This is a genomic window from Brachybacterium phenoliresistens (assembly GCF_039530785.1).
GTDB lineage: Bacteria > Actinomycetota > Actinomycetes > Actinomycetales > Dermabacteraceae > Brachybacterium > Brachybacterium phenoliresistens.
This window is the reverse complement of record NZ_BAAAOW010000002.1, coordinates 616,279-671,166: the sequence shown is the minus strand read 5'-3', so window position 1 is coordinate 671,166 and position 54,888 is coordinate 616,279. Positions and strand designations below refer to the sequence as shown.

Below are 54,888 nucleotides of genomic sequence, written 5' to 3'. Positions count from 1 at the left end.
CCGACCAGATGACGGGTGGTCCCCAGCGGCAGGACGGAGGCGGCCTCGTCCAGCAGGGCGTCCACGTCCGCGCGGGCGGCGGCGATCTCCTCCGCGGTGGGCGGGTCGCTGCGCAGGTGCCGCTCGGTCAGGCGCACCGATCCCATGTCCAGGCTGATGCGGTGGGTGGGCGACCCCTCGCCGAGCACCAGCTCGGTGGAGCCGCCGCCGATGTCCACCACCAGGCGCGGCCCCGCCGGGATCCCCGGGAGCGTGGAGACGGCGCCGCGGAAGGACAGCTCGGCCTCCTCCTGCCCCGAGACGACCTCGACGTCGACGCCGAGGATCTCGCGCACGCCCTCGAGGAAGACGGCCCGGTTGCTCGCGTCGCGGGTCGCGGAGGTCGCCACGAAGCGCACGTCCTGCACGCCGTGGCGGGCGATGAGCTCCGCATAGCGCCGGGTCGCGGCGAGGGTGCGCTCGACGGCCTCCGGATCGAACCGCCCGGTGCGGTCCACGCCGTAGCCCAGGCGCACGATCTCCATGTGCCGCTCGAGATCCTCGAGGGCACCGGTGGCCGGGTCGCGGCGGGCGATCAGCAGGCGGATCGAGTTGGTGCCGCAGTCGATCGCGGCGACCGGAGCGGCGGGCGCGCTCATGCGTCCTGCTCCGCCGCGGTCTCCTCGCAGCGGCACACGTCGATCGAGGCCACGGGGCGCAGCTGCTCGAGGACGCGGTCGCCGATGGGGTTGATGCCCTCCCCCTCGGCGAGGGACTGCCCCACGATGGCGTGCAGGCACTTCACGCGGGTGGGCATGCCGCCGGCGCTGACGTGGTCGACCTCCTCGGCGCTGCCGAGCTCGGCGCGCCGCGCGAGGTAGCGCTCGTGGGCCGCCGCGTAGCGCTGCGCGAGCTGGGGGTCCTCCCCGAGCTCCTCGGTCAGCCGCGCCATCTCGCCGGTCGCCTCGACCCGGGAGACGGCCAGGACCATCGACGGGAGGGTGAGGTAGAGCGAGGTCGGGAAGGGGGTGCCGTCCTCGAGCCGGGGCGCGGTGCGCACCACGGCGGGCAGGCCGCAGGCGCAGCGGCGGGCGATCGATCGCACCCCCCGCATCTCCCGGCCCAGCTGCTCGCGCATGGCGGCGAGGTCGGCCTCGCTCGCGGGGGTCTCGTAGGGCAGAGGGGGAAGGGTGCTCACTCGGTGTCCTGCTCGCTGGTCGGATCGGCGGCGGGGGCGCTGGACGCGCCTCCGGAAGGCTCCGCGGCGGGGTCATCGGCGGGGGCATCGGAGGCTCCCTCGCCGTCTCCCTCCTCCGGAGCCGGGTCGGGGATGTCCTCCGGGGAGAGGCGGCTGGCGCCCTCCACGCTCTCCCACATCATGCTGAACCAGTCGCCCTGGGCCGCCTCCTGGGCGGTCTGCTCCTGCTCGGTCAGCGGGACGTCCTTCCCGGAGGTGTCGGTCAGGCGGTACTGGGTCTCCCCAGGCATCGCGAACAGCAGCCGCTCGCGGGCCTGGGCGGCGACGAAGGTCGGGTCCTCCCAGCGGTCGACGTCCTGCTGGAGCTGCTCGACCGAGGCCTCCTGCTGCGCGACCTGCTGCTGGAGGGCGATCAGCTGCTGACGCTGGGAGATGTAGGTGTTCAGGGTCGGGACCACCACCGCCAGCGCGATCACCAGCACCGTGATGAGGAACAGGGTGCGACGGGTCAGGGCGATGACCGGCGCGTCGGCCGTCTGATCGGCGGAGGAGCTGCGACGCGGACGGGCGGCGGAGCCGGGGCGGGTGCTGCGCGAGGCGCCGGAGCCGCTGCGACCACGGGAGGCCGGGCGCACCGGCGAGCGGGCGCCGCGGCTCGACGTGCCGCGCGGGCTCGGCGCGCCGGACGGGCTCGATGTGCTGGAGGATCCGGTCCCGCCGGAGGCGCTCGCGGCCCCGCGCGAGCCCTTTCCTCCCCGGCTGCCGGCGCCGCGAGGCGTCGATGCGCCGCGCCCGGACCCGGACGCGGCGACCGGGCGCCTCGTCCGCGGGGCGCCCGGTCGTCGTGTGGTCATGCCGTCAGATTACAGGGGTCAGGCCGAGAACCGCGGGAACGCCGAGGCGCCCGCGAACACGGCCGACTCGCCCAGCTGCTCCTCGATGCGGATGAGCTGGTTGTACTTGTTCACGCGCTCGCCGCGGGCGGGGGCGCCGGACTTGATCTGGCCGCAGTTGGTGGCCACGGCGAGGTCCGCGATGGTGGTGTCCTCGGTCTCGCCGGAGCGGTGGGACATCATCGAGCGGAAGCCGCTGCGGGTGGCCAGGCCCACGGCGTCGAGGGTCTCCGTGAGCGAGCCGATCTGGTTGACCTTCACCAGCAGCGCGTTCGCGGCGCCCTCGGCGATGCCGCGGCCCAGGCGCTCGGGGTTGGTGACGAACAGGTCGTCGCCGACGAGCTGGACCTTCGAGCCGAGCTGCTCGGTCATGGCCTTCCAGCCGTCCCAGTCCTCCTCGTCCAGCGGGTCCTCGATGGAGACCAGCGGGTAGGCGGCGACGAGCTCGGCGTAGTAGGCGACCATCTGCTCGGCGGAGCGCTTCTCGCCCTCGAACAGGTAGGAGCCGTCCTCGAAGAACTCGGACGCTGCGACGTCCAGCGCGAGCGCGACGTCCTTGCCCGCGGTGTAGCCGGCCTTGCCGATCGCCTCGACGATGAGATCGAGCGCCGCACGGTTGGACTCGAGGTTCGGGGCGAAGCCGCCCTCGTCGCCGAGGCCGGTGTTCAGGCCGCGCTCCTTGAGCACGGACTTCAGGGCGTGGTACACCTCGGCGCCGATGCGCACGGACTCCACGAAGCTCTCCGCGCCGATGGGCGCGATCATGAACTCCTGGATGTCGACGTTGGAGTCGGCGTGGGAGCCGCCGTTGAGGATGTTCATCATCGGCACCGGCAGCACGTGGGCGTTGGGGCCGCCGACGTACTGGAACAGCTCGAGGTCCGCGGAGGCGGCGGCGGCCTTGGCCACGGCCAGGGAGACGCCGAGGATCGCGTTCGCGCCCAGGCCGCCCTTGTTGTCGGTCCCGTCCAGCTCGATCATGGTGCGGTCGATCAGGCGCTGATCCTGCGCGTCCAGGCCGGCGACGGCCTCGTCGATCTGCTCGATGACGGCGTTGACCGCCTGCGTGACGCCCTTGCCGAGGTAGCGGCCCTTGTCGCCGTCCCGCAGCTCGACGGCCTCGAACTGCCCGGTGGAGGCGCCCGAGGGGACCTCGGCGCGGGCGAAGGTGCCATCGCTCAGGATGACCTCGACCTCGACGGTCGGGTTTCCGCGCGAGTCGAGGATCTCGCGGGCGTGGACGGTATCGATGACGGCTCCCATGAGCTGTTCCTTCCGTAGGGGGAATTCAGGTCCGGATGGCCGGTCCGCGCTGACCGCCCCGGCACAGTCTAGGCGGTCACGCCCGCGCGTCGCCCGGATGCCCGGGGCGCGTCGGGTCCGCGAGCTCGCGGGCGGTCCGCGACAGCAGCGCCCGCAGCGCGGACTCCGGATCCACGTCCCGCGCCTCGGCCGCCACGACCTGCGCGATCATGTCCCGCGCGAGGTCCGCGCCCTCGGGGGCGTCCTCCGCGGCGACCACCGCATCGGCCGCGGCCAGGAGCTCCCGGAGGTGCCCGGCGGAGCGGGCACGATGCACCGCCTTCGCCGCGGTCTGCAGCGCGGGCAGGCGCGAGGGGATCGCCGAGAAGTGCTCGGCGACCGGCGCCGGCTCCCGCCCCGGGTCCGCGTCCGCATCCGACGGGCTGCTCCCGGGGGCCGCCGCCTCGCGCCGGGCATCGCGCCGGGCCTGCTCGCGCGCCGCCTGCTCGGCCTTCTCCCGGGCCTTGACCGCGTGCCACTGGGCGATGATGGCCTCGACGTCCTCGGGATGCTCGAGGGCTCCCTCCGGGCCGAAGACGTGGGGGTTGCGGCGCTCCATCTTGGCGATAAAGGCGTCGGCCACGTCGTCGATGCCCCAGGCGGGGTCCTCGTCGAGGCCGATGCGGGCATGGAACAGGATCTGGAAGAGCAGGTCGCCGAGCTCGTCGACGACGGCGCCCGGAGCATGGGCCTGCGGATCCTCGAGCACGTCGAGGACCTCATAGGTCTCCTCCAGGAGGTACCGGGCCAGGGACTGATGGGTCTGCTGCGCGCTCCAGGCGTCGCCGCCGCGCCGCCGCAGGGCGTCCATCACCGCGACGGCGCGCAGCAGGCGGTGCCCGGGCACGGCGCCCGCCGTCTCCTCGTCGTTCATCGGCCGGCCGGCCGCGCGACCGCCGGCGCCGCGTCGGGCCGCAGGACGCCGAGGACCGTCCGCGCCCACTCGAGCAGCTCGTGATCGCGCAGCTCGGTGCCGCCGATGCGGCTGGTGGTGGGCCGGGGCACGAGCACCTGGCGGACCGTCGGCTTCTCCATCGTGCCGGGGTACAGGCGCTTCATGCGCAGGGACACCGAGTCCGGCAGCTCCACGTGCGCGAAGCGGATCATCTTGCCCTGGGCCTGCACCTCGTCCAGCCCGGCCGCCCGGCACTCCAGACGGAACCGGGCCACGTCCAGCAGCACCTCGACGGGCGCGGGGATGCGTCCGTAGCGGTCCGAGAGCTCGGCGCGGACCTCGTCGATGGTCGCCTCGTCCTTCGCGCCGGAGAGCTTGGCGTACGCCTCCAGCCGCAGGCGCTCCGAGGCGATGTAGTCGTGCGGGATGTGCGCGTCCAGCGGCAGCTCGACCTTGATCTCCTTGTCGGGGGCGGTGCTCTCCCCCTTGAAGGCGGCCACGGCCTCGCCGACCATCCGGACGTACAGGTCGAAGCCCACGCCGGCGATGTGCCCGGACTGCTCCCCGCCCAGCAGGTTGCCGGCCCCGCGGATCTCGAGGTCCTTCATCGCGACCTGCAGCCCGGCCCCGAGGTCCGTGTTGGTGGCCAGGGTGGTCAGGCGGTCGTGCGCGGTCTCCGTCAGCGGCTTGGAGCCGTCGTAGAGGAAGTAGGCGTAGGCGCGCTCGCTCGAACGGCCCACACGGCCGCGCAGCTGATGCAGCTGGGACAGGCCGAAGCGGTCCGCGTTCTCCACGATCAGCGTGTTGGCGTTGGCGATGTCCAGGCCCGTCTCCACGATCGTGGTGCAGACCAGCACGTCGAACTCCTTCTCCCAGAAGTCGACGATCACCCGCTCCAGCTGGTGCTCGCCCATCTTGCCGTGGGCGACCTCCACCCGCGCATCGGGCACGAGGTCCCGGATGCGCTGGGCCGCGCGGTCGATGTCCTCGACGCGGTTGTGGATGAAGAACACCTGCCCGTCGCGCAGCAGCTCGCGACGGATCGCCGCGACCAGCTGCTTCTCCTCCTCCGGGCCGACGTAGGTGAGCACGGGGTGGCGCTCCTCGGGCGGGGTGGCGAGCATCGACATCTCGCGGATCCCGGTCACCGCCATCTCCAGGGTGCGCGGGATCGGCGTCGCGGACATCGAGAGCACGTCCACGTTCGTGCGCAGCGCCTTGAGGGTCTCCTTGTGCTCGACGCCGAAGCGCTGCTCCTCGTCGATGATGAGCAGCCCCAGGTCCTTGAAGCGGACCTGCCCGGTGAGCAGGCGGTGGGTGCCGATGACGACGTCGACCTCCCCCTTCGCGAGTCCGTCGATGGTCTCGCGCGAGTCGGCGTCGGACTGGAAGCGGGAGAGCCCCCGCACCGTCACCGGGAACCCGGTGTACCGCTCGGTGAAGGTGTCCAGGTGCTGCTGGGCCAGGAGCGTCGTGGGCGCGAGCACCGCGACCTGCTTGCCGTCCTGGACCGCCTTGAAGGCGGCGCGCACGGCGATCTCCGTCTTGCCGTAACCGACATCGCCGAGGATCAGGCGGTCCATCGGGACGGGCTTCTCCATGTCGGCCTTGACGTCGTCGATGGTCGAGAGCTGGTCCGGCGTCTCGACGAACTCGAAGGCGTCCTCGAGCTCGCGCTGCCACGGGGTGTCCGGGCCGAAGGCGTGGCCGGGGGCGGACTGCCGCGCCGAGTACAGGCGCACCAGCTCGTCGGCGATCTCGCGGATCGCCTTGCGGGCGCGGGACTTGGTCTTGGCCCAGTCGGAGCCGCCCATGCGGTTGACCGACGGGTCCTCGCCGCCGACGTACTTGGTGACCTGCTCGAGCTGGTCGCTGGGCACGTACAGCCGGTCCCCCGGCTGGCCCTTCTTCGAGGGCGCGTACTCGATCACCAGGTACTCGCGGGTGGCGCGCTTGGCGCCGCTGCCGACGGTGCGGCTGGTCATCTCCACGAAGCGCCCCACGCCGTGATGGGAGTGGACGACGTGGTCGCCCGGGCGCAGCTGCAGCGGGTCGACCACGTTGCGGCGGCGGGAGGGGATCTTCCGCTCGCTGCCGCGGCGCGCCCCGGACTTGCCGGTGAGGTCGCGCTCGGTGACCAGCATGATCTTGGCGGCCTCGTCGACCAGGCCCGCGGTGAAGGGGCCGACGGTGACCATCGGGTCCTCGGAGAGGCGCTCGTGCAGCGGGTGCTCGAAGATCGCGGGCAGCTCGTGCTCGCGCAGGACCTCCGCGGCGTGCCGGGCGCCGCCGGAGCCCGTCATCGTCACCACCACCCGCCAGCCGTCGGCGCGGCGGCGGGCGATGTCGGCGGCGGCATCGGCGATCTTGCCCGAGTAGCCGGGGTGGGTGACCGAGGCGGCGGTGACCGCGGTGTCCTCGTCCAGTCCGAAGGGGGCGATGGTCGTCCAGGCCCGGCCCGTGGCACGGGCCCGGTCGCGCACGTCCTCCAGCGGCACGAAACTGGCGGCGCCCACGTCGATGGGCAGGCCGCCGCCGGCGGCCGCGCTGGACCAGGCCGCGGCGAGGAACTCGTCGGTGGTGGCCACGAGCTCGGCGGCGCGTCCGCGCGTGCGCTCGGGGTCCAGCACGAGGATCCGCGAGCGCGCCGGCAGCACGTCGATGACCTGCTCCATCGCGCCCACGAGGACCGGGCTGAGGGACTCCATGCCGTCCGCGGCGATGCCGTCGGCGATCCGCAGCAGCAGGTCCCGGGCGCCGGGGAGCTCATCGGCCATGGCGCGGGCGCGCTCGCGCACGTCCTCGGTCAGCAGGATCTCGCGGCACGGGGGCGCGTCCAGGCCGTGCGGGACCGGTTCCAGGGAGCGCTGGTCCGCGACGGAGAAGTAGCGGACGTCGTCGATCTCGTCGCCGAAGAAGTCCACGCGCACCGGATGCGGCTCGGTGGGCGGGAAGACGTCGAGGATGCCGCCGCGCACCGCGAAGTCGCCGCGCTTCTCGACCATGTCCACCCGGGCATAGGCCGCGCCCACCAGCTTCTCGGTGAGCTCCTCGAGCCCGATCTCCTCGCCCACGCGGGCCCGCACGGGGACGAGGTCCCCGAGGCCGCGGGCGATGGGCTGCAGGAGGGATCGCACCGGGACGAGCAGCACGCGCACGCCCTGCTCCGACTCCGGGTGGGCGATCCGGCGCAGCGTCGCCAGGCGCCGGGCGACGGTGTCCGCGCGCGGCGAGAGCCGTTCGTGCGGGAGCGTCTCCCAGGCGGGGAGCTCGGCGACGTGCTCGGTGCCCGTCAGCGCGGACAGGGCGGAGCGCACGTCCTCCATGGCGCGGGTGGTCGGGGTCACCACGACCAGCGGCGCCTCGACCGTGGCGGTCCGGGCGAGCTCGGCCACGGCGAACGGGGTCAGCCCGGTGGGGGCGATGATCGCCCCGCCCTCGGTCGCGGACTGCTCGGCGAACTCCCGGACGGCGAAGAGATCGGGCGAGGCCTCCAGCGCGTCCAGGAGCGGGGCCAGCGGCGCCTCGGGCACGGCACCGGGTGCGGCGCCGGCGGAGGCCTGGTCGGTCGCGGCGGTCATCGGGTCTCCTTCGCGTGGAAGCGCTGCTGGGCGGCGGTGAGCCCCTCGAGGACGAGCGCCTCCACCGCGTCCTCGGCGTCGCCGATGACCAGCTCGAGGCTCTTGCGCTCGGTGGCGCTGAACGGGGCGAGGACGTGGTCGGCGGTGTCCTGGCGGCCGCCGGGGCGGCCCACGCCCACGCGCACGCGCAGGTAGCCCCGGGTTCCCAGGGCCTTGCTGATGTCGCGCAGGCCGTTGTGGCCGCCCTCCCCGCCGCCGCGCTTGAGGCGGACGGTGTCGAAGGGGAGGTCGACGTCGTCGTGCACGACGATCACGTCCTCCGGGGAGACGCCGTAGAAGTCGGCCAGGCCCTTGGTCGGACCGCCGGAGAGGTTCATGTAGGTGGTCGGCTTCGCCAGGATCGTCCGGGCGCCGCGGCCCGGGACGCCCATGCGCCCCTCGATCACGACGGCCTGGGCGCGGCGCGCCGTCCGGAACGAGCCGCCGGTGGATGCCGCGATCCGGTCCAGGACCATCTGGCCGACGTTGTGGCGGGTCCCGGCGTACTTCGGCCCCGGGTTGCCGAGCCCGATCACCAGATGGGTGCCGTCCATGTCTCTCCTTGCTGGTGCGTGCCGTCGGCCCGGCAGGCGCGAGGTCCTGCGGCCTCCGACACGGTACCGCTCGCCCGCCCCGCGTGCCTGCGCGCTGTGGCCGGGACAACCCGCAGGGCACCGGGACGATGCGCGGCCGCCGGCCGGACGGGGCGCCGCACCGGGAACCGGCCTGTCGGCAGGGACGCCGACGGGGCGCCGCGCGCTGCGCGACGCCCCGGAGGCTGGGGTGCGCGGGGCCTCGCCGAGGCCCGCGCAGGGGGTGGGGCCGGCGATGCCGGCCCCGGAGGATCACTCCTCGGAGGAGTCCTCGGACTCGGCCTCGGCGTCCTCGGCGGACTCGGTCTCGCCGCGCGGGGTCTGCACGGCGACGACGATCAGCTCGGCGTCGGTGACCAGCTCGGCGCCCTCGGGCAGGGTGACGTCACCGGCGAAGATCTGCACACCCTCCTCGGCGCCCTCGACGGAGATCTCGACGTGCTCGGGGACGTTCAGCGCGTCCACCGACAGCGTCAGGGCCTGGAGGTCGACCACGGCGATCGACGGGGAGACGGGCTCGCCCACGATGGTGACGGGGATGTCCACGTCGACCTTCTCGCCGCGGCGGACCGCGATGAGGTCGAGGTGGGTGAGGTGGCGCTGCAGCGGGTGGCGCTGGATGTCCTTGATCAGGCCCAGGTGGGTGGTGCCGTCGGGCAGGACCAGCTCGATCAGGGCGTTGCTGTTGCGCGCGACCAGGGCGGTCTCGTGGCCGGGGAGGACCACGTGCACCGGCTCCATGCCGTGGCCGTAGATGACGGCGGGGATCTTCTTCTCGCGGCGGATGCGGCGGGCGGCGCCCTTGCCGAACTCCTCGCGCAGTTCGATGTTCAGCTTCTCAGCCATGCTGGTGCTCCTTGTGATCGCGGTTCCGGGCGGCGAGATGCGCCGCAGGCGACCAGGAGTCCACCCGCACCGCGTCGATCACGGAGTCGCGCGCAGGGCGCGCGGGATCTCCCTCGCCGAAGTGACCGGCCCACATTACCACGCGGGCACCGCGCCGCCGCTGTGCGCCCCCTCACCCCGGGCGGGTCGCCGCGGCCGGGCGCCGGGGCCGCCCGTGCGGTCACGGCGGATGCGGCCCGATGAGGTGGGCCGTCACGCAATCGACCAGGGCCTCCGCGGTGGGGAGCCCTGGTCGATCTCGCGGTCGGGAGGAGCGGTCAGACGGCGCCGTCGAACAGGCTGGTGACCGAGCCGTCGTCGAAGACGGCGCGGACGGCACGCCCGATCAGCGGGGCGATGGAGAGCTGGGTGAGCTGCTCGAACTGCTTGTCCTCCGGCACCGGGAGCGTGTTGGTGCAGACGACCTCGCGGACCCGGCTGGTGCGCAGGCGCTCCGCCGCCGGGTCGGAGAGGATCGGATGGGTGGTCGCGACCACGACGGACGCCGCCCCGTTGGCGTGCAGCGCCTCGATCGCCTGGACGATGGTGCCGGCGGTGTCGATCATGTCGTCGACCAGGACGCAGGTCTTCCCCGCGACCTCGCCGATCACGCGCTTGGCCACGGCCTGGTTCGGCTTCTTGGGGTCGCGGGACTTGTGCACGAAGGCCAGGCCCACGCCGCCCAGGCGCTTGGCCCACTGCTCGGCGACCCGGATGCGGCCGGCATCGGGCGAGACGACGGTGAGGTCCTCGTCGCCGTACTTCGTGGACACGTAGTCCGCCAGCAGGGGCAGCGCCATCAGGTGGTCGACCGGCGCCTTGAAGTAGCCCTGGACCTGCGGGGCGTGGAGGTCCACCGAGATCATCCGGTCGATGCCGGCGGTCTCGTAGAGGTCCGCGACCAGTCGCGCCGAGATGGGCTCGCGCCCGCGGTGCTTCTTGTCCTGGCGGGCGTAGGGGAAGCTCGGGGCGATGGCCGTGATCCGCTTGGCCGAGGCGCGCTTGAGCGCATCGATCATGATCAGGTGCTCCATGAGCCACGTGTTGATGGGAGCGGGGTGGGACTGGAGCACGAACACGTCGGTGCCGCGCACCGATTCCCCGTAGCGCACGTAGATCTCGCCGTTGGCGAAGTCCCAGGCGTCCATCGGGAGCACCTCGACGCCGAGCTCCTGAGCGACCTCCTGGGCGAGGACGGGGTGCGCCCTCCCGCTGGCCAGGACGAGGCGCTTCTCTCCGGTCGTGACGATCCCGCTCATCAGTTCTCCCGTTCCTTCGACTCCTGCGAGGTGGTCTCGCCTGCCGCCAGGGCCGCCTGGGCCTCGGCCGCCGCGGCGGCCGCCTTCGTGCCCGCGCGCCGACGCTCGGTCCATCCTTCCACGTTCCGCTGCTCCACGGCGTTGACGGCCAGGGAACCCGGCGGGACGTCCTCGCGGATCACGGCGCCGGCACCGGTGGCCGCACCGTCGCCGATGGTGACGGGGGCGACCAGCACGCTGTCCGATCCGACCCGCACGTGGCGGCCCACCCGGGTGCGGTGCTTGGTCACCCCGTCGTAGTTGGCGAAGATGGTCGCCGCGCCGATGTTGGTGTGCTCGCCGATCTCGGCGTCCCCGACGTAGCTCAGGTGCGGGACCTTGGAGCTCTCGCCGATGCGGGCGTTCTTCGTCTCCACGAAGCCGCCGATCTTGCCCTTGCGGCCCAGCACGGTGCCCGGGCGCAGGTAGGTGAAGGGGCCGACGGTCGCCTTCTCCCCGATCTCGGCGTGCAGGGCGTGGGTGCGGGTGACCTCGGCTCCGTCGGCCACGACGGTGTGCTGCAGGGTCGAGTCGGGACCGATCCGCACGTCCGCGCCGATGTCGGTGGCGCCCAGCAGCTGCACGCCCGGGAGGATGGTCGTGTCCTGGCCGATGGTGACCTCGGAGTCGATCCAGGTGGTGGCCGGGTCGACGATGCTCACGCCCGCGCGCATGTGGCGCTCCAGCGTGCGGCGGTTCATCTCGGCACCGAGCTGGGCCAGCTGGACGCGGTCGTTCGCGCCCTCGACGAGGATCGCGTCGTCGGTGACGACGGCCCGGACGGCGCCGCCGTCCTCGCGGGCGATCGCCAGGACGTCGGTCAGGTACATCTCCCCCTGGGCGTTGTCGGTGGTGATGCGGCCCAGCGCGCTGCGGAGCACGGCGAGGTCGAAGGCGTAGATGCCGGAGTTGACCTCGTCGATCGCGCGCTGCTCCTCGGTGGCGTCCTTGTGCTCGACGATGCCCAGGACCTCGCTGCCGTCCTCGCTGCGGACGATGCGGCCGTATCCCGTGGCATCGGCCAGCCGTGCGGTGAGCACGGTGACGGCGCTGCCGGAGGACTCGTGCTCGGCCACGAGGGAGCGCAGGGTGCCGGCGTCCAGCAGGGGCACGTCGCCGTAGGTGACCAGGACGGTGCCGCCCTCGGCCCCGACCTGCTCGAGGCCGCACTGCACGGCGCGCCCGGTGCCGGGGACCTCGTCCTGGTCGGCCACGATCACCTCGGGCGCATGCTCGGACAGGTGTCCGATGACCTGTGCGCGCTCGTGCCGCACGACGGCGACGAGCTGCGCCGGCGCGGTGCCGCGCGCGGCGGTGATCGCGTGCATCAGCAGGGAGCGCCCGCCGATCTCGTGGAGCACCTTCGGGAGCTTGGACTTCATCCGGGTGCCGGCGCCTGCGGCGAGCACGATGACAGCGGCGGGGGCGTTGGAGTTCACACACATCTCCTGGGGTCGGCGGTCGCCTGGTCGGCGCGGAGCGCGCTCCGCCATCAGGACTCGAACCTGAAATACCAGAACCAAAATCTGATGTGTTGCCGATTACACCATGGCGGATCGACCCGTCAGGGCCGGAAGAATCGTACCGCCCGTTCCGGCGCGGCCCCGGCCCGCCCGGGCCGGGCGTGGCGCATCGGACGTCCAGGTCGCGAGGACTCGTGACGCCCGAGCGCCCTGTGGGAGACTTCGAGGATGGCCGCCACGTCCTCCCCGCGCCCCCGCGCCGCCCGCATGACCGGACGGGAGCGCCGCGAGCAGCTCGTGCAGATCGGCCGGAGCGTGTTCGCCCAGAAGGGCTTCGACGCCACCAGCGTGGAGGAGATCGCCGCCCGCGCCAAGGTCTCCAAGCCGATCGTCTACGAGCACTTCGGGGGCAAGGAGGGCCTGTACGCGGTGATCGTCGACCGCGAGACGAGCGCCCTGCTGGGCGCCCTGGAGACCGCGCTCGACGAGGGCCGGTCCCACCCCCGCGTGCTCATGGAGCGGGCGGCGCTGGCGTTCCTCACCTATATCGACGAGTCGGAGGACGGCTTCCGCATCCTGGTGCGGGACTCCCCCGTGGCCCAGTCCGGCGGGACCTTCTCGAGCCTGCTGGGGGACGTCGCCGCGAAGGTCGAGTCGATCCTGGCCGCCCAGCTGCGCCTGCGGAAGTACTCGCCGCGCGACGCCGAGCTGTACGCCCAGATGCTGGTGGGCATGGTCGCCTACACCGGGCAGTGGTGGCTGGAGACCCGCAAGCCGTCCAAGGAGGAGGTCGCCGCGCGCATGGTGAACCTCTCCTGGTTCGGCCTGGGGGCGCTGGAGAAGGATCCGGGGATCCGCGGGGTGTGAGGTGACCGGGCGGGCCTGGGCAGGGACCGGGGATTCCGTAGACTCGACCCATGCCCACGAACCCCCCGGCCGACGAGGTCGACCGCATCGTCGACGAGTGGGCCCGCGCACGCCCGGACCTCGACACCGCGCCGCTGGCGGTGTTCTCGCGGATCTCCCGGCTGGCCCGGCACCTGGAATCGGCGCGCCGCGCCGCGTTCACGGCATCGGGCCTGGAGGGCTGGGAGTTCGACGTGCTCTCCGCCCTCCGCCGCGACGGCGAGCAGTCCGCGAGCCCCAGCGCGCTCATGCACCAGACGCTCGTCACCTCCGGCACCATGACCACGCGCATCGACAAGCTCGTCACCCGGGGCCTGGTGCGCCGCTCCCCCGACCCGCAGGATCGTCGCAGCGTGCTCATCACCCTCGAGCCGGCGGGCGTCGATCTCGTCGACGCGGCGATGGAGCGCCTGCTGGACGCCGAGCGCACGCTCCTGTCCTCCCTCCCCGCGGCGGACCGCACCGACCTCGCGATGCGTCTGCGCGACCTGCTCCTGCCCTTCGAGCCGTCCGCCGGCTGAGCCGCGACGCGGTCACGCCGCACCGGACGCAGCCCCTCGCCGCCCGTCCCGATCTTCCGCCCCGTCCCCTCACGACCAGGAGTCCCACCCCACCATGGCCCATCTGCTCGGCGCCGAGAACCTCCATGTCGCCCTCCCCGACCGCGTGCTGCTGGATGCCGTCACCCTCGGCATCGAGGAGGGCGATCGGATCGGCGTGGTGGGCCGCAACGGCGACGGCAAGTCCACCCTGCTGCGGCTGCTCGCCCGCCAGCAGGAGGCCGACGGCGGGCGCGTGACCGTGCGCGGCGGCGTCCGCGTGGGCGTGCTGGACCAGCAGGACGACGCCACCGCCGGCGTCACGGTGCGCACGCGCGTGCTCGGCGACGCCGCGGAGCACGAGTGGGCCTCGGACCCTCGGATCCGCGACGTCATGTCCGGTCTGCTGGGGGACATCGATCTCGAGTCCGATCTCGCCGACCTCTCCGGCGGGCAGGTCCGGCGCGTGCACCTGGCCGAGCTGCTGGTGGGCGATGACGACGTCCTCCTGCTGGACGAGCCCACCAACCACCTCGACGTCGAGGGCATCGCCTGGCTCGCCGAGCATCTCAAGCGCCGCTGGTCCGCGCGCGCGGGCGGCCTCGTGGTCATCACGCACGACCGCTGGTTCCTGGACGAGGTCTGCACCCGCATGTGGGAGGTCCACGACGCCGTGGTCGACCCCTTCGAGGGCGGGTACGCCGCGTACGTGCTGCAGCGCGTGGAGCGGGACCGCCAGGCGGCCGCGATCGAGTCCAAGCGCCAGAACCTCATGCGCAAGGAGCTCGCGTGGCTGCGCCGCGGCGCCCCGGCCCGCACCTCCAAGCCCAAGTTCCGCATCGACGCCGCGAACGAGCTCATCGCCGGGGAGCCGCCGGTGCGCGACACCGTCTCGCTCACCCAGCTGGCGACCTCGCGGCTGGGCCGGGACGTGATCGACATCGAGGACGTCACCGCCGGCTACGGCGCGGGCCCTTCGGCGACGGTGGTGCTGGAGGACGTCACCCTGCACATCGGCCCGGCGGACCGCATCGGCGTGCTCGGCCCCAACGGCGCCGGGAAGTCCACGCTGCTGGCGCTGGTCACCGGCGACCTCGCCCCGCTGTCCGGGCGGGTGCGCCGCGGGAAGACGGTCACGGTCCAGCAGGTCTCCCAGCGCCTGGAGGGGCTCGCCGAGCATCTCGAGGAGCGGGTCTCGGACGTGGTGGGCCGGTACCGCACCACCTTCCAGGCCGGGAAGGACGAGGTCTCCCCCGGCCAGCTGCTGGAGCGCCTCGGCTTCACCGCCGCGCACCAGAAGGTCGCGATCAAGGAGCTCTCCGGCGGGCAGAAGCGGCGCCTGGACCTGCTGCTGACGCTGCTGGACGAGCCCAACGTGCTGGTGCTGGACGAGCCGACCAACGACATGGACACGGACATGCTCGCGGCCATGGAGGACCTGCTGGACACCTGGCCCGGCCCGCTGGTGGTCGTCTCCCACGACCGCTACCTGCTCGAGCGCGTCACCGAGATGCAGTACGCGGTGCTCGACGGCCGGGTGCGCCATGTGCCCGGCGGGGTGGACCAGTACCTCGCCCTGCGCGCAGAGGGCCAGGCCGCAGGCGCCTCCCGCGGATCGTCCCCGGGGACGTCGGCCGGCGCCGGGTCCGCGGCCCCGGCGGGGACGGCCGATTCCGCAGGCGCAGGGCTCGCCGGACGGGACCTGCGCGAGGCGCAGAAGGAGATCTCCGCCCTCGAACGGCGTATCGAGAAGCTCGGGAAGCAGACCGACGCGCTCCACGCGACGATGGCGGAGCACGACCCGGGCGACTATGCGGGCCTGCAGGCCCTGAGCGAGCAGCTCTCGGCGGTGCAGGACGAGATCGATCAGGCCGAGGAGCGGTGGCTGGAGCTGTCCGAGCAGGTCGGCTGATCCCGGGGCCGTCTCAGCGCAGGTGCTCGCGGACCCGGCGCGGGTCGGGGTTGGTGACGGGCTGCCCGTCCAGGACGACCGTCGGCACGGTCTCGTCGCCGCCGTTGACGCTGCGCACGTACTCGGCGGCCTCCTCGTCCTGCCAGATGTTCACCCAGGTGGCCTGCTTCCCCGCGTCCCCGAGGGCGGCGCGCAGGCGCGAGCAGAACGCGCATCCGGGGCGCCAGTAGATCACCACGCGCCTGTCCTGCGCGGGAAGCTCCGCCAGGGCGGCGTGACGCGGGCTGCGGCCCCCGCGCCAGGGCGCCATCCACCAGGCCAGGCCCAGCAGCGCCCCCGCGGCGAGGACGGCGGCGACGAACCGACCCTCGGCCGCGAAGAGGCCGCCCATCACCAGGCCCAGGACGGCGAAGCCGATCCATCCGCTGCGTTCGAAGCTGATCCGGGCCATGTGCGACCTCCGTGTCGATGATGCCCTGCCCCGGTCGGGAACCGCGCCGCGCGGCAGGGTCGGTCCTGTCAGACGAGCTCGGTCCCCCAGGTCCGCTTCATCGCCGCGACGCTCTCGGCCAGCACCGCCGCCATGTCCACGGATTCGTCCAGCAGCCACTGGACCTGCAGGCCGTCCATCAGCGAGACCATCGAGCGGGCGATCGCCTCGACCGGCGCGTCCTCGCGGACCGTCCCCCGCTGCTGGTCGGCGCGCAGCTGGTCCCGGAGGGTGTCCAGCACGTCGGCGTAGTGGCGCACCATCCAGGCGTGCGCGGGATGCTCCGGCGCGACGGCCTCCCCGATCATCGTCATGTACAGGGCCACGAGCCGGCGGCGGCCCATGTTCCGCCGCGCCACGTGCACCATGTGGTCGAAGGCGGACCAGGGCTCGTGGGATCGTTCGCGCACGAAGGTGTCCTCCGCGTCGCGATGATCGAGGACCGCACCCAGCAGCGCGTTCTTCGAGGGGAAGTGGTGGGCGAGGCCGGAGGGCGAGATGCCTGCGGCGGCGGCGACCTGGGCCATGGAGGTCGCGGCGTAGCCCTGCTGGGCGATCAGCTCGATCGCCGCGCGCAGCGCCGCCTCCCGCACGACGGCGGAGTCCTGGCCGCGCGGGCGACCGCGGCGGCGCCGCGGCCGCGTATCCGGGCCGCCTGGGGCGGTCCCGGCCTCTGGGGGCGTCGTGGCGGTGCTCATGGGTCCGGGCTCCTTCGGCGACGTCGGTCGGGACGAGGACGGGGCCGGGGCGCACCTGCGCGCCCCGGCCCCGGTGTGGGAGCGAGGTTACTTCACGCCGCGGATGAGCATGGTGATCACGGCGCCGATGACGGCGGAGACGAGGGCCGCCACCAGGAGCGCCGTGAAGTCGGTGCCTCCGCCGATCCTGGCGAGGAGGAATCCGCCGAGGCCGCCGGCCAGCGACTGCGGCAGGGCGTTGGCCATGTTGAACACGCCCAGGTCCTTGCCCGCGTTCTCGCGGTCCGGAAGCACGTCCAGCACCAGCGCCAGGTCGACCGCGACGTACGCGCCGTAGGCCAGGCCCATGACCGCCTCGCAGAGGTAGAAGGCGGTGACGGTGTCGGCGTGCAGGAGCATGTAGGTGCCGATGCCGAAGACCAGGATGGCGCCGGCGACGATCACCTTGCGCTTGCCGATCCTGTCGGAGAGCCAGCCCGCGAAGAAGCTCGCAAACATGGAGACGATCGTGTAGATCGTGACGCCGGTGGCCACGGCCTTGGTCGCCTCGGCGGTGGGCAGTCCGAGATGGTCGGTCATGTACTGCACGCGGAACACGACGAACAGGTACGAGGCCAGGATGATGAGGAACCGTCCCCACCAGGCGAGGCCGAAGTCCGGGAAGCGGATCGGGTTCGTCCAGAAGGTCGAGATGAGCTCGCGCAGGTTGAACGGGTGCCTGTTCTCCTTGAGGACGGGCTCGGGGAGCATCAGGGCGTAGACCGCCATGAGGACCGCGCCGAGCACCGCGGGGACCATGAACAGCAGGAGCATGTTGCTCTCGAGGAAGGCCGCGAGCCAGGTCGCCACCATGATGCCGACGTTCTGCGCGATGCCGATGATCCCCGAGGTCTTGCCGTACTGCTCGGAGGGGAGCTGGTCGGAGACCGAGGCGAGGAAGGCGGCGAACGCCATGTTCGCGCAGGCCTGCGCGAGGAACCAGCCGATGCCCATCGTGAGCGGACCGGTGGCGGTGGCGATGAGCAGGAGCGCCAGGGACATGGCGACGATGCCGCCGATGATCCACGGACGGCGGCGCCCGAACCGCGAGGTGGTGCGGTCCGAGATGCGCCCGCCCAGCGCGTTGAAGATCACCGCGGCGATGGCGCCGGGCGACAGCGCGAGCGCGGTGATCGCCGCCTGCTCCGCCGGGCTCGACGCCAGGGTCTGCGCCTTGAGCGCGATCGAGACCGTGGCCGGCCCGAGCAGGGCGACGAACAGGCCGAACTGGGCCAGGAAGACGCCGCCGATGAACCAGGCGGGGCGCTTGGCATCGGGCGTGATGCCCAGATGCGGGATCGGCAGCCTGGGCCCGATGAGGTTCGGGCTGCCCTGGAGGTCGATCGTCGGATCCGGCGGGAAGCCGGTCTCGGGCCTGGTGGACGTCACGGGGTGGACTCCTTCGTCGTATGCCGCATCCGCGGCGCTGCGGGAACCGCCGAGGCGGACTGGGACGATTATTAGTGGACAACAACTAATACGTCCAGCGCCCTCGAACCCCGACCGCGACAGATACCGACCGATGGTCGGTTTGACCTGCGCCCCTGCGCGCGACACGTGAGGAGCATCACCGCAGCGCCGGTGCCGGCGGATAGCGTGGGGGGAGACCACGCACGGATGCGCGCCGTCGACGGGAGCGAGACCCCGCCGCGCTCCGGCCGGAGGAGACCCCGCATGACCCCGCGACCGAACATCGTCCTGATCTACGCCGACGACCTGGGCTGGGGCGATCTGGGATGCTTCGGGGCGGAGGACGTCCCCACCCCGCACCTCGACGCCCTCTGCCGGCGCGGCGTGAAGCTGACGCAGTGGTACGCGAACTCGCCGGTCTGCTCCCCCTCGCGCGCCTCCCTCCTGACCGGCCGCTACCCCGAGCACGCCGGGGTCGAGGCGATCCTGGGCGGCAGCCGCACCACCCCCGGCCTGCCGCCGCAGCCGACCCTCGCCTCCCGGCTGCGGGACCGCGGGTATCGCACCGGCATCTTCGGCAAGTGGCACCTGGGGGCCGATCCCGCCTTCGCCCCGGGCCGGTACGGGTTCGACGAGGTCTTCGGCTTCCGCGCCGGATGCGTGGACTACTACTCGCACATCTTCTACTGGGGCAGCCGCGCGCCGATCCATGATCTCTGGGACGGCGAGGACGAGGTGTGGCTGAACGGCGAGTACCTCACCACGGTGATCGGACGGCGCGCCGCGGACTTCATCACCCGCAGCGCCGCGCCGCGCGCGGAGGGCGCCGCCCCCTTCTTCTGCTACGTGCCCTTCAACGCGCCGCACTACCCGATGCATGCGCCGGCCGAGCACATGGCCCGGGTGGCCCACCTCCCGCCGGGGCGCCGCGAGACGGCCGCGATGATCGCCGCCCTGGACGATGCGATCGGCGAGATCCTCCGCGCGCTCGAGGAGGCCGGGGCGGACCAGGACACGATCGTCGTCTTCTCCTCCGACAACGGCCCCTCCCGGGAGAGCCGCAACTGGCTGGGCGGCGAGGAGATCTCGTACCACGGCGGCTCCTCCGGCGGCCTGCGGGGCGCGAAGGGATCGGTGTTCGAGGGCGGCATCCGCGTCCCGGGCATCATCACCTGGCCCGCACGCCTCCCCGCGGGCGCCGAGCTCACCGATCCCGGCATGATGATGGACCTGCTGCCCACCCTGCTGCACGCGAGCGACGGCTGCGCGCCGGACCTGCCCGACGTGGACGGCGTCTCGGTGCTCGCCGCGCTCAGAGATCCGACCGCACCCCGGCCGGAGCGCACGTTGCACTGGACCTATGAGGGCCAGTGGGCGCTGCGGCGCGGGCGCCACAAGCTGGTGGTCGACGCCCGCGAGGGCATGGACCCGCCCGCGACGACGCCGCGGGCCCTGTTCGACCTCGCGGCGGATCCCGCGGAGTCCCACGACCTCGGCGACCTCCCCGGGATCTCGGATGCGCTCGAGCACGAGCTCGCCGCGCTGCGGGAGCGGCACGCCGCTCCCGCCTGAGCCCCGCCCCGAGGCCCCATCAGGGCGTCGCCTACCGGCGCACCCCTCCCGATTCCGCCGCGACAAGAACTCTGGACGAGCGCCCGGAAAACGCTCATACTGCGCCCATGACCTGCCATGGCGGCAGGACATGGAGGGGGTAGTCCGTCATGAAGCGCATCATCTCTCTGCTGGCCTCGCTGTTCCTGCTGGGCGCCCTGGGCCTCGTCGCCCCGGTCGCCGCACAGGCCGCACCGTACTGCGGCATCACCTGGGGATCCCTCGCCAAGACGCGCAGCGGATTCGCCTATGACACCCATCTGACGAACCTCCGGGCCGGACAGCACACCTGCTACGACCGGCTCGTGATCGACCTCGACGGGGACGTGACCGGGTACTCGATCCGCTACGTCACCGCGGTCCATGCTCCCGGCTCCGGCACGGCCGTACCGCTGGCCGGCGCCGCGGATCTGCAGATCATCGTCCATGCTCCCGCCTACGACGACGGCGGGAGGGCCACCTACTCCCCGGCGAACCCCACGAAGGCGGTCTCCGTGGACGGCTACCGCACCTTCCGCCAGGTCGCCCTGGCCGGGAGCTTCGAGGGCGAGACCACCGTGGGCCTGGGCGTGCGCGCCCGCCTGCCCATGCGGGCCTTCGTCCTGGACGGCCCCGGCGGGGGCAGCCGGATCGTCGTCGACGTCGCGCACCAGTGGTGAGCCGACCACCCCAGGCGCACAGCATCGACGGGGCCGGGGAGCCGATGGCTCCCCGGCCCCGTCCTCATCGACCGGAGCGGCCGATGCGCAGGCTCACCAGGCGTAGGCCTCCGGGGCCGTGCCGCCGGCGGAGGGGAAGATCTCGTCGATCGCGGCGAGATCGTCCTCGGTGAAGGAGATGTCGAAGGCGGCGATCGCCGTCTCCAGCTGCTCCATGGTGCGCGGGCCGATGATCGGGCCGAGCACCCCGGGGCGGTGGAGCAGCCAGGCCAGCGCCGCCTCGCCCGGGGCGATCGACCGCTCGTCGCAGAAGTCCTGCCAGCGCTGGATCTGCGCCTGCCCCTCCGGATCCGCGGCATGCCGGGAGTTCTCGCGGCGCACGCCGGAGCCCTGGGTCCCCGCCAGGCGCCCGCCGGCGAGCGGCGACCAGGCGATCACGCCCAGGCCGTAGTGCTCGGAGGCCGGGGTCACCTCGCGCTCGATGTCGCGGGTGACGAGGTTGTACAGGGACTGCTCGGAGACCAGGCCCAGGCCGCCCCGGGCACGGGCCGTCTCCGAGGCCTGGGCGATGTGCCATCCGGCGAAGTTCGAGGAGCCGAAGTAGGTGACCTTGCCCTGGGCGACCAGGGTGTCGAAGGCCTGCCACACCTCGTCCCACGGGGTGTCCCGGTCGATGTGGTGCATCTGGTAGAGGTCGATGTGGTCGGTCTGCAGGCGCCGCAGCGAGGCGTCCACGGCGCGGCGGATGCTGTAGGCGGACAGGCCCTTGCCGGTCGGGCTGGCTCCCTCGGACATGTCGCCGTAGACCTTGGTGGCCAGCACGACCTCGTCGCGGCGGCCGGAGGCGGCGAGCCATCGGCCGATGATCTCCTCGGTCCAGCCGCGCCGCCCCTCCCCGCCGTAGACGTTGGCGGTGTCGAAGAAGTTCACGCCCTCCTCGACGGCGCGGTCCATGATCCGGTGGGCGTCCTTCTCCTCGGTGTGCGGACCGAAGTTCATGGTCCCCAGCACCAGGCGGGAGACCGTCGCGCCGCTGCGACCGAGATGTGCGTACTCCATGGTGGTTCCACTTCTCTCGAGGTTCCGATGTGGGCCGCCGATGGGCCATCGGCGGCGCACATCGGACGGTACGCGCTTACCGGAGCTTTGGCCAGGCATTATCGCGATGCATGCCCGGCCGCCCGGTCGCTTTCGTCGTCACCCCCAGGGCGCGGTGTACGTGGTGACCGAGCGGGGGGCGAGCTGCACGGTGCCGCGGGCGATCCCGTCGCCGCCGCGGACCAGGCGCACGGACTCCCCGCGCGCCAGCGCCTCGCCCTCGGCCGTGCGGTGGGGCGTGAGCTTCAGCGTCGGCGCCCTGTGCGGCACGGCCAGCTCCGCGGCGGCGACCTGATCGGACTCGTTGATCACCACCAGCACGAGGGTGCCCTCGTCCTCGTCGACGTAGGCGGAGGCGAAGACCTCGGTGCGCGTCGCCGGGGTGTAGGCGAGGGCCTCGGCCTGCGTCATGCCCTCGGGCACCAGCAGGTCGAGGATGTTGGGGTCCTCGTGCCCGTCGCTGCCGCCGCCGAAGTTCCAGTCGGAGGCCTCGGCGACCACCTCTCGCACGCGCAGCGAGTCCGCGGCCATGTTCCCGTCCGAGCCCATCACGAGCACCTGGAAGGACCAGTCCGGCTGGATCTCGCCGAGGAACGCCTTGGGCACCCGCAGGGTGAGGGTCGCGCCGTCCACGCTCTGCGCGTCCTCGAGGGGGACGAACAGGGCCTCGCGCATCGCCGCCGGGACCTTCTCGGCCACGTTCTGCCGGGCGACGTCCGTGCGTCCCGTGGCCCAGATGGCCCTGTCCCAGGCGAAGCCCTCGGCGACCCGGGCGCGCCGGCCCGGCAGCAGCTCGGTGAAGCCGCCCGCGGCGCCGGTGTCCACGTAGATGTCGAAGATCTGCAGGTCGTAGCCGACCGGCGAGCCGTTCCACGGATCCACCAGATCGGCGCCCAGCTCGAGGGTGAACAGCACGTCCTGCCCGGCGTCGATCGCCTCGACGGCGAGCAGGTCGAAGCTGCCGGGGGTGAACACGGCGTTGCGCGGATAGGTGACCGCGCCGTGGCCGTGGTCGTCCCCCGCCGGGTCCTCGAGACGGAAGATCCGCTGTCCCGGCGCGGCGCCCGCGGTGATCTGCGGGGTGACGAACGGGATCGCGGCCATCTCGCCGTCGGACTGCTGCGTGGCCTCGACCTCCGCGGTGATGCGCTCGGCGCCCGGGCGCACGAAGCGGCTGTAGTTGCCCATCGCCCAGAGCCTCTGGGTCTCCAGGATCGATTCCTCGTCGCCGGGCTCGACGTAGTCGGTGTAGATCAGCCCGTCATGGTAGTCGTAGCGGCTCACGGCGATCCAGAGCTGCCAGGCCACGGCCCCGGCGATGGTGAGGTCGGAATGGATGGTGCGGGCGAGGACCAGCGCCGAGTCCATGCCGGCATCGCGCCCGCCGACCATCTCGCACCATTCGGTCATGGTGAGGTGGTGGTCGGGATGCTGGCGCATCCTCTCGGCGGCCTGGGCCCGCTGCTCGTCGGTGGACCAGTAGGAATGGGTGGCGAACTCCCCGAGGCCCGCAGCGATCTCCTCGTCCCCCAGCAGCACGGCGGCATAGTCCTGATCGGAGTAGAGGGCCTTGTACTCCCCCGATTCGGGCGCCGAGACGAGCGTGTCCAGGTCGCTCGAGCCGAAGCCGTCCAGGACGACGCGCAGGAGCTCGCGGACCTCCTCGGGCTCGTAGTGGCAGCCCTCCTGGCCGGGCGCGTCCCAGCCCCACTGGGGCTCGTTGATCGGGCTCACGAACCGGAAGTCGATGCCCTCCTCGTCGCGGAAGCGGCGCACCACGTCCAGCAGGTACTGCGTGAACTCCGCGTAGTTCTCCGCGGGCAGGTTCGAGGTGCCCGGGTCGCCGTAGGTGTGGCCGTTCGCGGTCAGGCGCCGCGGCGGGCTGTTGACGAAGGCGACGAAGTCCTCGACGCCGTGCTCCTTCGCGGCCTGCAGGAACCAGCGGGCGGCCGCGTCGCGGTCCCAGTCGTACTCTCCCGGACCGGTCTCGAAGGTCTCCGCCGTGCGCCACGGGTCGCCGATGGTCTCGTCGATCCCGCCGCCGATGTTGTACCGGTACTGCGACAGCCCGATGCCCTGGCTGCGCGAGAACAGCAGCCGTGCGACGCGGTTGCGCGAGGGCGAGGACCAGGTGCCCAGATTCTGGGCCCACCAGGCCCCGGAGGCGCCGAACCCCTCGATCCGCTGGTGCCGCTCGGCGGGATCCAGGCGCAGCCGGTAGGCGGGCTCGGCATCGGCCGCCCCTGCGGCGTCGATCGGGCGCGGCCCTGCGGCCCGGACCCCGGCGGAGGCCGCCGAGGCGCCCGTCGCGACGGCCCCGGTCGCGAGCCCGGCGGCGGCGCTCGCGGCGATGAGCATCCGGCGGCTGAGGGCGCGGGCGGGGTGCGCCAGCGCGGGCGAGAAGGCTCCGCCCTCGGCTGCGGCGGGCGAGGCGGCGGGGCGCGGGTCCGTGGGGCGATCCAGGGGATGTGCGGGCATCTTCGACCTCTTCTCCGGTGCCGGGTCGTCGATGACACGGCTTTTGATGACCCTTAGCGTAAGGGCGGACATCGAGGGTGTCCAGAGCCGGAGAGGGCCGGGCGGCTCAGGAGGTCTGGGCGCCCTCGACCCAGGCCAGGTACTCCCCGCTCACGGTGCCGGTGACGTAGCGGCCGTCGAAGCAGCTGGTGTCCAGATCGGAGACCGCGGAGCCCTCGGTGATGGCGGCGACCAGGTCGTCGATCTCCTGGTAGACCAGGCGATCGCAGCCCAGGACCTCGGCGACCTCCGGGATGGTGCGGCCGTGGGCGACGAGCTCGTGCCGGCTGGGCATGTTGATGCCGTACACATGGGGATGGCGGATCGGCGGGGCGGCGGAGGCGAAGACCACCGAGGCCGCCCCGGCATCGCGCGCCATCTGGATGATCTGCTGGCTGGTGGTCCCGCGCACGATCGAGTCGTCGATGAGCAGCACGTGCTTGCCCCGGAACTCCGAGGACATGGCGTTGAGCTTCTGGCGCACGCTGCGCCGGCGCACCGCCTGCCCCGGCATGATGAAGGTGCGCCCCACGTAGTGGTTCTTGTAGAAGCCCTCGCGGTACTCGACGCCGAGCACGCGGGCCACCTGCATGGCCGCCGGACGGGACGAGTCGGGGATCGGCATGACGACGTCGATCTCCTCGACCGGGACGTGCTTCGCGATGGTCGCGGCCAGGCGCTCCCCCATCCGCAGGCGCGACTCGTACACGCTGATCCCGTTCATCACGGAGTCCGGGCGCGCGAGGTACACGTACTCGAAGGCGCAGGGCGACAGCGACGGCGCCGCCGCGCACTGCTGGGTGAACAGCTCGCCGTCGTGGGAGATGAACACGGCCTCGCCGGGCTCGACGTCCCGGACGACCTCGTAGTCGCCGTTCTCGAGCACCAGCGACTCGCTCGCGACGACCCATTCCTCGTGCGCCCCCTCCCCCTGCCCGGGGCGTCGCCCCAGGATCAGCGGCCGGATGCCGTGCGGGTCGCGGAAGGCGAGCAGGCCGTACCCGGCGATCACCGCGATCACCGCGTAGGCGCCCTCGATGCGTTCGTGCGTGCGCGAGACGGCCTCGAAGATCCGGTCCGGCTCGAGATCCACCGGCGAGGTGGTCGCCTGCAGCTCCCCCGCCAGCACGTTCAGCAGCAGCTCGGTGTCGCTCGAGGAGTTCAGGTGGCGGCGGTCCCGGCGGGCCATCTCCGCGGTGAGCTCCCGCGTGTTGGTGAGGTTGCCGTTGTGGATCAGGACGATCCCGTAGGGGGAGTTCACGTAGAACGGCTGCGCCTCCTCCTCGCGGGAGGCGACGCCCTTGGTCGCATAGCGCACGTGGCCCAGGCCCACCTCGCCCAGCAGCGCCCGCATGTCCCGCGTGCGGAAGGCGTCCCGCACCATCCCGGAGGACTTCGCCACGTGCATGACGCCGCTGGGCTCGGCCGTGGCGATGCCGGTGGCGTCCTGCCCGCGGTGCTGCAGCAGGAGCAGCGCGTTGTAGATGTCCTGGTTGACCGGCCCGTTGCCGACCATTCCGACGATTCCGCACATGGGGTGGTGTCTCGCTCCATCCGGGTCCGTGCCCGTCCGGGGTGCGACAGGCCACCGGGCAACGCTACAGGTGCGGAGCCGATCCGGGCGCGTGATCTCGCTCCCGCCCGGGCGGGCCGGGCCTCGGCGCTCGGCGGCGGTGCCCGGGCTGCGGCGGTCAGGCGGCGGCGGTCAGGCGGCGGTGCCGTCCTTCTCCATCGTCATCCGGGCCACGTGCAGCGCGAGATAGGAGACCTCGTCGGGGCTGAGCGCGTGCCCCAGCCGCAGCTCGACGATGGTGGCGAGCTGCTGTGCGGTGCGGGTGGCCTCGGGGAAGTTCTCCCGGATGCCGGCGCCGATGGTGGACTCCTGCCCCGACAGCTGCCGATGCTGCTGGATGCGCACGAACAGGTAGCGCACGTGCGTGATGAACCGCGCCGCGCTCATGGTGTCCTCGGAGACCTCCACCCCGAAGCGCTCCCCCACCACCGCGAGCATCTGCTGGATGATCCCGGTCATCGTGTACGTGAAGGAGAGGTCGCCGGAGGCGAATCCGGCGTTGACCAGGTGCAGGGCCAGCGCCGTGGCCTCGGCATCGCCCAGCTGCGGATCCACGTGCTCGTTGATCGCCTGCAGCAGGCGCCGCGCCTGGGCGTACTCGCTCGCGTACAGGGTCTGCACCTCGGCGCGCAGCGGGTACTCCAGGACGATGCCGCGACGGGCCCGGTCCAGGGCGCTGGCGACGTGGTCGGCCACGGCGATCGCGAGGGTGGGGCGCCGCGACTCGCGCCCCTCGATGCCCACCTCGCCGAGGGCGATCACCACCGCGCGCAGCACCTCCTCGTCGATGAGGGAGAACGCCTCGGCGAGATGGTCGGGGTCGCGGCCGTCGGCCGGCACGAACACCCGCACGATCAGCGCGGGGTCGATGGCCCGCCCCTGCTTGGAGCTGAAGCCGATGCCCCGGCCGGTGAGGATGACCTCCTGGCCGTCGTCGTCCCGGGCGAGGACGACGTTGTTGTTCAGCACGCGCAGCGCCTTCATCCTCGCTCCCCTCCCTCGCCGTGCGGGCCGGTGCCCGTGCCCCATTGTGTCCCGAACCGGGCCCCGATCGTGCCCGATGCGGGCGCGCGCCCCCGCCCCGGGTGCGGGGCGGGGGCGCGCACTGCGTCGCCGGAGATCACCGGCGCACGGTCACCACGGTCTCGCCGGCGGCGACGTCCGCACCCGTGCGCGGGGCGACCTCGGCGAGCTGGGCGGTGTTCGTGATGGTCATGAGCGTGACCGTCGGGTGCTCGGCGGCCCGGACGGCCTCGAGGTCGACCACGACCAGCAGATCGCCGGCGGAGACCTTCTGGCAGGACTCGACCTGGACGTCGAATCCCTCGCCCTTCATCTGCACCGTGTCGATGCCGATGTGGATGAGGACCTCGATGCCGTCGGCGGTGCGCAGCCCGAAGGCATGGCCGGTGCCGGCGACGGTGATCAGCTCGCCGTCGACCGGGGAGAGGATCCGGCCGTCGACCGGCTCGATGCCGACGCCCTCGCCGAGGGCGCGGGAGGCGAACACCGGGTCCGGCACCTCGTCCAGGCCCACCACGCGGCCGCCGACGGGGGCGGCGATCTGCACCGCCGGGCCGGCGGGGACCGTCGAGGCCGTGCCGGAGGCGGCGTCCGCGGCGGAGGCATCGGCCGCGCCGGCGGAGCCGGAGGCATCGGCCGCGGGACCGGCCGGAGCCGTGGCACCGGCGGCCGCAGCCACGGAGCCGGCGGCCGCGGCGGAGGCGGCGCCCCCGACCCCGGCGCCGACCAGCTCGCGCTCCCGCGCGGCGGGCTCGGCGACGACGGCGGAGCTCTGGGCGGCGGCCTCGGCCGCATCGCGCTCGGCGTTGGCCTCGGCGCGCTGGGCGGGGGTCATGTAGTCCGAGAAGTACACGAGCACGAGGGCGGTGACGAATGCGGCGGCGATCGCGATGACGTACACGCCCATCGGGTCGAACACGGGGATCGTCAGCAGCGAGGTGAAGGCGAAGGCGGAGGTGTCCACGCCGCCCAGGATGCCCACGATCAGACCGCCCACGAGGCAGCCGACGAGCATGCGCGGGTAGATCCGCTTGAAGCGCAGGTGGATGCCGTACAGCGAGGGCTCGGAGATGCCGCCGAACAGGCCCGCCGCGAGGGCGCCGGTCGCGGTCTGGCGCATGATCGGCTCGCGGTGGCGGATCGACAGCAGCAGCACGCCGGCGGTGGCGCCGAAGCAGGCGAAGTTCCAGGCGCCCATCGGGCCCTGGATGAAGTCGTAGCCCAGGGCGTTGATGTTCTGCAGCATGAGCGCGTTCAGCGGCCAGTGCAGGCCCAGCGGGACCAGGAACGGGTACAGCAGCGGGATGAAGATCGCGAAGACGATGGGGGCGTTGCCGTTCAGCCAGGCCAGGCCCGCGCCGATGCCGTTGCCGGCCCAGATGCCCAGCGGGCCGATGAGGAAGGCGGTCACCGGGATCATGATGAGCATCGAGAAGAACGGCACGAACACGAGCTGCACGTTCTCGGGGAAGACGCGCTGCAGGCCCTTGTAGACCAGGGCGAGCAGGGCCACCATCAGCAGCGGCACGAACACCTGGCCGCCGTAGTCGTTCAGCTGCATCGGCAGGCCGAACACGTCGGCCACGCAGTTCTGGGTGCCCAGGGTCGCGTTGGTGGTGCAGGTGATCCCCGGGGTGCCGCCCTCGGGGTTCAGCAGGCCGGTGAAGTTCGGGGTCATCACCGCGGCCATCACGGCCGAGCCCACCCACGGATCGATCTGCAGCTTCCTGGCCGCGTTGTAGGCCACCATGATCGGCAGGAAGTAGAGCACCGAGCGCCACATCGCATCGACGAAGACCCAGGTGGCGGACTTGTCCGCGGCGCGGAAGTCGACCACGCCGAGGGCGTCGAGCACCGAGGCGATCGCGATGATCAGCGAGGCGCCCAGCAGCACGCCCATCAGCGGGCGGAACGAGTCGGAGAGGTACTCGAAGAAGTTGTCGAGCCAGGCGAACTTCCCGCGGCTCTTCGCCCGGATCGCGGCCTTTACCTCGGCGTCGCTCTTCGCGGCGGGCCTGCCGCCGCCGGTCATCGACGGGAGGTTCATGATCCGGGAGTAGACGTTGGCGACGGCGCCGCCGATGACGACCTGGAACCGGTCGCCGGACTGCGGCACCGTGCCCATGACGCCGTCGAGGGCGTCGAGCGCGGCCTGGTCGACCTTGTCGCCGTCATGGAGCTGGAAGCGCAGGCGCGTCGCGCAGTGCGTGAGGCTCTCGACGTTCTCGGGACCGCCGACGCCGCGGAGGATGTCCTCCGCGAGGGCATCGGGCCCCGGTGCAGGTGTGTTCATGATGCGTCCTCGCATTCTCATCGGCTCGCGCCGTCCTGGCAGGTGCGCCGCCACGTCCACCGGACCCCTGCTGCGCCACGGCGGCGATCCCGGCTTCGGGACCCGCACGCCGCCCGCCGCCGGGCCGCGCCGCCGCCCGATTCCGGGCAACGAAAAAGGCCCGGGGCGCACCCACAGGGCGTTCCCCAGGCCTTGCCTCCCCTCAGGCGGAGCGCTGCCCTGTCATCGCACGGTGGCGATCGGGCGGCGTCCTCGGGGAGTGACAATCCTGTGATCGTGGTCGATCGGCGCACAGCATAGCACCTCCCCGGCCGAGGGGAAGCCGGCCTGCTGCCGGACGGCGCCGCCCCGGCCGGGGCGCCGATGCTAGGTTCGAGGCCGACACGGGGTGCCCGCCGCGTCCGGAGCGCGGGCTGAGATGAGACCCGTCGCACCTGATCGAGCTCGCACTCGCGGAGGGATGTCACCCATGAGCCCTGTCCTGCACGAGCCGACCGGCCGCCCCGGCCCGACGGACGCGCCCCGGATCCCGAACGTCCTCACGATCGCCGGGACGGATCCCAGCGGCGGGGCGGGGATCCAGGCGGACCTGAAGACCTTCTCCGCCCTCGGCGCCTACGGGATGAGCGCGGTCACCGCCGTGGTCGCGCAGAACACCCGAGGAGTCCAGGACGTGCTGGTCCTCGAGCCCGAGTTCGTCGCCGCCCAGATCCGCTCCGTGATCGACGACGTGCGCGTCGATGCGATCAAGCTGGGCATGCTCGCCACCGCCCCGATCGCCGCCGCGGTGGCCGATGTCCTGGCGGAGATCCCCGAGGTGCCGCTGGTGATCGACCCGGTGATGGTGGCCAAGAGCGGCGACCGCCTGATCAGCGACGAGACCGTCGCCGTGGTCCGGGACCGACTGGTCCCCCGCGCCGCGCTCATCACCCCGAACCTGCCCGAGGCCGCCGTGCTGCTGGGCGCCGCCCCCGACCTGGGGGCCTGGGCGGTGGCGGACGGCGCGGATGCCGATCGCGCACCCGTCCGGGCCGGGACGGGCACCCCGGCGACCGGGCCGGCAGAGGCCGAGGCGGCCGATGGGAGCGCCGGGGGCACCGGGGGCACGGCGCGGGAGGCGGATTCCCTCGCGCGGATGCGGGAGCAGGTGCCGGACCTGCTGGCCCTCGGGTCGGCGTGGGTGCTGCTCAAGGGCGGCCATCTGGTCGGGGAGACCAGCGTGGACCTGCTGGCTGGGGCCGCGGCCGCGGACGATGCCGTGCTCGAGCTGCCGGCCCGGCGCATCGCGACCCGCAACACCCACGGCACCGGGTGCACGCTCTCCGCCGCCGTCGCGGCGCTGCTGCCGCGTCACGGGATGGTCGAGGCGGTGCGGCAGGCCAAGGACTATCTCACCGGCGCGCTCGCGCACGCGGACGAGCTCGCCGTGGGCGGCGGCCACGGCCCCGTCCACCACTTCCACGCCCTGTGGGACAGGCCCGCTCCGCGCCCTTGAGACCCGAGCGAGCTCCCGGGCATCCGAACGGGAACCCTGCGATCCGAGCGGGCGCCCGGGGATCCGAGCGGGCGCCCTGCGATCCGAGCGGGCATCCCACGAGCTGAGCGAGCACGAACGGCGGCCTGAGAGCCTCGAGCCAGGCAATCGCCTGGCTCGCGGCCCTGAGACAGCCATCCGTGCACGCCCTTCGGAGTCCGGCCGCTCGGTCCGGCCGCTCCCGCGGGTCAGGCGATGCCGTCGGCGGCGCGGGCGATGGCGTGGAAGCGGGCGACGTCCAGGGTCTCGCCGCGGGCCCCGGGGTCGACTCCGGCGGCGCGCAGGATCTCCTCGGCGCGCGCGGAGGAGCCCGCCCAGCCGCCGAGGGCCGCGCGGAGTGTCTTGCGCCGCTGGGCGAAGGCCGCATCGACCACGGCGAACACCCGCTCCCGCTCCTCCTCGGTGCCCATCGGCTGCTCGTGGCGGGTCAGCCGCAGCAGGGAGGAGTCGACGTTGGGCACCGGCCAGAACACCTGCCGGGAGATCTGCCCGGCCCGCTCGGTGCGGCCGTACCAGGCGGCCTTGACGCTGGGGGCGCCGTAGATCCGCGAGCCGGGGGACGCGGCGAGGCGGTCCACCACCTCGGACTGGACCATGACGATCGCCTCGCGCAGCTGCGGGAAGCGCTGGAGGAGCGTCAGCAGGATCGGCGTGGCCACGTTGTAGGGCAGGTTCGCCACGAGGATCCGGGGCTCGCCCGCCTCCGGCAGCTCGGGCAGCTCGGTGACGGCGAGGGCGTCGGCGTGCACGAGCCGGTAGCGGTCGGGGGCGATGCCGCGGGCCCGGAGGGTCAGCGGCAGCAGCTGCGCGAGGCCCCGGTCCAGCTCGATGGCGGCGACATCGGCCCCGGCCTCGAGCAGCCCCAGGGTGAGCGAGCCCAGGCCCGGGCCGACCTCGAGCACGGCGCTGCCGGGCCTCACGTCGGCGCGCTCGACGATGGTCCGCACCGTGTTGGGGTCGATGACGAAGTTCTGCCCGCGCTGCTTGGACGGACGGATCCCGGCGGCCTCTGCGAGCTCGCGGATGTCGCGGGCGCTGAGCAGCAGGGAGGGCTCGGCGCCCTCGCGGGGCTGATCGGCGCTCATGCGGCGGGCCAGTCGTAGACGCCGCGGGTGGTCTCGCGGATCCGGCGGCACGCCTGCTCCAGGTCCGTGCCGGTGACCTCCGCGATCGTCGCCATGGTCAGCGGGATCAGATAGGAGGAGTTGGGGCGGCCCCGGTAGGGCACCGGGGTGAGGAACGGGGCGTCGGTCTCGACCATCACGCGGTCCAGCCCCACCTCGGCCAGCGCCTCGCGCAGGCCCTGGGCGTTCTTGAAGGTCACCGTCCCGGCGAAGGAGAGGTAGAAGCCGCGGTCGACGCAGGCGCGCGCGAACTCCGCATCGCCGCTGAAGCAGTGCAGGACGGTGCGCTCGGGGGCGCCGTCCGCGTCGAGGATCTCCAGGACGTCGGCGTGGGCGTCGCGGTCATGGATCTGCAGCGGAAGACCGGTCTCCTTCGCCAGGGCGATGTGGAAGCGGAAGGCGTCGATCTGCGCCTGCCGGGCCTGCTCGTCCTTCCGGGAGGTGCGGAACCAGTCCAGGCCGCTCTCCCCCACCACCACCATGCCGGGGCCGCGGACCAGGGAGTCCACCTCGGCGAGGGCCTCGTCCAGCCCGATCATCTCCTGTCCCTCGTGGCCGTGCCCGCGCGCGTGCAGCGCGGCCTCGTTGGGGTGGATCGCCACGCCGCCGCGCAGGGAGGCGGGGGCGTCCGGGGAGTCGAGCAGCCGGGCGGTCCAGCGCACGGACTCCAGGTCGGAGCCGATGGTGATCATCGCGTCGACGCCGACGGCCGCCGCCCGGGCGATGTGCTCGGGGACCGTGAGGTGGTCCTCGCCGTCGGCGAAGTCGAGGTGGCAGTGGTTGTCGATCACCGGGGACGGCAGGGGGTCCGGGGCGGGCGGCCAGGAGCGGTCGCGGGAGCTGGACCGGGGGTCGAGCTGCTCGCGGTGGTGCACCGGGGCCGGGGCGCCGGCGGCGTCGGTCTTCGCGGAGGGCATGGCACCATCGTAGGAGGCGCGGGCCGTGGGCTCCGCGCCCTCTCGCATCGGCCCGGGAGCGAGCAGGGTCACAGGTCCGGTGGTCGATGTCACGGCCTCTGCGGCGGAATCCTCCCTGCGCATGTGGCAGGATGGTCCTTCGTTGCGTGTCCTTCCGCGCACCTGCCGCTCCGTCCCGGAGCAGCCGGTCGCCGCCTCGGAGGGATCCGTCATCCGATCATTCTTTCGGACCGTCCCAAGGAGCGTCCCATGGCAGTGCCCAAGTTCAAGATGTCCCGGGCTCGCACCCGGTCCCGCCGCTCGCAGTGGAAGGCGAGCAACGCCGACCTCGTGCAGGTGACGGTCCGCGGCCGCAGCGCCGCTGTGCCGCGCCGCCTCGCGAAGGCGTACCAGCGCGGACTGCTGCAGATCGAGGACTGATTCCTCGCGCCTGCGCGCAGCATCGACGTTCGAAGGGCCCCGGTGGGAACCGGGGCCCTTCGTCATGCCCGAGGCCGGATCGTCCTGTCCGATGCCGGTTCGGCCCGGCGCCGCCCCGGGCGGCTCCTCAGCTCCGGCGGTGCTCGAGCGCCCGGTCGTAGAGCTCGCGGCTGCTGACGCCGGCGACCCCCTCGGCGACCGCCTTGGCGGCGTCCTTGAGCCGCTCCCCCGCCTCGGCGCGCGCGAGGACCTGCTCGAGCAGCTCCTCCGGGGAGGCCGCGACCGTCGACGCCCCGCCGACGAGCAGCACGATCTCGCCGAGCACCTCGGTCCCGGCGGCCCAGTCGGCGAGCTCGGCGAGGGTGCCGCGCCGCACCTCCTCGTAGGTCTTGGTCAGCTCGCGGGCGACGGCCGCGGGACGCTGCGGCCCGAACTCGTCGCGCATCACCGCGAGGGTCGCGGCGGTGCGCCGCGGGGACTCGAAGAACACCAGCGTGCGGTCCTCGCGGGCCAGCCGGGAGAACACCCGGGCGCGCTGGCCGTCGCGGCGCGGCGGGAAGCCCTCGAAGGCGAAGCGGTCCGGGGCCAGCCCCGAGGCCGCGAGCGCGGTGAGCACGGCCGAGGGGCCGGGGATCACCGTCACCGGCAGCCCCTCCTCGATCGCGGCGCGCACCGCCCGGTAGCCGGGATCGGAGACCACGGGCATCCCGGCATCGGTCACCAGCAGCACCCGTCGGCCGTCGCGGAGCGCCTCCAGCAGCGCCGGCGTGCGCTCCCGCTCGGTGTGCTCGTGGTAGGCGATCACCTGGGCGGTGATCGTGACCTCCAGGTCCGCGGCGAGACGGGCGAGGCGGCGGGTGTCCTCCGCGGCGATCACCTCGGCCTGCTCGAGGGCCCGCACCAGGCGCACCGAGGCGTCCAGAGGGTTGCCGATGGGCGTCGCGGCGAGGGTCAGCGTTCCGGGCTCGAGCATGCCTGCCATCGTAGGCTCCCGGGGACGATGACCTAGCATGACCGGGTGCCCACGCAGGAGATGACGTCCCCGAGCGACTCCCGACCGGAGGCCGATCCGGCATCCACCCGCAGCGCCCTCGAGCGCCTGCTGCACGCCGCCCCGATGCCCGCCTCCCGCGCCGCCTGGGCGGCGGCCCTGGCCCTCTTCGCGCTCGCCCTGGTGCTGCGGCTGTGGGGTCTGGGGTCGATCCATGAGCTGATCTTCGATGAGACGTACTACGTCAAGGACGGCTACACGCTGGTCCACAACGGCGTCGAGATGAACTGGCCCGACGACCCCGATGCCGCCTTCGAGGCCGGCGACGTCGACTCCTACGAGGACTCCGGGGCGTACGTCGTCCACCCCAGCGTGGGCAAGTGGGTGATCGGCCTGGGCATGCTGGCCCTGGGCGGGGACAACCCCTGGGGGTGGCGGATCTCCGTGGCGCTGCTGGGCGCCCTGTCGGTGCTGATGCTGGCGCGCATCGGCCGCCGCCTGTTCCGCTCCACGGGGCTGGGGCTGATCGCCGGGGGCCTGCTCGCGATCGACGGGCTGCACCTGACGCATTCGCGCACCAGCCTGCTGGACCTGGTCCTGATGTTCTTCGTGCTCGCCGCCTTCGGGGCGCTGCTCATCGACCGCGACCAGTTCCGGCAGCGGCTGGCGGAGGCCACCGCCCGGGTCATCACCACCGGGGAGCGCCTGTCGCCCTGGGGGGCGGCCGGCGGCTGGAGGCCCTGGCGGCTCAGCGCGGGCGTCCTGCTGGGCCTGGCCTGCTCGGTCAAGTGGTCCGGCCTCTACGTGCTGGCGGTCTTCGGGATCATGACGGTGCTTTGGGACTGGTGGGCGCGACGGCGGGTGCGCGAGAAGCGCTGGCTGGTGGGCGGGCTGGTCCGCGACGCGATCCCGGCGTTCTTCGCCATGGTCGGCACCGCGCTGGTGACCTACGTGGCCAGCTGGGCGGGCTGGTTCGCGAGCGACAAGGGCTATTTCCGGCACTGGGCGGAGGAGAACGGCCACGCCGGCGGCTCCCCGATCCTGAACGCCCTGCGCTCCCTGTGGCACTACCACCAGGAGGCGTACGCCTTCCATGTGGGGCTGGACTCCGAGCACACCTACCAGGCGAGCCCCTTCGGCTGGCTGCTGCAGATCCGCCCCACGAACTTCTACTACCGCTCCTACGACTACGGGGAGGCGGGCTGCCAGGTCGCCAAGTGCGGCGCGCAGATCCTCTCGGTCGGCAACCCGCTGATCTGGTGGCTCGGCGCGATCGCCGTGCTGGTCGCCGTGGTGCTGGGCCTGGTGTGGCGCGACGGCCGGGCGTGGGCGGCGCTGAGCGGGATCATCGGCGGCTACCTGCCCTGGTTCCTGTACCTGGACCGCACCATCTTCACGTTTTACGCGGTCGTCTTCGAGCCGTGGCTGATCCTGTGCCTGGTCTACGTGATGGGCCTGATCATCGGCCCGCGGGACGGGGACCGCGAGCGGCGCCTGGCGGGGACCCTCTTCGTGGGCTCCGTGCTGACGCTGATCGTGCTGGTCTCGGCGTTCTTCTGGCCGATCTGGACGGGGCAGACGATCCCGCTGGAGCAGTGGCGCTGGCGCATGTGGCTGCCCAGCTGGCCGTGATCCCTCGGACCCCGCCCGTCCGGGCACGTCCGGGGCCGCCCGGCATGCCGGGCGTGAGCCGTGGCACATCCCGCCCCCGCCGGGCCCCTATGATGACGCCATGGCACCGGCATCCACCGCTCTGCGGCCCGAGACGCTGCGGGATCTGGCCCGCGACCTCGGCATCGGCACCGACCACTGGGGCTACGACGGGACGCTCAGGCAGGTTCCCGATGCCACGCTCCTCGCGGTGATCCGCGCCCTCGGCCACGAGGTCGAGGACGAGGAGGACGCCGCCCGGGTGCGGGAGCGGCGCGAGGATGCGCTGTGGCGGCGCACCCTGCCGCCGGTGACGGTCCTGCGCGAGGACGAGCAGCGGACGGTGGCCGTGCACGTCCCCCACGGCCGGGGCGTGGACCTGTCGGTGCAGCTCGAGGACGGCACCGTCCGTGCCCTGGCCCAGGTCGAGGACAACACCCCGCCGCGCGAGGTCGACGGCTCCCTGCGCGGTCGTGCCCGCTTCCAGGTCCCGGAGGGGCTGCCGCTGGGCTGGCACGTCCTCCTGGCCGATGTGCAGGGCGAGATCACCACCGCCGACCTCGTGGTCACCCCGACCCGGCTGCACGCGCACGAGCGCCTGGGGGCGCGACGCGCCGTCGGCGTCCAGGCCCAGCTGTACTCCGTCCGCTCCGCGCGCAGCTGGGGCATCGGCGACCTGGGCGACATGCGGGATCTCGCCGCGATCCTCGGCGCCCGCCATGGTGCGGACTTCCTGCTGGTCAACCCCCTGCATGCCTCCGAGCCGCTGCCGCCGATGGAGCCCAGCCCGTATCTCCCCGTCACCCGGCGCTTCACCTCGGCGCTCTACGTGCGGATCGAGGACGTCCCCGAGTACTCCCTGCTGCCCGAGTTCGCCCGCCAGCGCCTGGCCCTGCTGCAGGGCGAGGTCGCGCCGTGGAACGACCGGGCCGATCGTCTCGAGCGCGATGCGGTGCTCCAGCGCAAGATGACGGCGCTCGAGGAGCTGTTCGCGGTGCCTCGCAGCGCCGGCCGGCAGGCCCTGTTCGACGCGTTCCGGGAGCGGGAGGGCCAGGGCCTGGCCGACTTCGCGCTGTGGTGCGCCCTGCGGGAACGGCGCGCGCCCGCCGATCCTCCGCTGGCGGGCCGGGACTCCGACGAGGTCTCCGCCGCGCAGGCGGACTTCGCCGAGCGCGTCGCGCTGCACGAGTGGATCCAGTTCGTGCTGGACGAGCAGCTGGCCGGCGCGCAGTCCGCGGCGCTCGATGCCGGGATGCGGGTGGGGATCATGCACGACCTCGCCGTCGGCGTCACCGAGGACGGCGCCGACGCCTGGCGCCTGGGCGACGTCCTGGCCCGGGGCGTCGCCGTGGGCGCCCCCGCGGACCAGTACAACCAGCTGGGGCAGAACTGGCATCAGCCGCCGTGGCTGCCCGAGGGGCTGGTCGCCGACTCCTACCGGCCCTGGCGCGACATGCTGCGCTCCCTGATGCGCCACGCCGGGGCCCTGCGGATCGACCACGTGCTGGGCCTGTTCCGCCTGTGGTGGATCCCCGAGGGCAACGCGGCCTCGGACGGCGCCTACGTCCACTACGACCACGAGGCGATGATCGGGATCCTCGCGCTGGAGGCGCAGCGCTCGGGGACCATCGTCATCGGCGAGGACCTGGGCACCTTCGAGCCGTGGGTGCGCGACTATCTCACCTCCCGCGGGATCCTGGGCACCTCGATCCTCTGGTTCGAGACGCAGGGCGACGGCTCCCCCGTGCCCCCGCCCTCCTACCGCAGCCTGTGCCTGGCCTCGGTGAACACCCACGACCTGCCGCCGACGGCCGGCTACCTCGCCGGCGACCACGTGGCGCTGCGCCACGAGCTGGGCCTGCTCGAGCAGCCCCTCGAGCAGGAGCTGGCCGAGGACTCCGCCGCGCGCGCCCACTACCTGGCGGAGCTGCGGATGCAGGGCCTGCTGGGCGAGGACCCCTCGGTCGAGGAGACGATCATCGCCCTGCACCGGTATCTCGCGAGCGCCCCCTCGCTGCTGCTGGGGGTGTCCCTCGTGGACTGCGTCGGCGAGCGGCGCATCCAGAACCAGCCGGGCACCGACGAGGAGTACCCGAACTGGCGCATCCCCCTGGCCGATGCCGAGGGCCGTGTCGTCACCGTCGACGACATCGCCTCCGATGCCCGCACGGGCCGTCTGCTGGGCGCCATGCGCGAGGCCGTCCGCGGCTACTGAGCCGACGGCCCGCCGACGGGCCGCCGACGGGCCGCCGGCGGGCGGGAGACGGGCCCGAGGCGCCCGGCGCGCTCCGGGGCCCGGGGCGCAGGGAGCATCGGCAGCCGATCGACGGCGCCGGATGCTCCCCGCGCGCCGCGGCGTCAGACGCCGACGTCCTCCCACTCGTCCCGGCGGTCCAGGAACGCCCGGGCCGCGGTCTGCGCGCCCTCGAGGGTGTGGTGGGCTCCCCAGCCGCACTGGACCTCGTTGGCGGCAGGGACCTCGGTCGCCGCGAGCAGGTCGCGCAGGGTCGCCTCGAGCACCGGCGCGAACTGCGCCGGCGTGTGATCGCCCGAGAGCAGGGCGTAGAACCCGGTGCGGCAGCCCATCGGGGAGACGTCGATGACGTCCCCGGTGTGCTCGCGCATGTGCTCGGCCAGCAGGTGCTCGAGGGAGTGCACCGTCTCGGACTCGAGGTGGTCGACGTTGGGCTGGGTGAAGCGCACGTCGAACTTGGTGAGCACGTCCCCGCCGGGCAGCACCTTGCGGTCGGCGATGCGGATGTACGGCGCCTTCACGACGCGGTGGTCGAGGTTGAAGCTCTCGACGTTCATGCGCGGCTGCGCGCCCTGCGCGGACTCGGCGTCTGCGGTCTGATCAGGCATGGGGCCTCCTCGGGATCGGCGATGCTCCACGATAGCCTGGGCCGATGAGCTCGCGACGATCCCCCGCGTGGTCCCGCGACTTCCGCCTCCACTTCGCGGCGCGCCTGTTCTCCGTGCTCGGAGCACAGTGCACCTATGTCGCCGTCCCCATCGTCTCGCTGCTGCTCCTGCCGCCGGCCCAGGCCGCGCTCGTGACCGCCTCGTCCTATCTCTCCACGCTCGCCGTCGGCGTGCCGGCGGGGATGCTCGCGGACAGGCTGCCCCGCCGGTCGATCATGATCGGTGCCGAGTCCGTCCAGGCGGCGGCGATGCTCGGGCTCGTGCTCGCCCTCGCCGGAGGCTCGCCCTCGCTCCCCGTGCTCTGCGTGCTCTCCTTCGTCAACGGGTCGATGTTCGCCGTCTTCGGCGCGGCGTCCGCCGCGGCGGTCCCCGATCTCGTGGACCGTACGGCGCTCACGGGCGCGCTCAGCGCCATGCAGGCGCGCGACGCCGTCCTCGGCGTGATCGCCCCGCTGCTCGGCGCGGCGCTGGTCGGCGTCGCCGCCTGGCTGCCGTTCGCCGTGGCCGCGGCGACGTTCACGATCGCGACGCTGCTGCTGGCCCGCATCGGGCGGCCGCTCGCGCCGCCCCCGGATGCTGCGGACGGCGCCGCCGCGGCGCCGCGGCGGTGGACCCACGGCTTCCGGAGCATCATCGCCTCCCCCGTGCTCCGCGGCGTGGTCGCAGGTCAGATGCTGCTGAGCTTCGTGCTCACGGGGACGTTCTTCACGATGATGGCGGTGCTCGCGCAGGACCGGGCGGTGCTGGGCGCCGGGGCTCTCACGGCGCTCATGGGCCTCGGCGTCCTGGCGGGGAGCGCGATCGCGAGAGGGGCCGCCGGTCGCCTCTCCCCGCGCTCCGCGGTCCTCGCGCAGGCGGCTCTCTGGACGCTGTGCCTCGTCGCCCTCGCCGTCTCCCCCACCCTCCTCGTGATGATCCCGGCGATCACGCTCATGTGGGTGATCGTCCCGACGGCCCGGGTCAGCCTCGAGGCGTGGATCGCCGATCACGTGCCGAGCGGCCGGCGGGGACGGCTGCAGTCGGTGCGCGGCGTGCTGAACGCCGTGGCGAGCCCGCTCGGGCCCACCGCGTGCGGGGTCCTCCTCGCCTCCGGCGCGCCGGTGGCGTTCGCCGCTCTCGCCCTCGCCGCGGGGATCGCCGGGGTCGCCGTGCTGGTGTGCGGATCCGGTCGGAGCCGGCGCACCGGGGCGGCGGACGCCTCAGCGCCCTCCCCTGCGGCCGCGGCCGGCGCCGCGGGAGGAGCCGGCGGGCCGGGGCCGGCCGGTCCTCGCCGAGGTCCCTGATCCGCCGGAGCGGCCCGATGCCGATCGGGCGGCGCCCCGGGCCGGCGTCCGGTCCGTGCGCGCGGCGCCGCGGGAGGTGGCCGGGGCCTTCTCGGCGGCATCGTCCGCGCCGCGGCTGGACCGGGCGGTGCGGCCGCGCACGACGCCCACCAGCTCCTGGCGCACGGCGTCGTCCTCCGCGATGGGCCAGGCCAGGGCGATCGTGGTCGGCTCCCCCTCGCGCAGCGGCCGGTGCACGACGTCCTTGCGGTGATGCAGCCGGGCCAGCGACATCGGCATCCGGGCGTGGCCCGCTCCGGTGGCCGCCACGGCCACGCGGTCGGCGGCGTCGTCCCGGTGCGCCGCGGGGATCTCCACGGAATCGGCGAGGTCGGCCTCCGACAGCTCCTCGTGCAGGCTCAGCACGTCCTCGTCGCCGACGACGACCACCTCCCGCTCCTGCCACAGGGGCACCACATGCAGCGGCTCGGGGTCCTCCAGGGGAAGCCGCACGAAGCACATGTCCACCTCGCCGGCGGCGAGCGCCTCGCGCTGGCGGCTCCACGGCACGGGGACCAGCTCGAGCCGGGCGGCGCGGCGCGCATCGCGCCACCGCCGGGCGAAGCGGTCGGGCTCGACCCCGGGGACGAAGCCGACGCGCAGGACAGGGATGCTCATGGCCCCAGGGTACGGGGCCGCTCGGCGTCCTCGAGGATGCGCAGCAGGTCGGCGGCGTAGCGGCGCGGATGCGTCAGGTTCACCATGTGGGTCCCGTAGGGCAGGACGACCAGCCGCCCGTGCGGTGCGGCGCGGGCGAAGGACCGCTCGTGCACGCGCAGCTGATCGGCGCGGCCGTTGAGGATCGTCACGGGCGCGCTGATCCGGGCCAGGTCGCGGCGGAGGTCCAGCGAGGCCACCGCCGCCATCGCCGGGGCGATCACGCGGGCATCGGCCCGGCCCCCGGCCAGGCACGCCTGCGCCCCCTCGGCTCCGAGCACGGCCCGCAGCAGGGCGGAGGTCGCGGCGTCCCCGCCGGGCAGCAGGTCCACGGCCCGCATGCCCAGCCCGTACAGCCGCGCGGCCCGGGGCGTGGCGTCCACGGAGCCGCCGGAGACGACGAGGGAGGCCAGAGCCTCGCGCGGAGGGCCGGCGGGGAGCTCGGCCGCGGCGCGGATGGCGAGCATCGCCCCCAGGGAGCAGCCCACCAGGTGTGCCGTGCCCGTCGCGCTGCGCTCGGCGGCCTGCGCGAGCGCCTGGTCGATCGTGGCGATCGCGGCCTCGAGGGTGAAGTCCTCGTCGCGGCGCGCGCCGTGGCCGGGGAGGTCGGGGGCGAGGACGGTGCGCCCCGCGGCCTCGAGGATCGGCCGCTGCAGGTCCCACTGGGTGCTCGAGGTGCGGGTGCCGTGGATCAGCACCACCGCCGCCGGCGCGCTCGTCCCGGGCCGGGCCTCGTCCCGGGCGCTCGCGCTCATGCGGGCTCGCGCACCGCAGCGGCCGCCTCGCGGAGGACGCGGGTGAAGCGCTTGGGGCGGTTGAGGTTGACGATGTGCCCGGCGTCCTCGAGGATCCGCAGCTCGGCGCGGCCCGCGGCGGCCACGCAGGCGCCCTCGTGGCGGCGGAACGGGTCCGAGGCGCCGTTGACGAAGGTGATGGGCACGTCGATGGCCGCGATGTCGGCGAGCATGTCCATGTCGCCGACCACCCGCACCACGCCGGGCACGACGCCGTGCGCGCGCCCGCCGCCGTAGTAGCGCTGGGCGGCCTTGGGCGAGTTGGCGCGGGCGAAGGCGCGGTGGACGCGGGCGTCGGTGTCCCCGGGCATCCAGTCCTTCATCCGCAGCCACAGCCCGTAGATCCGGGCCAGGGCCGGCCCGGGGACGACGGTGCAGCCCGCCGCGACCAGCGCGGCGATGCGGCCCGGGTTCATGGCGGCCCAGTGGATCGTGAGGTAGCCGCCGAGGGAGAGGCCCACGAGGACGGGCGGCTCGGGGCAGGCGGCGACGGCGGCGTCGATGGTCGCGAAGCTCCCCTCCCGGGTGAAGGTCTCCGCCGTGCGGGTGCCGTGGCCGGGCAGGTTCGGCGCCTCCACGTGATAGCCCTTCCGGCGCAGCCGACGGATCTGCCCCTTCCACATGCTGCGCGAGGAGCGGACGGCATGGACGAGGACGACGCTGCGGGTCATCGCGGGCTGGGCGCCATCGGGCGCGGTCGGTCGGGTCTCCGGGCGAGGACGGCCATGGGGCTGATCCTAGCCATGGCGCGGGCGCTTGCCGCCCAGCTCCCCGGAGCCTTACTATCTGCGTATGCGTGAAGATTCGAAGAAGTGCACCTTCGGCCCGGACAGCCAGTTCGCCGACCTCGCCGCCGAGGTCTTCTCCCTGCTCTCGGACGGGACGCGGGTGCGGATCATCCTCGCCCTGCGCGACGGCGAGCGCTCCGTCAACGACCTCGCCGAGGCGGTCGGGAAGTCCGCCACGACCGTCTCGCAGCACCTGGCGAAGCTGCGCTGGGGGCGGATCGTCCGGACCCGCCAGGAGGGGACCCGGGTCTTCTACAGCCTGGCGGACGAGCACGCCCGCGAGCTCGTGACGCAGGCCGTCTTCCAGGCGCAGCACGCGCTGGACGCCTCCCCCGCTCACCACCGCACGGCCCAGGGCCAGGTCGTGGCCGATGCCCCCGAGGGCCCGGCGGCGGGGTGCCCCGCCGGCGGCCCGGACGCCTCGCGATGACCGCCGTCGCCGCCCCGGAGGCCGCCGCACCGCCGCAGCGCGAGAGCCTGTGGCAGCGCATCGACCGCAGGGACCTCGCCCGCACCCTCGCCGTCGCCGCCTGCGCCCTGCTCGTCGGGCTGGGCCTGACCTGGCCGTGGCCGTCGGTGCCCGTGCTCGCCCTGGCCGGGCTGGTGCTGGGCTGCTGGCCGATCGCCGCCGAGGCCCTCGGGGACCTGCGCGAGCGGCGCATGAGCATGGAGCTGTCCATGCTCATCGCCATCGTCGCCGCCGCCGCGATCGGCGAATGGACCACCGCCCTGCTCATCACGACCTTCGTGCTCGCGGCGGAGATCCTCGAGGACCTCTCCCTGGACCGCGGCCGCGACGCGCTGACGGACCTCATGTCCTTCCTGCCCGAGCAGGTCCAGGTCCGCGAGGACGGAGGCATCACCACCATCCCCCTGGCGGAGGTCGCCGCCGGCCAGACCGTCGTCGTCTCCCCCGGAGGCCGCGTCCCCGTGGACGGCACCGTGCTGGCAGGCACCTCCAGCGCGGACCAGTCGCGGATCACCGGCGAGCCGCTGCCGGTGGACATCGGCCCCGGCGACGCGGTGCATGCGGGCTCGATCAACCAGGTCGGCGCGGTGGAGATCCGGGCCGAGCGCGTCGGGGCGGAGTCCTCCTACGGGCGCATCATCGAGGCCGTCCGGCGCGCGCAGTCCTCCCAGCCGCCCGTGCAGCGGCTCGCGGACCGCCTCGCCGCGGCGCTGGTGTACCTCGCCCTCGGCGGGGCCGCGATCACCTATCTCGTCACCCGCGACCTCACCGCCACGATCTCGGTGGTGGTCGTCGCCGGGGCCTGCGGCATCGCCGCCGGAACCCCCTTGGCGACGCTCGCGGCGATCGCCCGGATCGCCCGCGGCGGCGCCTTCGTCAAGGACGGCGCGCATCTGGAGGCGCTGTCGGGGATCGACACCGTCGTCTTCGACAAGACCGGCACCCTCACCGGGGGCGAGCCGCAGCTGGTCGGCATCCGCCCGGCCGCGGGCCGGGACGAGCGCGAGCTGCTCGAGCTCGCGGCATCGGCCGAGGCGTACTCCGAGCATCCGCTGGCCGCCGCGATCGTCCGCGGGGCGCAGGAGCGCGGGCTGCGTCCCGCGCTCCCGGACTCCTTCACCTACACCCCCGGCCTCGGGGTCACCGCCGAGCTGGGCGGCCGGACCATCACCGCCGGCTCCACGACGCTGGTTCCCGGCCCGGAGGCGGCCGCGCAGGACGCGGCCGCGACCGCCGTGCACGTGGCCGTCGACGGCCGCTTCATCGGCAGCCTGCTGCTGTCCGATGCGGTGCGCGCCGGCGCCCCGGAGGCGATCCGCGCACTGCACCGGATGGGCCTGCGGACCATGATCGTCACCGGGGACCGCGCCGGGACCGCCCGTCCGGTCGCGGCCCAGCTGGGGATCGACGAGGTCCGCGCGGGCCTCCTGCCGGAGGAGAAGCTCGCCTGGATCGACGCCGAGAGGGCGGCCGGTCACCGCCTGGCGATGGTCGGCGACGGCGTCAACGACGCTCCCGCCCTGGCACGGGCCGATGTCGGCATCGCCATGGGCGACGGCACCCAGATCGCGCAGGACAGCGCCGACGTGGTCCTGGTCAGCTCCGACCTCGACGATCTCGTGGGCACGATGAGGGTCGCGCGGCGCGCCCGCCGGATCGTGATGGCGAACTTCGCCGGCACCATCGCCGTCGACCTGCTGGGCATGGCGCTGGCGGCGATGGGGCTGCTCAGCCCGGTGCTGGCCGCCCTCGTGCACGTGGGCAGCGAGACGGCCTTCATCCTGAACTCCGCCCGCCTCATCCCGGGCCGCTCCTCGCGCCGCTGACCGCGCGGCACCGGCCGCCGAGGACCGTGGGGCACCGGCGGCCGAGGGCCGTGGGGCATCGGCCGCCGGTCGCGTGGGATCATGCTGGCCCGAGCAGGATCGAGGCGGAGGGCGCGGAGCATGTGGCTGGAGTACGGGCTGGACGGGGTCGATGCCCTGCGGATCGTCATCTCGACGGTCGCCTTCTACCTGATCATCCTGCTCATCGTGCGGTTCCTGGGGCAGCGGGCGCTGGCCACCCTGTCCAGCTTCGACCTGGCCGCCATCATCGCCCTGGGCGCGATCATGGGCCGCGCGATCCTCGGTGACTCCCCCACCGCCGTCGCCGGGGTGCTGAGCCTGGTCACGCTGGTGGCGCTGCAGGCGGTGACCGGCCAGCTGCGCCGCCACGTGCGCGGGGCGTGGCTGGTCAACAGCCCGCCCGTGATCCTCATGGCCGGTCCGCGCATGATCGCGGCGAACCTGACCCGCGCCCACGTGGTCGAGGACGAGGTGCTCTCCGCCCTGCGCCTGGCCGGGGTCCGCCACCTCGACGAGGTGGCCTGCGTGACCCTCGAGCCGACGGGACGCATCAGCGTGCTGCGCACCGGGGAGAGCATCGACCCCGCGCTGCTGGCGGGTGCCGTCGGCCTCGAGCAGATGCCGAAGGGCCTGCTGCGCGACGCGTGAGGACCGCCGCACCCTCCCGGCCCGCCTCCGGCACGGCCGGCCCCGCCTCCCGCGGCGGCGGGATGCGCTTGGATGGGGACATGACGAGGCGATACGTGATCATCGGGGCCGGAGCGATCGGCGGGGGCATCGGTGCGCTGCTCGCGCGGCAGGGAGCGGCGGTGGTGCTCGTCGCGCGCGGGGAGCATCTCGCGCGGATGCGCCGCACCGGCATGCGCCTGCGCACCCCCGAGGTCGACGCGACGGTGCCGGTCACCGCCGTCGCCGGCCCCGAGGAGATCACCCTCGGCGAGGACGACGTGCTCGTCCTGGCCACCAAGACCCAGCAGGCCGAGGCGGCGCTCGCCGCCTGGGCCGATGCTCCCGTCGGCGAGCGCACCGCCGGACAGGCGCTGCCGATCCTCACCGCCCTGAACGGCGCCGCCGCCGAGGAGCGGGCGCTGCGCTGGTTCGCCCGCGTGATCGGCGTGTGCGTGTGGATGCCCGCCGTGCGCCTCCAGCCCGCCGAGGTGATCGTGCGCGGCGCGCCCGTGGGCGGCATCTTCCCCGCCGCCCGGTATCCGGCGGCGCTGACCACCGACGAGGACCGGTCCCTGATCGCGGGCATCGCCGAGGACTGGGCGCCGGCCGGGCTGCGGGTGCATCCCGTCGAGGACGTCATGCCGTGGAAGCACCGCAAGCTGCTGGGGAACCTCGGCAACGCGGTGCAGGCGCTGCTGGGCACCGGCGACGGGGACGTCGTCCGCGCCGCGCGGGAGGAGGCCGCCGGGATCTACGAGGCCGCCGGCATCGTCCTGAACCCGGAGGCGGAGGAGCAGGCGATGCGGGACCTGCTGCAGGTCCGCCCGGTGCCCGGGGAGCCGGAGGAGATGGGCGGCTCCACCTGGCAGTCCCTGGCCCGCGGCACCGGCGACAGCGAGGTCGACTACCTCAGCGGGGAGATCGCCGCGCTCGCCCACCGCAACGGGCGCACCGCGCCGGTCAACGCGGGGCTGGCGCGACTGACGCGTCGGGCCGCCCGCACCGGGGCCCGACCGGGTGCGCTGTCCTCCGCCGAGCTGCGGGCGCAGCTGGGCCTGTGACCGGGCACCGGCCGAGCGCGGGGCCGCCGCCGCAGCGCTCCCCTGCCCTGAGCGGTCGCCCGGGCGTACCGTGGGAGGACGCCCGCGTCACCAGGGAGGCGCCATGACCCCCGTCCCGCGCTCCGACTCCTTCTCCTGGGCCTACCGCGCCTGGTTCCGGATCCGTCTGGTGCTGCTGCACGTCATGGGCCCGGCGACGCTCGACCCCGCGCACGATCCGCGCGCACGGCTGAAGCGGGACTACGCCCGCCGCCGGGCGCTGGACGAGCAGCGCCGCCGGGAGGCGTTCATCCGGAAGTCCTGGGGGGATTGAGGCCGCTGCCCGCGCCGCCGCGGGCACGGTCCCGCCCTGATCCGGCGAGCCGGGACGCCGCGGCGCGCGACGAGTAGTCTGGCGCCAGGTCCGCAGCGAGGCGTCCGCTGCGGCAGCACCCGAGCCCGGAGGTCGGCATGCGGATCATCGTCAGCGAGTTCATGAGCCTGGACGGGATCGTCCAGGCCCCCGGAGGGGCCGACGAGGACCCCAGCGGCGGCTTCGCGCACGGCGGCTGGTCCTTCCCCTACTTCGACCCCGAGGTGATGGGGGCGGTGGTCGACTCCTTCGCCGCCTCCCACGAGGTGCTCCTGCAGGGCTCGCGCACCTATCGCGTCTCCGCCGAGGCCTGGCCCGGGCGCTCCGGCGACCCGTTCAGCGACTGGATCAACGCGGCCCGCAAGTACGTCGTCTCCGACGAGCTGACCGAGCAGGACATCACCTGGCACCCCACCACCATCGTGCCCCGGGACCAGCTGGTGGCGACCGTGCAGGAGCTGCGGGCGCAGCCCGGCGGCGGCGTCTACGTCTACGGCAGCCTGACGATCGTGAAGGCCCTGCTCGCCGAGGGTCTGGTCGACGAGCTTGTCGTGTTCATCGAGCCGATCCTGCTGGGCGGCGGCAAGAGGATGTTCCCCGCCGACGGCGAGGCCCGCCCGCTCGAGCTGATCTCCGCGCAGACCGCCGCGACCGGTGTCATCGTCGCCCGCTACCGGCCGGCAGGAGCGCCGCCCGGCGGGCCCGCGGAGGATGCCGCGGGCGAGGGAGCCGGGACCGGGACCGAGGAGCTGTCATGAGCGTCGACGTCTCCACCCGCACCCTCGAGGTGCCCGGCGCCGTGCTCACGTACGACGTGCGCACCCCGGCCAGCGGCTCCGCCCGCCCGCCGCTGTTCGTCCTCGGCTCGCCGATGGGCGCCTCCGGCTTCGCGCAGCTGGTCTCCCATCTCGAGGACCGGGTCGTCCTCACCTACGATCCGCGCATGGCCGAGCGCAGCCGGCTCACCGAGGGCGGAGAGGTCAGCATCGCGCGGCACGCGGAGGACCTGCACGCCGTCGTCGCCGACTCGGGGCTGGGGCCCGTGGACGTATTCGGCTCCAGCGGCGGGGCGATGGTGGCCCTCCCCTGGGCGGTCGACCACCCGGAGGACCTGCGCACGCTGGTCGCCCACGAGCCGCCGCTGACCCTGCTGCTCGAGGACGCCGAGATCGCCCAGCAGGCCATGGACGACATCGCCGAGACCTACCGCCGCGAGGGCTTCGGGCCGGCGATGGCGAAGTTCATCCAGCTGATCATGACCCCCGGCCCTCTGCCCGAGGACTACCGGGAGCGTCCGGCCCCCGATCCTGCCCAGTTCGGGCTGCCCACCGCGGACGACGGGTCCCGCGACGATCCGCTGCTGGCCCACAACGTGCCGATGACGCCCTACCGGCCCGATGCCTCCCGGCTGCTCGCCAGCGGCGTGCGGATCGTCCCGGCGATCGGAGAGCAGGGCGAGGGCACGCTGGCGCGGCGCGGCGGGGAGGCCCTGGCGGACCTGCTCGGGGTGGAGCCGGTGGTCTTCCCCGGGGACCACGGCGGCTTCGCCGCGAGCGACTGGACGCCGCACAACGACCCGGCGACCTTCGCGGCCCGCCTGCGCGAGGTCCTGGACGGCCCGGCCTGAGGCCGGCGACGGCGCGATCAGCGCCGGTCGCGGCGCCGACGGACCGCCCGGACGGCCAGCCCGGCCGCGACCAGGACCAGCAGCACGCCGATGCCCTGCAGCCCCGGCGAGTCGTCGGCGCCGCCGGCAAGGACGGCGAGCACTCCGAGGACGACGAGGGCCCCGAGAGCTGCGGGGACGAGGAGGCGGCGCGGGGAGATCATCGGCCATGACTACCATGGCGAGGGCCGCGCATCCCACCAGGAGGCCCCACGATGACCGTGCTGAGACTGTCCGAGATCGACCCCGCGAGGATCGACGAGGTCGGGGGCAAGGCGGCCGGGCTCGCCGCGCTGATCCGCGCCGGCGAGCGCGTCCCCGAGGGGTTCTGCCTGACCACCGCCGCGTTCGACGCCGGGACGATCCCCCGCGCGGAGGTCCTCGCGGCCTATCGCGAGCTGGGCGAGGACGTGGCCGTGGCCGTCCGCTCGAGCGCCACCGCGGAGGATCTGCCCTGGGCGAGCTTCGCCGGCCAGCAGGACACCCTGCTGGACGTCCGCGGCGAGGACGACCTGCTCGCGGCGATCGAGGCCTGCTGGGAATCCCTGGACTCCGAGCGCGCGATCGCGTACCGCCGGGCGCAGGGCGTCCGCGCATCCCGGATGGCGGTCGTGGTCCAGCGCATGATCTCCCCGGCGGCCGCCGGCGTGCTGTTCACCGCGAACCCGGTCACAGGCTGCCGCACCGAGATGGTCGTCGACGCCGCCCCGGGGCTGGGCACCGCCGTCGTCGACGGCGCGGTGGACACCGACCATTACGTGATGCCGGCCCCCGGTCGGGGCGCCGTCGATCCCGCGGCGGGTGACCCGGCCCCGCCCCGCGGCTGCCTCGCGCCGGGGCAGCTCGAGCTGCTGCGCGCCGCCGGCGAGCGCGTGCAGGACGCCCTCGGCTCGCCGCAGGACATCGAGTTCGCCGTCGACGGTGACGGCGCCCTGTGGCTGCTGCAGTCCCGCGCCATCACCAGCCTCTTCCCCCTCCCCGAGGATCCGGAGGACCTGCCGCGGGTCTACATGGAGGCGGGCCACATGCAGGGGATGCTGCGGCCGTTCACGCCGATGGGCCGCTCCGCGATGCAGAGGATCACCCACCAGTGGTTCGAGGCGTTCGGCGCCCGCGCCCGGGCCGAGGGCCCCGCGATGGTGGCCTTCATCGGCGGCCGGATGTACCTGGACCTGACCGCGTTCGTGCGCAGCGCGCGGATGCGCCGGAGCCTGCCGCGGACGCTCGAGCTGTACGGTCCCCGCGTCCGACGCGGGATGCAGCAGGTGTGCGAGGACCCGCGCTTCGCGCCTCGCCGGGGCGGGAGGCTCCCGCTGGCCACGGCGGCGACGGTGGCGCTGCGCATGGGGCCGCCGATGCTGCGCGGCATCGCCGCGTCCCTGCGGCACCCGGATCGCGAGCGCGAGCGCAGCCTCGCGCTCGTCGACGTGGTCCGCGCCGCCTGCGCTCCGGACGCCGCGCCGAGGACCCCGCGAGAGCGCCTGGAGACCGCCGAGGCCGTCCACCGGGCGATGCTCACGGGCCCGATGATGGACTCGCTGAACCCGCTGTGGACGGCCATGATGTGCCAGCAGCTGGCCACGGCCCTGCTGCACGGCATCGCCGAGGAGTCCGAGGTGATGGCGGTGATGCGCGGGGCGCCGCACAACGTCACCACCCGGATGGACCTGGAGCTGTGGTCCCTGGCCGACGGCGCCCGCGAGCATCAGGAGCTCCTCACCACGACGCCCACCGAGGAGCTCGTCCGGAGGCACCGCGACGGGACCCTCCCGGAGATCGGGCTGGACGCCTTCCTGGACCGGTACGGGCATCGCGCCGCCGCCGAGATCGACATCGGCGTGCCCCGCTGGGAGGACGATCCGGGCCCGATCCTCGACGCGATCGCCGGCTACCTCCAGCTCACCGACCTCGAGCAGGCCCCGGACCGCCGTTTCGCCCGCGCGGCCGCCGAGGCCGAGGCGCAGCTCGCGCAGCTGGTCGAGCGGGCCGCCGCGCGCAGCCCGCTGCGGGCGCGGGCCGTCGGCTTCCTGCTGCGCCGCGCACGGATGCTCATCGGCCTGCGGGAGCTGCCGAAGTTCCTGTGGCTGATGCCGCTGCGGCGGATGCGGCGCGAGCTGCTGGCCATCGGCGAGGAGCTCGCGGCCGGCGGCATCCTGGAGACGGCCGAGGACATCCTGTTCCTCGAGCTCGACGAGGTCGCCGCGGTGCTCGGCCCGCCCCCGGCACCGGCCGGGCCCGCAGCAGCCGCCGACCCCCGCGCGCTGGTGGCGCAGCGCCGCACGGCGCATGCCCGGGAGATGCGACGCCGACATGTCCCCGTCCTGCTGCTCTCGGACGGCACGGACGTCGAGGCCACCCTGCCGGCCCTCGAGACCCCCGGTGCGATCACGGGCATGAGCGCGGCGCCCGGCAGCGCCACCGGGCCGGCGCGGATCGTCACCGATCCTGCGGGCGCCCGGATCGCGCCGGGCGAGATCCTCGTCGCCCCGACGACCGATCCCGGCTGGACCCCGCTGTTCATGACCGCCGCCGGCCTGGTCACCGAGACCGGCTCGCCGATGGCCCACGGGCCGACGGTCGCGCGCGAGTACGGCATCCCCGCGGTGATCTGCGTCCCGGACGCCACCGTGCGGATCCGCTCCGGCCAGATCATCACCGTCGACGGCGCCGCCGGGACCGTCCGCATCCACGACGAGGACGCCGGGACCGGTCGCTGAGCAGGGCGCATCCCGGCCGCGAGAGGTCGACCGCGACCCCCGGGCGGCCGGCTCGCGATCTCTTCGCGAGAACTCCTGCAACGGAGCGGTTGCACGCTCGCGGTCGACGTGCGAGACTCTTCTGCAACCACACAGTTGCATCGTCGGCATCGCGGCCTCCCCTCCCGCCCCGCATCCCGCAGACCGGGACAGGGCGCCGCCACGACACTGACGCCCGCCACCGCACCCGCCCCCGTCGGCCCATCGCCGACGACACCGCATGAGGAGACCGCCATGGAGAACACGCAGAACCCCCCGGCCGAGATCGACACCGATGCCTTCGTCGTGCGCCGCACGATCCGCATCGCCGCACCCCGCGAGAAGGTCTGGCGCACCGTCACCGAGCCCGAGCTCGTCTCGCAGTGGTTCGGCCGGATCACCCTCGAGGGCACCGGCGCCGGAGCCGTCGGCACCATCGGCTGGCCCGGCGAGCGCCGGGTCCCGATCCGGGTCGAGACCTTCGTCCCGTCCACCGAGGTGTCCTACCGCTGGTGCAACGAGGAGGGACCGCTGTCCGAGACGGTCGACGACGAGCGCGCCACCGTCTTCACCTTCACCCTCGAGGATGCCCCGGGCGGCACGCAGCTCACCGTCGTCGAGACGGGCTTCGGCGGAACCAGCGACCCGCAGCAGATGATGGCCGACCATCGGGGCGGCTGGGACGCCGAGCTCGACAAGCTCGTCGCCCTGCTCGAGCGCGGCGCATGAGCCCCGACCTGGTCGACCCCTCGGTGGTCGAGATGTGCAGCGCGCTCGGCGACGAGACCCGCTGGAGCATCCTCGCCGCCCTCGGCGAGGGCGACGCCTCCGCCTCCGCCCTCGCCCGCCGCCTCCCGGTGACCCGGCAGGCCATCGCCAAGCATCTCGCCGTGCTGCACGATGTCGGTCTCGTGGAGACCGTCCAGGTGGGGCGCGAGGTCCGGTACCGGGTCGTCGGATCCGGCCTCAGCGCGACGGCCCGGCGCCTGGACGCGATCGGCGTCGCCTGGGACCGTCGCCTGGCGTCCATCAAGCAGATCGCCGAGAACCTCTGACCAGATCGCGCCCGCCCCCGGGCACGGACGCCTCCCGCCCGGGCACGGGCCGGCCCCCGCCCTGCCGTGCAGGTCGGGGGCCGGTCGTCCGTCTCGCGGTCCGCTCGTCGCGGCGCGGGTCACCGACGGGTCATGGTGCTGGTGTATCCGCCGCCGCCGGGGTAGACCCAGTCACCGGTCATGACGGTGTCGTCATCGGTGAAGGTGCCGCGGAAGTACGCCGGGCTGCCCTGGGCTCCGGCCCAGATGGTGAGCGTGCCGCCGTCGAGCTCGTAGACGTAGTCGAAGGTGTTGCCCTGGGAGTCGTAGTAGCGCGAGGCGATCTCCTCGCTCACGGGCTCGCCGAAGGGATGCAGGTGCCCGATCACCTCGAACCCGGTGATGCTCTGGCCGAACTGCTCGAGGTCGACGTGCTGGATGAGGAAGTGGCCGCCGTCCATCCACGCATAGCGGACGGTGCCCTCGGCGCCGCCGGTGACGGCCCAGGTGCCGACGAGCCGGTCCAGGGCGCGAAGGCGAGCGCTGGGCAGGGGCGGCGCCTCCTGCGCCGCGGCCTCGGCATCCAGGTCGGCGGTGATGGCGGGCTGGGTACGGGTGTTCTCGGTCATGATCAGCTCCTGTGCGCTGCTCGGTGCGGGCCTCGTACGGCCCGCGCTCACCGGGACCTCGGAGCGGTCGCAGGGTTCTCGACATCCCGCCGCGAAGAAGTTCTGACGGGAGATCTCGGCCGGGGATGTCAAGACGGCGCGAGCGGCTCCGTGGTGCCCGTGAACGCCGCCCGCCCCGGGCTGCGACGCTCGAGAGACCGGAGGACATCATGACCACCGCCGCCACGACCCCGAGGTCCAGGCCGGACGCCGCCGCGCGTCCGCGGACCCGCGCCCTGCTCGCCGCCGCCGCGCTCGCCGGCCCCGTCTTCTTCGCCTCGTCGGTGTGCCAGGCGCTGACCCGGCCCGGGTTCGACATCCGCATCCACCCGCTCAGCCAGCTCGCCACCGGAGATCTCGGCTGGATCCAGCAGCTCACCTTCGTGCTCGCCGGCCTGGGCGGCCTTGCCCTCGCCCTCGCCCATCGCCGTCTCGTCGTCGACGGAGCAGGCGCGCGCCTGGCCCCGATCCTGCTGGGCGTCTTCGGGGCCGGCTTCGTGCTGGCCGGACTGTTCACGATGGACCCGCAGCACGGATTCCCCGCAGGCGCACCGGCCGGCGCGGTGGAGATGTCCTGGCATGCGATCGTGCACACCGCCGCGGCCGCGGCCTCGTTCCTCGCCCTCGCCGGAGCGTGCACCGCGCTGCTGGTCCGCTCGATCCGCCGCCGGCAGGTGGGGGCCTCGATCGGAAACGGGCTGGTCGCGCTCGCCCTGCTGGCGCCGACCTCGCCGAGCGGGGCGAGCATCCAGATCGCCGTCACCGGACTGATCGCCTTCACCTGGATCACCGTCACCGCGCTGCGGCTGCGGCGCCGCGCCTGATCCGACCCGCCGGCAGCGTGCCGGATACTGACACCACCACACGCCGAAGGAGACCGACCATGAAGTTCCTGCTGTTGAGCTACACGCCCGCGCAGGCGTGGGACGCCGAGACCGCCGACGTGCCGAGCCAGGAGGCCCTGGACGCGTTCGCCGCCTATCAGAAGTTCGAGGCCGAGCTGCGCGAGACCGGGGAGTTCGTGCTCAGCGAAGGCCTGGGCCACCCCGCCGTCTCGACGACGGTCCGCCGGACCGATGCCGGCGTGACCGCGACCGACGGACCGTTCGCCGAGCTGAAGGAGGTGCTCGCGAGCTTCGCGATCATCGAGGTCTCCGGCCTCGAACGGGCCAAGGACATCGTCGCCCGGATGGTCGAGGTGCTCGGCGAGCCGATGGAGATCCGGCCGATCATGGGCGACGACTTCGCCTGATGGCCGCTCCGTCCGGCGACGCGCGCGGGACGCACCTCGCTCGCATCGAGCACGTGCTGCGTGAGCAGACGCCGCACGTGCTCGGAGCGCTGGTGCGTCGCTTCGGGCGGTTCGACCTCGCGGAGGACGCCGTGCAGGAAGCGCTGATCGTCGCCGCCCGGCGATGGGCGGCCGACGGCCTGCCGGACGGCCCGCGCGCCTGGCTGATCCGGGTCGCCTACCGCAGGATGATCGACCTCCTGCGCTCGGAGCAGGCCGCGCGCCGGCGCGAGGAGGACGCCGCCTCCACCGATCTGGTGCTGGTCGATCCGGCCGCGCCCCGACCCGCTGCCGTCGACCGCGACGACAGCCTGCAGCTCCTGCTGCTGTGCTGCCATCCCGCGCTGTCGGAGACCTCGCAGATCGCGCTGACGCTGCGTGCGGTCGGCGGTCTCACCACCGCCGAGATCGCCCACGCGTACGGGGCCGCCGAGGCCACCATGGGCTCGCGGATCAGCCGCGCCAAGCAGACCCTCAAGAAGGCCGGCGCCCGCTTCGAGCTGCGGGACTCCGACGACCTCGCCGCCCGCACCACCGCGGTGATGCGGGTGCTCTACCTGATCTTCAACGAGGGGTACACCGCCACCGCCGGCAGCGACCTGACCCGTGCCGCCCTCACCGCCGAGGCCATCCGGCTGACGCGGATGCTCCGCGCCCTGCTGCCCGACGACGTCGAGGTGGCGGGGCTGCTCGCGCTCATGCTCCTGACCGACGCGCGCCGCGATGCCCGCACCGATCCCGAGGACGGGCTCGTGGTCCTCTCCGAGCAGGACCGCACCCTCTGGGACCGCCCGCTCATCGCCGAGGGCCAGCGACTGATCGAGGACGCCTGGCGTCAGGAGCGGGTCGGGCCGTACCAGCTCCAGGCGGCCATCGCCGCGATCCACGCCCAGGCGGACACCGCCGAGGCGACCGACTGGCCCCAGATCGCCGCCCTGTACCTGTGGCTCGAGCGCCTCGATCCCACCGCGCCGATCCGCCTCTCGCGGGTCGTCGCCGTCGCCCATGCCTTCGGCCCCCACCGCGGCCTCGCCCTGCTCGACCAGCTCGATCGCGAGCACGCCCTCACCGAGGATCCCCTCG

The 54,888-nt window shown here is 73.6% G+C and carries 50 protein-coding genes, 1 tRNA gene and 1 riboswitch (2 of these 52 cut by a window edge); of the genes, 23 read left to right on the top strand and 28 right to left on the bottom strand.

Features of this window, described 5'->3' with window-relative positions; translation table 11 throughout:
- The 11 genes from ABD234_RS07495 to ABD234_RS07445 form a co-directional block, all read right to left on the bottom strand.
- Nucleotides 1-638, bottom strand: the 5' portion of a protein-coding gene (locus ABD234_RS07495) for a Ppx/GppA phosphatase family protein (protein WP_038373150.1). The gene continues 319 nt to the left of window position 1, outside the view; 638 of the gene's 957 nt are visible here — the first part of the coding sequence; its start codon is at nucleotides 636-638; its stop codon lies off the left edge, out of view.
- A complete protein-coding gene (locus ABD234_RS07490; protein ID WP_038373151.1) occupies nucleotides 635-1,177 on the bottom strand; it encodes a DUF501 domain-containing protein in 543 nt (180 codons plus the stop codon). Before ABD234_RS07490 ends, ABD234_RS07495 begins: the two co-directional genes overlap by 4 nt.
- Entirely contained in the window at nucleotides 1,174-1,812 is a 639-nt protein-coding gene (locus ABD234_RS07485) for an FtsB family cell division protein (protein WP_232226401.1), read from the bottom strand. Before ABD234_RS07485 ends, ABD234_RS07490 begins: the two co-directional genes overlap by 4 nt.
- A gap of 237 nt (nucleotides 1,813-2,049) precedes the next feature.
- The gene (gene eno / locus ABD234_RS07480) at nucleotides 2,050-3,333 is read right to left on the bottom strand and encodes a phosphopyruvate hydratase (RefSeq protein WP_038373153.1); all 1,284 of its coding nucleotides are present in this window, start codon (nucleotides 3,331-3,333) and stop codon (nucleotides 2,050-2,052) included.
- A gap of 76 nt (nucleotides 3,334-3,409) precedes the next feature.
- On the bottom strand, nucleotides 3,410-4,246 hold the full coding sequence (locus tag ABD234_RS07475; protein WP_344354815.1) for a MazG nucleotide pyrophosphohydrolase domain-containing protein: 837 nt from the start codon (nucleotides 4,244-4,246) through the stop codon (nucleotides 3,410-3,412).
- Nucleotides 4,243-7,848 (bottom strand): transcription-repair coupling factor, encoded by a 3,606-nt coding sequence (mfd, locus tag ABD234_RS07470; protein WP_344354814.1) that lies wholly within the window; start codon nucleotides 7,846-7,848, stop codon nucleotides 4,243-4,245. The genes ABD234_RS07475 and mfd overlap by 4 nt, the downstream gene beginning before the upstream one ends.
- Nucleotides 7,845-8,441 (bottom strand): aminoacyl-tRNA hydrolase, encoded by a 597-nt coding sequence (gene pth, locus ABD234_RS07465; protein WP_344354812.1) that lies wholly within the window; start codon nucleotides 8,439-8,441, stop codon nucleotides 7,845-7,847. The genes mfd and pth overlap by 4 nt, the downstream gene beginning before the upstream one ends.
- 291 nt (nucleotides 8,442-8,732) lie before the next feature.
- Entirely contained in the window at nucleotides 8,733-9,326 is a 594-nt protein-coding gene (locus tag ABD234_RS07460) for a 50S ribosomal protein L25/general stress protein Ctc (protein WP_038373158.1), read from the bottom strand.
- A 317-nt stretch (nucleotides 9,327-9,643) separates the two neighbouring features.
- Nucleotides 9,644-10,624: a ribose-phosphate diphosphokinase gene (locus tag ABD234_RS07455; protein ID WP_038373159.1), complete on the bottom strand. Its 981-nt coding sequence runs from the start codon at nucleotides 10,622-10,624 to the stop codon at nucleotides 9,644-9,646.
- Complete coding sequence (gene glmU, locus ABD234_RS07450; RefSeq protein ID WP_038373160.1) at nucleotides 10,624-12,108, bottom strand: bifunctional UDP-N-acetylglucosamine diphosphorylase/glucosamine-1-phosphate N-acetyltransferase GlmU; 1,485 nt, start codon at nucleotides 12,106-12,108, stop codon at nucleotides 10,624-10,626. Before glmU ends, ABD234_RS07455 begins: the two co-directional genes overlap by 1 nt.
- A 39-nt stretch (nucleotides 12,109-12,147) precedes the next feature.
- Nucleotides 12,148-12,219 (bottom strand) — tRNA-Gln (locus ABD234_RS07445).
- A gap of 135 nt (nucleotides 12,220-12,354) precedes the next feature.
- Between ABD234_RS07445 and ABD234_RS07440 the strand changes: the two genes are divergently transcribed.
- The 3 genes from ABD234_RS07440 to ABD234_RS07430 all read left to right on the top strand — a co-directional run bounded on the left by ABD234_RS07440 (nucleotide 12,355) and on the right by ABD234_RS07430 (nucleotide 15,483).
- The gene (locus ABD234_RS07440) at nucleotides 12,355-12,993 is read left to right on the top strand and encodes a TetR/AcrR family transcriptional regulator (protein ID WP_038373162.1); all 639 of its coding nucleotides are present in this window, start codon (nucleotides 12,355-12,357) and stop codon (nucleotides 12,991-12,993) included.
- A gap of 50 nt (nucleotides 12,994-13,043) precedes the next feature.
- Nucleotides 13,044-13,553: a MarR family winged helix-turn-helix transcriptional regulator gene (locus tag ABD234_RS07435; RefSeq protein ID WP_038373163.1), complete on the top strand. Its 510-nt coding sequence runs from the start codon at nucleotides 13,044-13,046 to the stop codon at nucleotides 13,551-13,553.
- 94 nt (nucleotides 13,554-13,647) lie between these two features.
- The gene (locus ABD234_RS07430; RefSeq protein ID WP_038373164.1) at nucleotides 13,648-15,483 is read left to right on the top strand and encodes an ABC-F family ATP-binding cassette domain-containing protein; all 1,836 of its coding nucleotides are present in this window, start codon (nucleotides 13,648-13,650) and stop codon (nucleotides 15,481-15,483) included.
- A 13-nt stretch (nucleotides 15,484-15,496) separates the two neighbouring features.
- Here the strand turns inward: ABD234_RS07430 and ABD234_RS07425 are convergent, their stop codons facing one another.
- From ABD234_RS07425 to ABD234_RS07415, 3 genes are all read right to left on the bottom strand, one after another.
- Nucleotides 15,497-15,934 (bottom strand): glutaredoxin domain-containing protein, encoded by a 438-nt coding sequence (locus ABD234_RS07425; RefSeq protein ID WP_232226405.1) that lies wholly within the window; start codon nucleotides 15,932-15,934, stop codon nucleotides 15,497-15,499.
- A gap of 68 nt (nucleotides 15,935-16,002) precedes the next feature.
- Nucleotides 16,003-16,671, bottom strand: coding sequence for a TetR/AcrR family transcriptional regulator (locus tag ABD234_RS07420; protein ID WP_038373166.1), 669 nt, complete (start codon nucleotides 16,669-16,671; stop codon nucleotides 16,003-16,005).
- Nucleotides 16,672-16,758: 87 nt separating this feature from the next.
- Entirely contained in the window at nucleotides 16,759-18,099 is a 1,341-nt protein-coding gene (locus ABD234_RS07415) for an MFS transporter (protein WP_051486928.1), read from the bottom strand.
- A 285-nt stretch (nucleotides 18,100-18,384) separates the two neighbouring features.
- Here ABD234_RS07415 and ABD234_RS07410 point away from each other — a divergent pair, with 285 nt between their 5' ends.
- Nucleotides 18,385-19,692: a sulfatase-like hydrolase/transferase gene (locus ABD234_RS07410; protein WP_038373167.1), complete on the top strand. Its 1,308-nt coding sequence runs from the start codon at nucleotides 18,385-18,387 to the stop codon at nucleotides 19,690-19,692.
- A 149-nt stretch (nucleotides 19,693-19,841) separates the two neighbouring features.
- Nucleotides 19,842-20,390: an AMIN-like domain-containing (lipo)protein gene (locus ABD234_RS07405; RefSeq protein WP_344354805.1), complete on the top strand. Its 549-nt coding sequence runs from the start codon at nucleotides 19,842-19,844 to the stop codon at nucleotides 20,388-20,390.
- A 93-nt stretch (nucleotides 20,391-20,483) separates the two neighbouring features.
- Here the strand turns inward: ABD234_RS07405 and ABD234_RS07400 are convergent, their stop codons facing one another.
- The 5 genes from ABD234_RS07400 to ABD234_RS07380 form a co-directional block, all read right to left on the bottom strand.
- Complete coding sequence (locus tag ABD234_RS07400) at nucleotides 20,484-21,449, bottom strand: aldo/keto reductase (RefSeq protein ID WP_038373169.1); 966 nt, start codon at nucleotides 21,447-21,449, stop codon at nucleotides 20,484-20,486.
- Between the two features lie 138 nt (nucleotides 21,450-21,587).
- The gene (locus ABD234_RS07395; RefSeq protein ID WP_051486929.1) at nucleotides 21,588-23,966 is read right to left on the bottom strand and encodes a glycoside hydrolase; all 2,379 of its coding nucleotides are present in this window, start codon (nucleotides 23,964-23,966) and stop codon (nucleotides 21,588-21,590) included.
- A gap of 106 nt (nucleotides 23,967-24,072) precedes the next feature.
- Nucleotides 24,073-25,539 carry an amidophosphoribosyltransferase gene (purF, locus tag ABD234_RS07390; protein ID WP_038373171.1) on the bottom strand — a complete coding sequence of 489 codons (1,467 nt, stop codon included), beginning with the start codon at nucleotides 25,537-25,539 and terminating at the stop codon, nucleotides 24,073-24,075.
- A gap of 171 nt (nucleotides 25,540-25,710) precedes the next feature.
- Complete coding sequence (locus ABD234_RS07385) at nucleotides 25,711-26,562, bottom strand: PRD domain-containing protein (protein WP_038373172.1); 852 nt, start codon at nucleotides 26,560-26,562, stop codon at nucleotides 25,711-25,713.
- Nucleotides 26,563-26,698: 136 nt separating this feature from the next.
- On the bottom strand, nucleotides 26,699-28,894 hold the full coding sequence (locus ABD234_RS07380) for a glucose PTS transporter subunit IIA (RefSeq protein WP_038373173.1): 2,196 nt from the start codon (nucleotides 28,892-28,894) through the stop codon (nucleotides 26,699-26,701).
- A 374-nt stretch (nucleotides 28,895-29,268) separates the two neighbouring features.
- A riboswitch (TPP riboswitch) is annotated at nucleotides 29,269-29,372 on the top strand.
- On the opposite strand from ABD234_RS07380, the gene ABD234_RS07375 reads away from it, so the two are divergent.
- Nucleotides 29,364-30,389: a hydroxymethylpyrimidine/phosphomethylpyrimidine kinase gene (locus tag ABD234_RS07375; protein WP_051486930.1), complete on the top strand. Its 1,026-nt coding sequence runs from the start codon at nucleotides 29,364-29,366 to the stop codon at nucleotides 30,387-30,389. Its footprint overlaps the riboswitch before it by 9 nt.
- 227 nt (nucleotides 30,390-30,616) lie before the next feature.
- On the opposite strand, the gene rsmA is transcribed toward ABD234_RS07375, so the two are convergent.
- Nucleotides 30,617-31,513 carry a 16S rRNA (adenine(1518)-N(6)/adenine(1519)-N(6))-dimethyltransferase RsmA gene (rsmA, locus tag ABD234_RS07370; protein ID WP_038373176.1) on the bottom strand — a complete coding sequence of 299 codons (897 nt, stop codon included), beginning with the start codon at nucleotides 31,511-31,513 and terminating at the stop codon, nucleotides 30,617-30,619.
- Nucleotides 31,510-32,469, bottom strand: coding sequence for a TatD family hydrolase (locus ABD234_RS07365; protein ID WP_084148548.1), 960 nt, complete (start codon nucleotides 32,467-32,469; stop codon nucleotides 31,510-31,512). The genes rsmA and ABD234_RS07365 overlap by 4 nt, the downstream gene beginning before the upstream one ends.
- 249 nt (nucleotides 32,470-32,718) lie before the next feature.
- On the opposite strand from ABD234_RS07365, the gene rpmF reads away from it, so the two are divergent.
- Nucleotides 32,719-32,889 carry a 50S ribosomal protein L32 gene (rpmF, locus tag ABD234_RS07360; protein ID WP_038373177.1) on the top strand — a complete coding sequence of 57 codons (171 nt, stop codon included), beginning with the start codon at nucleotides 32,719-32,721 and terminating at the stop codon, nucleotides 32,887-32,889.
- A gap of 127 nt (nucleotides 32,890-33,016) precedes the next feature.
- Here the strand turns inward: rpmF and rsmI are convergent, their stop codons facing one another.
- Nucleotides 33,017-33,862 carry a 16S rRNA (cytidine(1402)-2'-O)-methyltransferase gene (gene rsmI, locus ABD234_RS07355; protein WP_198025430.1) on the bottom strand — a complete coding sequence of 282 codons (846 nt, stop codon included), beginning with the start codon at nucleotides 33,860-33,862 and terminating at the stop codon, nucleotides 33,017-33,019.
- A gap of 45 nt (nucleotides 33,863-33,907) precedes the next feature.
- Between rsmI and ABD234_RS07350 the strand changes: the two genes are divergently transcribed.
- Both ABD234_RS07350 and malQ read left to right on the top strand, forming a co-directional pair.
- Nucleotides 33,908-35,512, top strand: coding sequence for a dolichyl-phosphate-mannose--protein mannosyltransferase (locus ABD234_RS07350; RefSeq protein ID WP_232226412.1), 1,605 nt, complete (start codon nucleotides 33,908-33,910; stop codon nucleotides 35,510-35,512).
- Between the two features lie 100 nt (nucleotides 35,513-35,612).
- Nucleotides 35,613-37,745: a 4-alpha-glucanotransferase gene (gene malQ / locus ABD234_RS07345; protein WP_038373181.1), complete on the top strand. Its 2,133-nt coding sequence runs from the start codon at nucleotides 35,613-35,615 to the stop codon at nucleotides 37,743-37,745.
- A 143-nt stretch (nucleotides 37,746-37,888) separates the two neighbouring features.
- Here malQ and ABD234_RS07340 read toward each other — a convergent pair whose 3' ends face one another.
- Complete coding sequence (locus ABD234_RS07340; RefSeq protein WP_051486931.1) at nucleotides 37,889-38,392, bottom strand: S-ribosylhomocysteine lyase; 504 nt, start codon at nucleotides 38,390-38,392, stop codon at nucleotides 37,889-37,891.
- Nucleotides 38,393-38,436: 44 nt separating this feature from the next.
- Between ABD234_RS07340 and ABD234_RS07335 the strand changes: the two genes are divergently transcribed.
- Nucleotides 38,437-39,735 (top strand): MFS transporter, encoded by a 1,299-nt coding sequence (locus ABD234_RS07335; RefSeq protein ID WP_038373182.1) that lies wholly within the window; start codon nucleotides 38,437-38,439, stop codon nucleotides 39,733-39,735.
- Here ABD234_RS07335 and ABD234_RS07330 read toward each other — a convergent pair.
- Genes ABD234_RS07330 through ABD234_RS07320 form a run of 3 tightly spaced genes read right to left on the bottom strand, consistent with a single transcriptional unit; the run spans nucleotide 39,652 to nucleotide 41,896 of the window.
- Nucleotides 39,652-40,392: a LysR substrate-binding domain-containing protein gene (locus ABD234_RS07330; RefSeq protein ID WP_084148538.1), complete on the bottom strand. Its 741-nt coding sequence runs from the start codon at nucleotides 40,390-40,392 to the stop codon at nucleotides 39,652-39,654. The genes ABD234_RS07335 and ABD234_RS07330 overlap by 84 nt on opposite strands.
- On the bottom strand, nucleotides 40,389-41,186 hold the full coding sequence (locus ABD234_RS07325) for an alpha/beta fold hydrolase (protein ID WP_051486932.1): 798 nt from the start codon (nucleotides 41,184-41,186) through the stop codon (nucleotides 40,389-40,391). The genes ABD234_RS07330 and ABD234_RS07325 overlap by 4 nt, the downstream gene beginning before the upstream one ends.
- On the bottom strand, nucleotides 41,183-41,896 hold the full coding sequence (locus tag ABD234_RS07320; protein WP_038373184.1) for an alpha/beta fold hydrolase: 714 nt from the start codon (nucleotides 41,894-41,896) through the stop codon (nucleotides 41,183-41,185). The genes ABD234_RS07325 and ABD234_RS07320 overlap by 4 nt, the downstream gene beginning before the upstream one ends.
- A 121-nt stretch (nucleotides 41,897-42,017) precedes the next feature.
- Here ABD234_RS07320 and ABD234_RS07315 point away from each other — a divergent pair, with 121 nt between their 5' ends.
- The 7 genes from ABD234_RS07315 (at nucleotide 42,018) to ABD234_RS07285 (ending at nucleotide 48,038) form a co-directional block, all read left to right on the top strand.
- A complete protein-coding gene (locus tag ABD234_RS07315) occupies nucleotides 42,018-42,443 on the top strand; it encodes an ArsR/SmtB family transcription factor (protein WP_051486933.1) in 426 nt (141 codons plus the stop codon).
- Nucleotides 42,440-44,308 carry a heavy metal translocating P-type ATPase gene (locus ABD234_RS07310; RefSeq protein WP_051486953.1) on the top strand — a complete coding sequence of 623 codons (1,869 nt, stop codon included), beginning with the start codon at nucleotides 42,440-42,442 and terminating at the stop codon, nucleotides 44,306-44,308. The genes ABD234_RS07315 and ABD234_RS07310 overlap by 4 nt, the downstream gene beginning before the upstream one ends.
- 120 nt (nucleotides 44,309-44,428) lie before the next feature.
- Nucleotides 44,429-44,977 carry a DUF421 domain-containing protein gene (locus tag ABD234_RS07305; protein WP_038373186.1) on the top strand — a complete coding sequence of 183 codons (549 nt, stop codon included), beginning with the start codon at nucleotides 44,429-44,431 and terminating at the stop codon, nucleotides 44,975-44,977.
- An 80-nt stretch (nucleotides 44,978-45,057) separates the two neighbouring features.
- The gene (locus ABD234_RS07300; RefSeq protein ID WP_038373188.1) at nucleotides 45,058-46,059 is read left to right on the top strand and encodes a ketopantoate reductase family protein; all 1,002 of its coding nucleotides are present in this window, start codon (nucleotides 45,058-45,060) and stop codon (nucleotides 46,057-46,059) included.
- Nucleotides 46,060-46,162: 103 nt separating this feature from the next.
- Nucleotides 46,163-46,372, top strand: coding sequence for a hypothetical protein (locus ABD234_RS07295; protein WP_038373189.1), 210 nt, complete (start codon nucleotides 46,163-46,165; stop codon nucleotides 46,370-46,372).
- A gap of 137 nt (nucleotides 46,373-46,509) precedes the next feature.
- The gene (locus tag ABD234_RS07290) at nucleotides 46,510-47,169 is read left to right on the top strand and encodes a dihydrofolate reductase family protein (RefSeq protein ID WP_084148539.1); all 660 of its coding nucleotides are present in this window, start codon (nucleotides 46,510-46,512) and stop codon (nucleotides 47,167-47,169) included.
- Nucleotides 47,166-48,038, top strand: a complete 873-nt coding sequence (locus ABD234_RS07285) for an alpha/beta fold hydrolase (protein ID WP_038373190.1) — start codon at nucleotides 47,166-47,168, stop codon at nucleotides 48,036-48,038. Before ABD234_RS07290 ends, ABD234_RS07285 begins: the two co-directional genes overlap by 4 nt.
- Nucleotides 48,039-48,055: 17 nt before the next feature.
- Here the strand turns inward: ABD234_RS07285 and ABD234_RS07280 are convergent, their stop codons facing one another.
- Entirely contained in the window at nucleotides 48,056-48,241 is a 186-nt protein-coding gene (locus ABD234_RS07280) for a hypothetical protein (RefSeq protein WP_038373191.1), read from the bottom strand.
- Between the two features lie 51 nt (nucleotides 48,242-48,292).
- Here ABD234_RS07280 and ABD234_RS07275 point away from each other — a divergent pair, with 51 nt between their 5' ends.
- The 3 genes from ABD234_RS07275 to ABD234_RS07265 all read left to right on the top strand — a co-directional run bounded on the left by ABD234_RS07275 (nucleotide 48,293) and on the right by ABD234_RS07265 (nucleotide 51,867).
- Nucleotides 48,293-50,794 carry a PEP/pyruvate-binding domain-containing protein gene (locus ABD234_RS07275; RefSeq protein ID WP_344354793.1) on the top strand — a complete coding sequence of 834 codons (2,502 nt, stop codon included), beginning with the start codon at nucleotides 48,293-48,295 and terminating at the stop codon, nucleotides 50,792-50,794.
- Nucleotides 50,795-51,067: 273 nt separating this feature from the next.
- Nucleotides 51,068-51,541: an SRPBCC domain-containing protein gene (locus ABD234_RS07270; RefSeq protein ID WP_344354791.1), complete on the top strand. Its 474-nt coding sequence runs from the start codon at nucleotides 51,068-51,070 to the stop codon at nucleotides 51,539-51,541.
- Nucleotides 51,538-51,867, top strand: a complete 330-nt coding sequence (locus tag ABD234_RS07265) for an ArsR/SmtB family transcription factor (RefSeq protein ID WP_038373194.1) — start codon at nucleotides 51,538-51,540, stop codon at nucleotides 51,865-51,867. Before ABD234_RS07270 ends, ABD234_RS07265 begins: the two co-directional genes overlap by 4 nt.
- Before the next feature lie 119 nt (nucleotides 51,868-51,986).
- Here ABD234_RS07265 and ABD234_RS07260 read toward each other — a convergent pair whose 3' ends face one another.
- A complete protein-coding gene (locus tag ABD234_RS07260) occupies nucleotides 51,987-52,475 on the bottom strand; it encodes a hypothetical protein (protein ID WP_344354790.1) in 489 nt (162 codons plus the stop codon).
- A 209-nt stretch (nucleotides 52,476-52,684) separates the two neighbouring features.
- Between ABD234_RS07260 and ABD234_RS07255 the strand changes: the two genes are divergently transcribed.
- The 3 genes in view from ABD234_RS07255 to ABD234_RS07245 are tightly spaced (at most 59 nt apart) and all read left to right on the top strand, a layout consistent with a single transcriptional unit that may run on beyond the window.
- Nucleotides 52,685-53,338 carry a DUF998 domain-containing protein gene (locus ABD234_RS07255; RefSeq protein ID WP_038373196.1) on the top strand — a complete coding sequence of 218 codons (654 nt, stop codon included), beginning with the start codon at nucleotides 52,685-52,687 and terminating at the stop codon, nucleotides 53,336-53,338.
- Between the two features lie 59 nt (nucleotides 53,339-53,397).
- Nucleotides 53,398-53,766, top strand: coding sequence for a YciI family protein (locus ABD234_RS07250; RefSeq protein ID WP_038373198.1), 369 nt, complete (start codon nucleotides 53,398-53,400; stop codon nucleotides 53,764-53,766).
- Nucleotides 53,766-54,888 carry the 5' portion of an RNA polymerase sigma factor gene (locus tag ABD234_RS07245; protein ID WP_084148540.1) on the top strand. The gene runs 242 nt beyond the window's last position, so 1,123 of the gene's 1,365 nt are visible here — the first part of the coding sequence; the start codon lies at nucleotides 53,766-53,768; its stop codon lies beyond the right edge, outside the window. The genes ABD234_RS07250 and ABD234_RS07245 overlap by 1 nt, the downstream gene beginning before the upstream one ends.

Coding starts and splice junctions, on each gene's coding strand:
- eno (WP_038373153.1), bottom strand. CDS start 3,333: ATGGGAGCCGTCATCGATACCGTCCACGCCCGCGAGATCCTCGACTCG.
- ABD234_RS07475 (WP_344354815.1), bottom strand. CDS start 4,246: ATGAACGACGAGGAGACGGCGGGCGCCGTGCCCGGGCACCGCCTGCTG.
- mfd (WP_344354814.1), bottom strand. CDS start 7,848: ATGACCGCCGCGACCGACCAGGCCTCCGCCGGCGCCGCACCCGGTGCC.
- pth (WP_344354812.1), bottom strand. CDS start 8,441: ATGGACGGCACCCATCTGGTGATCGGGCTCGGCAACCCGGGGCCGAAG.
- ABD234_RS07460 (WP_038373158.1), bottom strand. CDS start 9,326: ATGGCTGAGAAGCTGAACATCGAACTGCGCGAGGAGTTCGGCAAGGGC.
- ABD234_RS07455 (WP_038373159.1), bottom strand. CDS start 10,624: ATGAGCGGGATCGTCACGACCGGAGAGAAGCGCCTCGTCCTGGCCAGC.
- glmU (WP_038373160.1), bottom strand. CDS start 12,108: ATGTGTGTGAACTCCAACGCCCCCGCCGCTGTCATCGTGCTCGCCGCA.
- ABD234_RS07440 (WP_038373162.1), top strand. CDS start 12,355: ATGGCCGCCACGTCCTCCCCGCGCCCCCGCGCCGCCCGCATGACCGGA.
- ABD234_RS07435 (WP_038373163.1), top strand. CDS start 13,044: ATGCCCACGAACCCCCCGGCCGACGAGGTCGACCGCATCGTCGACGAG.
- ABD234_RS07430 (WP_038373164.1), top strand. CDS start 13,648: ATGGCCCATCTGCTCGGCGCCGAGAACCTCCATGTCGCCCTCCCCGAC.
- ABD234_RS07425 (WP_232226405.1), bottom strand. CDS start 15,934: ATGGCCCGGATCAGCTTCGAACGCAGCGGATGGATCGGCTTCGCCGTC.
- ABD234_RS07420 (WP_038373166.1), bottom strand. CDS start 16,671: ATGAGCACCGCCACGACGCCCCCAGAGGCCGGGACCGCCCCAGGCGGC.
- ABD234_RS07410 (WP_038373167.1), top strand. CDS start 18,385: ATGACCCCGCGACCGAACATCGTCCTGATCTACGCCGACGACCTGGGC.
- ABD234_RS07405 (WP_344354805.1), top strand. CDS start 19,842: ATGAAGCGCATCATCTCTCTGCTGGCCTCGCTGTTCCTGCTGGGCGCC.
- ABD234_RS07400 (WP_038373169.1), bottom strand. CDS start 21,449: ATGGAGTACGCACATCTCGGTCGCAGCGGCGCGACGGTCTCCCGCCTG.
- ABD234_RS07395 (WP_051486929.1), bottom strand. CDS start 23,966: ATGCCCGCACATCCCCTGGATCGCCCCACGGACCCGCGCCCCGCCGCC.
- purF (WP_038373171.1), bottom strand. CDS start 25,539: ATGTGCGGAATCGTCGGAATGGTCGGCAACGGGCCGGTCAACCAGGAC.
- ABD234_RS07385 (WP_038373172.1), bottom strand. CDS start 26,562: ATGAAGGCGCTGCGCGTGCTGAACAACAACGTCGTCCTCGCCCGGGAC.
- ABD234_RS07380 (WP_038373173.1), bottom strand. CDS start 28,894: ATGAACACACCTGCACCGGGGCCCGATGCCCTCGCGGAGGACATCCTC.
- ABD234_RS07375 (WP_051486930.1), top strand. CDS start 29,364: ATGAGCCCTGTCCTGCACGAGCCGACCGGCCGCCCCGGCCCGACGGAC.
- rsmA (WP_038373176.1), bottom strand. CDS start 31,513: ATGAGCGCCGATCAGCCCCGCGAGGGCGCCGAGCCCTCCCTGCTGCTC.
- ABD234_RS07365 (WP_084148548.1), bottom strand. CDS start 32,469: ATGCCCTCCGCGAAGACCGACGCCGCCGGCGCCCCGGCCCCGGTGCAC.
- rpmF (WP_038373177.1), top strand. CDS start 32,719: ATGGCAGTGCCCAAGTTCAAGATGTCCCGGGCTCGCACCCGGTCCCGC.
- rsmI (WP_198025430.1), bottom strand. CDS start 33,862: ATGCTCGAGCCCGGAACGCTGACCCTCGCCGCGACGCCCATCGGCAAC.
- malQ (WP_038373181.1), top strand. CDS start 35,613: ATGGCACCGGCATCCACCGCTCTGCGGCCCGAGACGCTGCGGGATCTG.
- ABD234_RS07340 (WP_051486931.1), bottom strand. CDS start 38,392: ATGCCTGATCAGACCGCAGACGCCGAGTCCGCGCAGGGCGCGCAGCCG.
- ABD234_RS07335 (WP_038373182.1), top strand. CDS start 38,437: ATGAGCTCGCGACGATCCCCCGCGTGGTCCCGCGACTTCCGCCTCCAC.
- ABD234_RS07330 (WP_084148538.1), bottom strand. CDS start 40,392: ATGAGCATCCCTGTCCTGCGCGTCGGCTTCGTCCCCGGGGTCGAGCCC.
- ABD234_RS07325 (WP_051486932.1), bottom strand. CDS start 41,186: ATGAGCGCGAGCGCCCGGGACGAGGCCCGGCCCGGGACGAGCGCGCCG.
- ABD234_RS07320 (WP_038373184.1), bottom strand. CDS start 41,896: ATGACCCGCAGCGTCGTCCTCGTCCATGCCGTCCGCTCCTCGCGCAGC.
- ABD234_RS07315 (WP_051486933.1), top strand. CDS start 42,018: ATGCGTGAAGATTCGAAGAAGTGCACCTTCGGCCCGGACAGCCAGTTC.
- ABD234_RS07310 (WP_051486953.1), top strand. CDS start 42,440: ATGACCGCCGTCGCCGCCCCGGAGGCCGCCGCACCGCCGCAGCGCGAG.
- ABD234_RS07305 (WP_038373186.1), top strand. CDS start 44,429: ATGTGGCTGGAGTACGGGCTGGACGGGGTCGATGCCCTGCGGATCGTC.
- ABD234_RS07300 (WP_038373188.1), top strand. CDS start 45,058: ATGACGAGGCGATACGTGATCATCGGGGCCGGAGCGATCGGCGGGGGC.
- ABD234_RS07295 (WP_038373189.1), top strand. CDS start 46,163: ATGACCCCCGTCCCGCGCTCCGACTCCTTCTCCTGGGCCTACCGCGCC.
- ABD234_RS07290 (WP_084148539.1), top strand. CDS start 46,510: ATGCGGATCATCGTCAGCGAGTTCATGAGCCTGGACGGGATCGTCCAG.
- ABD234_RS07285 (WP_038373190.1), top strand. CDS start 47,166: ATGAGCGTCGACGTCTCCACCCGCACCCTCGAGGTGCCCGGCGCCGTG.
- ABD234_RS07280 (WP_038373191.1), bottom strand. CDS start 48,241: ATGATCTCCCCGCGCCGCCTCCTCGTCCCCGCAGCTCTCGGGGCCCTC.
- ABD234_RS07275 (WP_344354793.1), top strand. CDS start 48,293: ATGACCGTGCTGAGACTGTCCGAGATCGACCCCGCGAGGATCGACGAG.
- ABD234_RS07270 (WP_344354791.1), top strand. CDS start 51,068: ATGGAGAACACGCAGAACCCCCCGGCCGAGATCGACACCGATGCCTTC.
- ABD234_RS07265 (WP_038373194.1), top strand. CDS start 51,538: ATGAGCCCCGACCTGGTCGACCCCTCGGTGGTCGAGATGTGCAGCGCG.
- ABD234_RS07260 (WP_344354790.1), bottom strand. CDS start 52,475: ATGACCGAGAACACCCGTACCCAGCCCGCCATCACCGCCGACCTGGAT.
- ABD234_RS07255 (WP_038373196.1), top strand. CDS start 52,685: ATGACCACCGCCGCCACGACCCCGAGGTCCAGGCCGGACGCCGCCGCG.
- ABD234_RS07250 (WP_038373198.1), top strand. CDS start 53,398: ATGAAGTTCCTGCTGTTGAGCTACACGCCCGCGCAGGCGTGGGACGCC.